Here is a 57,671-nt window from a genome sequence, read left to right on the forward strand (position 1 = left end):
GCATGCAGACCGGCGGGCAGGGCAGGCGCATATCGCTGCCGACGTATCCGTTCGCCGACAAGCGCCACTGGCTCGAACCAGCGGAGGGCAGCGTGATCGGCCCGATGAAGACCGGGCACGTCGCCGGGCTGCATCCACTGATCGACAGCAACGAATCCACGTTCGAGCGCCAGGTGTTCCGCAAGGTCTTCACCGACAGCGAGTTCTTCATCTACGACCACCTGGTCTCGAATATCCCGACGCTTCCCGGCGTGGCCTATCTCGATTTGGCGCGCAAGGCCGGCGAAATCGCCGCGGGGCGCAAGGTTCGACGGATCAGGAACATCCTCTGGGTCAGTCCGCTGACGGTGCAGGACGCGGTGCCCAACACGGTGTTGATCGAACTGAAAGCCGCTGGGGATTTCGTCGCATTCGAGGTCTTCAGCGAACGCGAGGACGGCAGAAAACAGCTGTATTGCCAGGGAAAGCTCCTTTACGCCACGTCTCAAGACAACGCGGTGGAAGACGAATACGTCGACCTGCCTGCGATCCGCGAACGTTGCGAAAAGGTCATGGATGGCGAACGCGCCTATCCGCTGTTCAGGAATCTCGGCCTGGGCCTTGGCCCCACCTTCCAGGCGTTGACCGAGGTCCGCCGCAATCCCCAGGTCGGCTTTGAAGTGCTTGGGGCGCTGGAGATGCCAGCGCTGGACGGCACGCGTTTCGATGAGTTCGTGCTGCATCCGTCGCTGGTCGATTCGTCGTTCCAGGCGGCGATGGCCGCGCGGCTCGCGGACGCCGGTGGCGAGATGTTCGTGCCGTATTCGCTGGGCGAGGTGGAGATCCTGCACCCGCTCACGCGGGTCTGCTACAGCTACGTGACGGAGGCGAAGGACGAGAGGAAGTCGTCCAACGTGTCCAAGATGAACGTGCTCATCGTCGACGAGCAGGGCAAGGTGCTGGTCAAGGTGCGCGATTCGGTCGGCGTGCCGCTGCTGGACGTGCACGAGAAGCCAGGTCAAGAGAAATCGGGCCACAGCGCCGGGTCCAGGTCGGCATCGCCGGGCGAAGCCGGCGCCGTGTTTTCGACCCTGTACTTCCGTACCGATTGGCAACCATCGCCGCTCTCCGCCCCTGCCGCCGTCCAGCCGCGGCAGGCCACCGTGCTCTTTGTACCCGATGAAGCCAGTTACGACGCTTACCGGGCCGCGGTGGCTGCGTCGGGAGGTGATCCTGACACGCTGGTCGCCGTGTTGCCCGGCGACGGCTTCGCCCGCGTCGACGCGCATCGCTATCGCATCGATGCGGGCAACCGCGAGGATTTCGACACACTGCTTTCGGCGCTGCGCGAACAGTCCGAAGCCACGCTGCACGTGTGTTTCGCATGGTCGGCGCTGCCCGGCACGGACGCCGACGGTCTAGCGGTCGAAGATGCCACGATGCGGGCGCTCGATCGCGGCGTGTACGCTTTCCTGTACCTGGTCCAGGCGGTCATCGCGCAGAAGTGCGAGGCCAGTGTCCGCCTGCAGTATCTGTACTTCAGCATGCCGCCCGTCGCACAGCCGCACAACGAGGCGATCCAGGGCTTCGCGACGATCCTGCGTGCGGAGTGCCCGAAACTCGCCTGCAAGGTCGTCGAAATCGTCGGCACGGCTCCGGACGGCGAATCAGCCGTCGTACCCGGCTTCGACCAGGCGTCGGTGGCCGCGGTCGCAGCGGAGTTCCGCGACGACACCAAGACCCTCGCGGTGCGCTACTGCGAAGGCGTGCGCTATCTGCGTCGTATTCACGAGAGCCCTGAACCCACCGCTCCGACGCGGGACGCGGCCGCGATCCGGCATCGCGGCGTCTACCTCATCACTGGCGGCGCGGGAGGCCTGGGCCTGATCTTCGCCGAGTACCTGGCGAAACAGTTCCAGGCGCGGATGGTGCTGAGCGGTCGCGGTGCGCTCAGGCCGGAAACCGAAGCGACGCTCGAATCCCTGCGCGCTGCCGGCGCCGAAGTGGTGTACGTACCGGCCGACGTGTCCCTGCGCGAGGATGTCGAAAGACTCGTCCGCGTGTGCAAGGACAGCTATGGCGGGCTGCACGGCATCATCCACAGTGCTGGCGTGCTGCGCGATGCGTATCTGCGCAACAAGACGCGCGACGAAATGGCCGCCGTGTTCGCGCCAAAGATCCGCGGCTCCGTACTGTTGGACGATGCGACGCGCAACGAGCCGCTGGACTTCTTCGTGATGTTCTCGTCGCTGGCTGCGCTGGCGGGTAATGCGGGCCAGAGCGACTACTCGTTTGCGAACCATTTCATGGATGCGTTCGCCGCGCAGCGCAATGCGCGGGCGCGCGCCGGAGAGCGGAACGGCAAAGCGCTCAGCCTCAACTGGTCGATCTGGGCCGAGGGTGGCATGCGGCTGGACGAGCAGACCGCGCTGTTCTTCGAGCGCAATCTCGGTATCCGGCCGCTGCAGCGCGAGGTCGGCATCCAGGCTTTGATGCTGGGCCTGCACAGTGATCTGCCGCATCTGGCGGTGCTGCAGGGTGTGAAGGACAAGGTCGAGCGCGCCTGGGGCATCGGTGGAAACGATGCGCCCAAGGCTGCCGAGGCGGTTTCTACGACTGCTCCGGCAGCGACGGCCGGAGAGGACGGCGACCTGTCGCTCCAGGTCCAGGGCGCGCTGTCGCAGATCGTCATGGATTTCCTCAAGATCGATGCCGACGATGTCGATCTCGACACGATCCTTCTGGACCTGGGCTTCGATTCGATCGGGCTCACCTCGTTCAGCAACATCGTGAATGACAAGTACGGCCTGGACATCACGCCGGTCCTGTTTTTCGAGTATCCGAACATCCGCGAGATCGCCAAACATCTCGCCCAGGATCACCGCGAGGCCATGCTTCGCGTGCATGCGCAGGCGGGCACGCCGTCATCAACTGTCAACGCCGGATCGGCCGGTGCGGCCCCGGTGGTTTCGGATCAGCCGGTATTTGCGTCCAAGAACCTCTTCGTGGTGCCAGATGCGGTGGCGCCTGCGGGCACGGGCCGCTTCTCGCCGGGACGACGCTTCATCGAGCGGCCGATCGCTATCGTCGGGATGAGCGGCGTGATGCCGCAGGCGGACACGCTGGACGAATACTGGGACAAGCTGAGCAAGTCCGAGAACAACATGGTCACGCTCGTTCCGTCGGACCGCTGGGACTGGAAGGCGTATTACGGCAATCCGTTGGCGGAGAAGAACAAGACGCTGTCGAAGTGGGGCGGCTTCATGCGCGAGGTCGACAAGTTCGACCCGCTGTTCTGGGGCATCTCGCCGCGGGAAGCGGAAATGATGGATCCGCAGCAGAGGATCTTCCTGGAGAGCGTCTGGGGTGCGATCGAGGATTCCGGCCATCGCGTCTCCGATCTGGCGGGCACCAAGACCGGTCTATTCGTCGGCGCGGCGACGCGCGATTACATCGACCTGATGGCGACAAACCAGGCGGAACTCGATGGCTACTCCGCCTCGGGCACTTCGCACGCCATTCTGGTCAACCGCGTGTCCTTCCTGCTCAATCTTCACGGACCCAGCGCGCCGCTGGACACCGCGTGTTCGAGTTCGCTGGTGGCCCTGCACCGCGCGATCGAATCGATCCACACCGGCAGTTGCGACATGGCGATCGTGGGCGGCGTGCAGGTCATGCTCACCCCCGCGGGCCACATCTCCTTCGGCGCGGCCGGCATGCTGGCCGACGACGGCAAGTGCAAGACCTTCGACTCGCGCGCAAACGGCTACGTCCGCGGCGAGGGTTCCGGCGCGATCCTGATCAAGCCGCTGGAGAACGCCATTGCCGATGGCGACCACATTTACGCCGTCGTCAAATCCACTGCCGAGAATCACGGCGGCAAGGTGACGATGCTCACCGCGCCAAACCCGAACGCGCAGGCCGACCTGCTGGTCGAGGCCTACGAAAAAGCCGAGATCGATCCACGCAGTGTCGGGTATCTCGAATGCCACGGCACCGGTACAAGCCTGGGTGACCCGATCGAGATCCAGGCCATGAAGAAGGCGTTCTCGGAGCTGTACCGCAAGCATCAACTCCCGCCGGCCGTGAAGCCGCACATCGGGCTCACCTCCGCCAAGACCAATATTGGCCATCTGGAAACCGCAGCCGGCATCGCCGGCATCCTGAAGGTGTTGCTGTCCATCAAGCACAAGCAGATCCCCGCGCTGCTCCATTTCGAAAAGCTCAACCCCTACATCAGTCTCGACAACACGCCCTTCTACCCGGTGGAGAAGACCAGGGACTGGGAGCCGGCAGTTGACGAACAGGGGCGAGCGTTTCCACGCCGTGCCGGCATCAGCTCGTTCGGTTTCGGGGGCGCCAATGTGCACGTCGTGCTCGAGGAATACATCGAGCCGCCGACCGTCTCTGCCGCGCGGCCGACTGGTCCCTGTCTGATCGTGCTGTCCGCCAAGACCGTCGACCGCCTGCGCGCGAACGCCGAGCGCCTGCTCGCGCATCTCGTTGCCAGGCCGGACGCGGATACGCTTGCCGATATCGCCTACACCCTGCAGGTGGGCCGCGACCCGATGCCCGAGCGCATGGGGCTGGTCGTGGATTCCGTGCAGGACCTCATCGAGCGCCTGCAGCGCTTCGTGCGGGGCGATACCGAAGGCTCGGGCGTCAGGCAGGCCAGCGTCCGCCGCAAGTCGGACATCGGCACGATCGCCGCAGACGTCATCGCGCAGCATCTGCGCGAGCGCGATCTTGCCGCACTGCTGGACATCTGGCTGAAGGGGCAGGAGCCGGCGTGGACCGCCCTGTACGCGGGATTCACGATGCGCCGCTGCGCGCTGCCGACCTACGCCTTCGCGCGGGAACGCTACTGGTTCAGTATCAATCCCGAGGCGCAGAAGGCGCAGTCGGGCACGCAGGTCGCCCTGCATCCGCTGCTCCATCGCAATGTTTCGGTATTCGGCAGGCAGTCCTTCGCTTCCGATGCGGATGGCCTGGAAAAGGCGCTACGCGGCGTGTGCGTGCGGCCGCAGGCCGGGCTGCCGGAACTGCTGCCGGTCGAGATGGTACGGCTGGCAGTGCAGGAGTCCCTTGGCGACCGTGGGCACAAGGCAGGCATCGAGTTGCGTTCTCTGGCGTGGGCGGAAGTGGAGCCCGTCACCACATCCGGCGGCACCGTCTCAGCGGATCTCTACGCGACGGGAGACAGCAGCTTCGACTTCGACGTGAGGACCGCAGGCGCTGACGGCGAGTCGGTGCTGTGCGAAGGCGCCGGCACCTACGCGGCGAGCGACGATCCGGATCGCATCGATGTGTCCCGACTGCGCACGCTGTTCCGTGGCGAAGTCCACGACGCCGCGGACTTCTATCGCGCCTTCGTCGATGCAGGCATTGCCCGCGATCGCCTGCCGGATGGTGTTGTCGCCTGTCTTCGCGGCGAGCGCCAGCTGTTGCTCGAGTTTCGCTTGCCGCCGGAGCCGGACGGCGCAATCGATGCGCTGGACACCTTTGCCTTGCTGTCGCTCGCGCACCTGGCCAGCCTCGACCATCTGGCCGGCGGCGGTGTTCCGCCGACGGAAGCCACGTTGCTCGCACTGGAGCGCATCGCGTTCGCCGCGGTCGGTGCCCGTGAAGGCGCGATCTGGGTTCGTTCGGCCCGCGGCGGTGGCCGCCCCGACGGCACTGCCGTGATCGACATCGACGTCGTCGATGCCGAAGGGCGCGTGCTCATCAAGATCAAGGGACTGACGATCGGCTACCCCGTGACGCAGGACGCCGAACGCGTGCACGAGGAGGAGTTCGCCGCGGTTCTCGATTCGCTGTACGCGCCCACTCCGGCGTCCGACCACGCGCCGCAGCGGATCGCGAGCCTCGAATTCGAGGACGCGCTGGACGCGCTCTACGAAGAGGGCGCGAACTGATGGATGCCACATGTTTGCCACCCAGGACTGGGCGCGATACGCCTGGCCACGCCCGAAACCGCGGCGCGCAGGAATCGACCCTCATGGGGCAAGGCGTTCGACACGATGATTGCGCGGGCAGTAGGCGCCTGCGAAACCCGGGTCGAAAACGCAGTTATCCAACTGCTTTTCGGCTTGAAACCACGGTGACGGCCACTCGGCCAATCCCCCGCATGGCGGGTCTTTCAACACGGAGCGGTGAATGCAGAATCTGGCCACACTCATTGAGGGCTGGGCCGATCACGCCGGGCGCGCAGCCATTGTCTGCGACGGCGTGACGCTCGACTATGCTCAGTTGCACGCGAAGATCTGTCACTGGCGGAAAGAACTCCAGGTGACGGGCATCGCCCCGGGCGCATGCATTGCGCTACGGGGGAAGGTCTCGGGAGATATGATCGGGCTGCTGTTCGCACTGGTCGAAAACGCGAACATCGTGGTGCCTTTCCTTTCCGCCAGCGATTTTGAAGTCGAAGACGCGCTGGCGACGGCCTGTGTCGATGGCGTTTTCGAGTTTTCCAATGACGGAGGCGGTCGGTACACACACTGCGGCTATGGCCGGAGTCACCCGCTGCTCGATGGCCTGCGCCGCGAACCCAAGGAAGCCGGGCTGATCCTGTTCACTTCCGGTTCGACCGGCAAGAACAAGGCCTCGGTACATCGCTTCTCACGCCTGATCGGGCATGTCTTGCAGAAGCCCGGGGCCGCCTACCGCACCCTGATTTTCCTGATGTTCGACCACATCGGTGGCGTCAACACCCTGCTGCATGTGCTGTTCAACGGCGGCACCGCCGTTTTTGTCGCGGATCGTTCAGTCGCCGCAGTGTGTCATGCAATCCAGTCGCAACGCGTTCAGTTACTGCCGACAACGCCGACCTTCCTCAACATGCTCCTCATTTCGGATCGGCGGAAGGGCTATGACCTGTCGTCGCTGGAGCTGATCACCTACGGCACCGAGCCGATGTCGCTGGCGACGCTCAAGGCATTGAACCAGGCCCTGCCTGGTGTGCGCTGCAAACAGACTTATGGCCTCACCGAGGTCGGCATATTGCCGACGCGTTCGGAAGACGCGAGCTCGACGTGGATGAAGGTCGGTGGCCAGCACCACGAGACCCGAATCGTCGACGGGATCCTCTGGATCCGGACTGACGCTGCGATGATCGGCTATCTCAATGCGCCATCTCCCTTTGATCAGGACGGATGGCTCAACACCGGCGACAAGGTCGAGGAGCGCGACGGGTACCTGCGCATCCTCGGACGCGAGTCGGAGATCATCAATGTCGGCGGTGAGAAGGTCTATCCGAGCGAGATCGAGAACCTGATCCTCCAAGTGGAGAACATCAGTGACGTCGTTGTCAGTGGCAAGACAAGCGCACTGACCGGTCACCTGGTTTTCGCGACGGTACAACTGATCGTGCCAGAGCCGACGGCACAGGTGGAGCGGCGCGTGCGCGCACATTGCCGGGAGCATCTGCCGCCGTTCAAGGTGCCAGTCGGGGTAGCGGTCAGCGAAGACCCGATGTTTGGCGCACGCTTCAAGAAGATCCGTCGCCCGGCGCGCCCAGCGCAGAACGTTGTCATCAATGCCGAAAGGGAGCTGGCCAGTGCGGACTGACAAGCGAGTGGTCATCATCAGCGGCGGAAGCCGCGGTCTGGGGCAGGCATTGGTGCAAGACCGACTCGACGCGGGCGACATCGTTGCCACGTTCAGCCGTTCCAGCAACAGCTTTATCGACCAGCTGCGTAGCGCAGATCCCGAGGGCGCGCGGTTCCATTGGGAGGCGATCGACGGTACCGACCTCGATGGCGTCAGGACCTTCGGCATGAACGTCTTGCGCCGCTACAAGCGGATTGATGCCTTGATAAACAATGCCGGCGTCGGCCTGGAAGGCCTGCTGACGATGACGTCGGAGCGTGACATTCATCTGGCGCTGACCCTGAATCTGGAGTCGGCGATCGTGCTGGCGCGTACGTGCCTCAAGGGCATGCTCGCGGAGCGCCGCGGAAGCATCATCAACATCTCTTCGGTCAACGCCCTGCGCGGCCACAAGGGCCTGGCCGTCTACAGCGCGACCAAGGCGGCACTGCTGGGACTCACGCGCAGCCTCGCAAGCGAAGTCGGGCCACAGGGGATCACCGTCAATGCGATCGCCCCCGGGTTTTTCGAAAGCGAGATGGTCGGTCACCTGACCGATGCTCAGCGTGCCCGCATCATTCGCCGAACACCGATGCGTGCGATGTGCACCACTCAGGACATCGTAGACACCGCCCGCTTCCTGCTGTCAACGCGCGCCATCACCGGCCAGACCCTGGCGGTCGATGGCGGCTTCTCGTGCTAACGACCAGTCCTGTCGCTGGTCCTCCTGTTCAACCCGAGTTGAGGAACACCATGAGCGAACACAAGAAGATCATCTACGACATCCTCCGCCGCGTTGCCGAGGACGAGGGTGTACAACTTGGCACCATCAGCGATTCCAGCGCACTGATCGACAACCTCGGATTCCGCTCGCTGCAGATCGCCCGCATCCTGGCGATGCTGGAAATCGAGTTTTCCTTTGACCCTTTCGCCAGCGGCGAGGTACCGATAACCAGCCTGCGCACGGTCGATGACCTTTGTGCCGCCTACGAGCGCTGATAAAGTCGCATTCTTGGAAGTAGACAATTTCGTGCCCGCCATATTGCATGGTTGGCTACGTGGTATCCATGGCAACAGGTTGCGGAATGGAAAAGCATCGCAGCGACATTGCAATCATTGGAATGGCCGGGAGATTTCCCGGCTCGACCTCGACGCATGACTTCTGGGCAAATCTGTGCGCCGGCCGCTCCGGTATCACGGCACTTTCTGCCGAAGACCTGTTGGCCCATGGGGTATCGGCCAAGACACTGGCCGATCCGAATTATGTGAAGGTGGCGCCGCTGCTCGCCGATCACGACTGCTTCGACGCGGAGTTTTTCATGGTTCCGCCGCGCGATGCGGAAATCATGGATCCCCAGCATCGGTTGTTGCTCGAATGCGCGTGGTCGGCGCTGGAGGATGCTGGCTATGCGCCCGACACCCACCCTGGCCGGGTCGGTGTATTTGCCGGCTCCGGTGGCGTCGTTTCCAGCCATCTGCTGTCGTGCACGGAACACTACGCCGATGTGGTCGGCAAGACCGGAGGCAGTTGGCATCTCGGCAATGACAAGGATTTCGTTCCGACGCGCTTGTCCTACAAACTGAATCTTCGCGGCCCGAGCGTCGCGGTGCAGACCGCATGCTCGACCTCGCTGGTTGCAGTGCACATGGCCTGCCAGAGCATCCGTACCGGCGAGTGTGAAATGGCCTTGGCCGGTGCGGTCAGCGTGCGCACGCCGCACGTGGCGGGTTATCTGTACGAGAGCGGCAACATCTTTTCCGCTGACGGGCAGGTCCGGGCCTTCGATGCGGGCGCGCGAGGTGTTGTATTCGGCAGCGGTGTCGGCGTGGTCCTGCTCAAGTCCCTGCAGCAGGCGCTGGCCGACGGCGATTGCATTCATGCCGTGATCAAGGGATCGGCCATCAACAACGACGGTGGCCAGAAAATGAGCTTCATGGCCACCAAGGTCGATGGTCAGCTCGATTGCATGCGTGCCGCGCTGGACAGCGCCGGCGTGTCTGCCGACAGCATCGGCTATGTCGAGGCGCATGGCACGGGTACGGCGATGGGCGACCCGATCGAGATCCTTGCGCTGAGCCGGTTGTTTCGCAGCCAGACCGAGCGCCGCCAGTTCTGCGCGATCGGATCGGTCAAGAACAACATCGGCCATCTGGATATCGCAGCCGGCATGGCGAGTCTGATGAAGGTCGCGATGGCGCTGAAATTCCAGCGCATTCCTCCGTGCGTCAACTACACCACACCCAATCCCAAGATCGATTTCGAGAACAGCCCGTTCCACGTCAACACCGCTTCGATCGAATGGCCGCAAGCCGACACGCCGCGACGTGCCGCGATTAACTGTCTCGGCATCGGCGGCACCAATGCCTTCATGGTGCTGGAAGAACCGCCGCAGCGGCCGTTGCCGCCGCGCGTGGCGGCAGTGCCGCGCATCGTGGTGTTGTCGGCAAAGACCGAGGCCGCGCTTTGGCGCAAGGTCGCCGATCTGGTCGCCTGGCTCGAAGCCGGCCGGGGCGAACACCTGGACGATATCGCCTTTACGCTTGCCACGGGTCGCAGTCTGTTTGCGAATCGCTGCGTGCTGGTGGTGAGCGATGTCGGTGACCTGATTGCCAAGCTCGGGCGCCTGAACCGGCATCGGCGCGCGCCGGATTGCTTTGTGGGCATCGACCTTGATCATTCCGGCAATGCGATGCCGGGGCTCGACGAGTTCGCGAGCTTTCTCGTGCAGCAGGTTCTCGGTGGTTTGCCGGCGGAAGAAGTGCACGGCAAGCTGCTCGCGCTGGCGGACCTGTACTGCCGCGGGGCGAAGCTGTCGCTTGACGCGCTGTATGCGGGATCAGGCGCGCGGCGTATTGCCCTGCCGACATATCCCTTCGAGAAAAGACGCTTCGCGATACCGGAGCGGCCCGCGGGCACCCGACCAGAACCCGTCGCAGCGGCGAAACCGTCGATCTTGCATCCCTTGCTGCACGCCAACGTGTCCGATGTTTCGGGTCTGATCTTCGCCTCGGAATTCAACGGTGAGGAATTCTTCCTGCACGACCATGTCGTGCTCGAACAACGCGTGCTTCCCGGCGTGGCCTATGTCGAAATGGTGCGCGCCGCCGCGGCGCTGGCTCTGCCGGGCGACCGCACGCGAACGCTTGAATTCAAGGATCACGCCTGGATTCAACCGGTGGTCGTCGACGATGCGTTCGCGCTGACGGTAGTGCTGCACGACTACGGCGAAGACGAGGAGGGCGGACACTGGCTTGAATACGACATCCTTTCCGAAAGTGGTGGCGAAACACCCCACGCCCGCGGAACGGTTCGCTGCAGTGCGAAGGCCATCGACGTCGAGCCGGTGGATATCGCGATGGTCGGCAAAGCCATCGAAGGCGTGAACTGCGATCGCAATGCACTGTACGCGCGATTCGAGGCGCTGGGCTTGCGTTATGGACGGACGATGCAGGGCATCACCGAGCTGCGCAGCGACGGCGACGAGGTGATCGCGCGCCTGCGGTTGCCGGGCGCGTCGGACCCGCGCTTCGGCCTGCATCCGGCGATAATGGATGCGGCGATGCAGTGCACGGTCTGCCTGCTCGCGGGCGTGGACGGCGAGGGCGGCACTGCGGTAATGCCGTTCGCCTTCGACGATCTGATCGTCTACGGTGGCACCACTGACGAAATGTGGGCCTGGGTTCGCCGCGCTCCGGGCGCGCCCGTCGCGGGCATGCCGTCGCTGGATATTGATCTGTTCGACAACCAGGGCCTGCCGCGGGTGCGCATCCGCGGCCTGGTCTCGCGCACGGTCGCATCTGCGCCGAACGTTGCGTTGACGCGCGCCGTCGCGGCAGCGCCGGCGTTCGCCAGGGCGGGCGCGACCCCGGCGACCAGTTCCGCCCTGCACGCGTTGGTCCCGATCTGGAATCCGGTCCGCTTCGGACGCGACACCGTGACGCCGGCGCCGGGAGAACGCCACCTGCTGCTCGGCGGAGACGAGGCGCTGTTCGCCTGGTTGCGTGCGGCTCCGATTGAACTGCAGCATCAGCCGATCTGTGCCGGCGACTCGGTCGAACAGATCGAGCGCCTGCTATCTGCTCGCCAGTTCGACCATCTGCTGTGGTTCGCCCCCGACGTAGACGTCGGCGACGATGGCGCGATCGTCCCCAGCCAGGAGGCGGGCGTACTTTCGTTGTTCCGCATCTTCAAGGCCCTGGGCCGGTTGGACTGGTTCGAGCGCGAACTCACGTTCACGGTCGTCACCCGTCGCGCGCTGCAGGTCTTCGACGACGAACGGGTGTCGCCGCATCATGCCGGCGTGCACGGAATGATCGGCAGCGTCGCCAAGGAGCTGCCGCTGTGGCGCTTCCGTCTGCTCGACATTGAATCTACCGGCAGTCTCGATCCCCGCGAAATTCTCGCCTTGCCCTGGGACGAGCGGGGCAGGGGCCTGGCGTTCCGCTGCGACGAATGGTTCCGCCAGGAATTCGCCGATGTCGGCCAGCAGTCGTTCCCGCACGCGGCCTACCGCCACAAGGGCGTCTATGTCGTGATTGGCGGCGCCGGCGGGCTAGGCGAGGTATGGACGCGGCACATGGTCGCGAACTATGACGCACAGGTGGTCTGGGTGGGCCGTAGACCACTGGATGCCGCCATCGAAGCCAAGCTCGATGCGATCGCGGCCATGGGCAGACGACCGCACTATTTCTCCGCGGACGCCACCGACGCGGCGGCGCTGACGACAGCCGTCGCGACCATCCGCGAGCGCTTCCCGCGGATCGACGGCGTGGTCCATTCGGCGTTGGTCCTGCAAGATCAGACCGTGCGTGCGATGGACGAGGCCGTGTTTCGCCAGAGTCTCGCGGCCAAGGTCGACGTCTGCGTGAACATTGAGCGCGCCTTCGCCGGTCAGGACCTCGATTTCGTGCTGTTCTTCTCGTCGGTAGCGTCATTCCACCGCGATGCCGGCCAGTCGAACTACTGCGCCGGCTGCACGTTCAAGGACAGCTTCGCGCAGGCCATGCGCGCACGTCATCCGTACCCGGTCAAGGTCGTCAACTGGGCCTATTGGGGCAGCGTCGGTGTCGTCACTGACGCGTTCTATCGCAAACGCATGGAAAGCCTGGGAATCGGATCGATCGAGCCGGACGAAGGCATGCAGGCGCTGGAAGCCTTCGTCGCCTCCGGCATGGATCAGTTGGCGCTGATCAAGGTGATCTCCCAACGCGCGCTCGACGACCTGTGGGTGTCGGAGGAGGTCCGCTATTACGCGGATCGCCACACAGCGAGCGGGCATGGCGGCGAAACGGCGGTCGCATCGTGAACCGAACGCACACAAACGCGCTGGACGTGGAATCGCCTTCCCGGTACGCCACGTCCGCGTTCGACGCCAGCCAGCTACTCGCCGTTGCCGAGGGCTCGCGTTTCAGCCTCCTGGAAGACAGGGAATCGCCGTATGCGGTCGAGGACGAATTCGAACACGTGCCAGGCTGCCCCACGCCGCTGCAAACGCGATCAATGAAGACGGTGGCGATTTCCCTGCTGGCCCTCGGGGTGGCCTTCGGTGCCTGTGCGCAGTCGCCAGAGCCCGTGGCTGATCAGGGCAGCGATTTCCTCGAGGGCGTCGTTATCGATCCACCTACGGAGACGTCGCCGGCAGCACCGGCCGCGAGCAGTGACACGGCCCCCGCGGCATCGCTGCCGGGGCAGGGCACCGACGCAACCGCCGACCTTGATGACCTCGAAATCGATATCGATTCGAACGTGGACCACGACGGGAACGCTATTCCGGACGCGCCGGCACCGCGCGCCGATGGCGAGCGCACGGCGGATGGCCCGGTGGCCCTGGGTCAGGAGCCCGATGGACCGGCACCGGCAACGGAAGACGGCGTGCTCTCCGCCTGGCTGGATCCTCTGCGCGTCAGTCTGAAGCACGAAACATCGTACAAGTTCGCCTCGCCGAAGCGGGTGGTGAACAACCGGTCGTCTGTCCGAGTGGAATATTCCAAACCGTTGACCAGCAATCTGTACCTGCGCCTGGATACGAAGCTCAATCTGCACCAGAGCAACGATCACCGCGCCAAGGCAAAGGACGAGGATCTTTTTCGCGAACTGGTCACGCGCGAAGCCTACCTGCAGAACAGCTTCGGCAATACCAGTTTCCGGATCGGCTACCAGATCCTGCCGTGGGGCGTTTCGGAGGGCGGCGCGATCACCGACGAAGTGAGTCCCCGCAACAGCGCGGAGTTCTTCTTCATCCCGCTGGAGGAGTCCCGGGTCGGCCAGCCGATGCTCGTCACGGACCACTTCGGCGACGCCGGCCAGTGGACCGCGTTTTTCGTGCCGAAGCCCGGCTACAACAAGTATCCGGATCGCGGGTCCGAGTACGACATTCCCGGTGCCTTCGACAAGAACGCGCCGGACGATGACTGGGACAACGCCGGCACTTACGAATTCGGAGCGCGGTGGAAGCGCTCGTTCGGCAAGAACGACATCAGCCTGATGGCGGCGCGGCTGATAGACAACGATTACCTGGTGCGCCAGCAGCGATTCCGCATGTACGGACTCACCGCCAATGTCGCGATCGACAACCTGCTGCTGCGCGCGGAAGTGGCGCTGAAGCAGCCACGCGCGTACTTCGCGCGTCCGGCTGGCGCCAGCGACGTGTCGATCGTCGAGAGCGACCAGTTCGACTCGAGCTTCGGCTTCGACTATTCACCGGGTGGCCGGGCACTTACCTACAGCGCCGAAGTCGTCTTGAGCCGTCTGCTCGACTGGCGCAACGACATCGTGGGACGCGAGCGGGATGAATACTCGTTGGTGGGGTCGGTGAGAAACCGCTTCTTCAACGACGACCTGACCCTGAGCTGGCTCACCATCTATTCCAAGCCGTACACGCGCTTCCAGCACAGGTTTCTCAGTTCCTACCTGATCGACGACCACTCCACGGTCTATTTCGAATTGTTCTTTCCCCAGGAACGGGATGAACGCAGCGGAACCTGGCCGTATCGCGACCAGAAGCAGTTCGTCATTCGATATCAATATCAATTCTAGTGGCCGCGAGATGGATAACGCCATGCAGATGTCCGTTGAAGACGTGTCGAGAAGAATCCTCTCGAAAGAGATGTACAAGCAGGATGCCATGCGCCTGTTCCAGTCACTGGACAAGGAGTCGCAGCGGCAGGTGCTCGCGATCGTCCGGCGTGCGGGCGGTAACCCGCCGGTGCACGACGGCAAGGGTGCGGCGCGGCCCCTGGCGGTGCTCGACCAGCGCCACCTCACCGACGAGCATCGCGCCTGGATCGCCGCTCTGGCCGAGAAGTACGAGCGCTTCGTGCCGAAGTCCAAGGCCAATGCCCTGGAAAACGCGATCCATTTCGTCGACCAGCGTCGCGCCTTCCACCCGGCCAAGGAGCTGAAGAAGCTCCACTTCCCGATCACCTGCACCAAGGCCGAAGGCGCCTACATCCACGACGTCGACGGCAACAGGTACATCGACATCTCTGGTGGCAGGGGCGCGAACCTGTTCGGGCACCGCGCCCCGTTCCTGGTCGATGCGCTCAAGCACAGCCTGGACCAGGGCGCCCCGCTGGCGGGCTGTTCCGACAAGATCTTCCGGGCCTGCTCGATGTTCTGTGAGGTGACGGGCCACGAACGCGCACTGTTCACGCACTCGGGCACGGAGGCGGTGATCTTCGCTATACGCATCGCACGCGCGGCGACCGGGCGCAGGTCGATCGTTCTTTTCGGCGACAGCCATCAAGGTCTCCCGGATACCGCAGCGGACATCCTGCAGGACTTCGCCGACCAGATCATCGTGCTGGAGTATGGCGACATGGCGTCGCTTGACACGATCGAGCAGTGCGCCGGCGAGATCGCCACCGTGTTGGTGGAGCCGGTGCAATCCCGTCATCCGTACAAGAAGCCCGTGGAATTCCTCAAGGCACTTCGCCAGTTGACGATCGAGAAGGACATCGCGCTGATCGTCGACGAGACGATCACCGGTTTTCGCGTCGGTCCACGGGGTGCACAGGGGTTGTTCGGCATCCAGGCGGATATGGCGACGTACGGCAAGATCCCCGGCGGCGGGCTGCCGTCCGGAGCCGTTGCCGGCGTCGCGAAATACATGGACCTCGTCGACGACGGCAGCTGGCGGTTCGACGACGACAGCCTGCCGAAGTCCAAGCGCGCCGACATGGCCGGCAGCCATTCGCAGAACTCGCTGGAGATCGCCGCGATTCTGGCCGTCCTGGAAGAAATCAAGAAGCGCTGCGGCGACGGGATTCCGTCGTACGACTTCCAGCGCGATCTCGAGGAGAAGACATCGCGGCTGGCCGACGTGCTGAACACGTTCTTTGGCAAAGAGCGCCTACCGGTGTTCATCGACACATTCGGTTCGTTGTTCCGTTTCCGCTTTCTCGACAGCGACTGGAGCGTGACGGAAGCGCTGTTCTTCATCCTGCTGCGCATGGAATGCGTGGAGACCACTATCCAGGGCAACTGCTTCCTGACCACGGCCCACACCGACGAGGACATCGACGCGGTGATCGCCGGCGTGAAGGCGAGCCTGTCGACCCTCAAGCACAGCGGATTCTTCCGCGAAGCCGACGAGAAGCCGAGGCTGGACGCGACAGCGCTGCCTGAATCCACTGCGCTCGCGCCGCCGCAGCCCGGCAACGCCTCGCCAAGCAACGAAATGGAGCGCCTCAGGGCGCTGCTCGCCGCCGACCTCACGTTGGCAGAAGAATCCGGGAGTGTGAGATGAGCGCTGTCGCGGAACCGACACTGCTGGACACGATCGTGAGAACGGTCGCGTCCACCCTGAAAATCCCGGTCGAACGGCTGGATGTCGACGCTGACTTCGATTCGTTCGGCATGGACTCGATCATCGCGATCGAACTGATGACGAACCTGAGCAAAACGCTCAAGGCGTCGGTCACGCCGGCGCAGCTGACGGCGGTGAACTCGATCAGAGAGCTGGCCGGCATCATCGACGGGGCGACGCGCGAGACGCTGTCCGCGCCGGCGCTGAAGACACAGCCGACCGCCGCCATGCCGACCGCCGTGACCACGCTGTCAGCTGCGCCGGTCGTGGGGGGCGCAGCAGCCCCACGCCGCCGTCCGGAAGTGCGGCGGCAACCGGCCGGAAGCCTCGGGCGCATGCTGGCTTTCGTCCGCGGCGAATACGGACTGGACCTGCGCGGCGAGCGCTTCACATCCAAGCAGTCGCTGATCGATCATCTGCTGGAGCACCACGCCGACGCACTCTCGCACTATTACGGTCTGTCCAGCGACGAGCGCAGCGCCGAGGCGCCCGAAGTGCAGGCGGTCGCGCTGCCAACCGGTAACCCGGGGATCGCGGTCGTCGGCATGGCCTGCGCGTTCGCGGACGCCAAGACCCCGGAAGCACTGTGGCATAACCTGATCGAACAGCGCTCGCTGATCGCGCCGCTGAAGCGAAACCGCTGGGGCGCTACCGACGCAAATGCTGCGCCACGCTGGGGCGCGCTGATCGATGAGGTCGATCGGTTCGACGCCCCCTTCTTCGGCCTCAGCGAAGCCGAAGCCCGGCTGTGCGACCCGCAGGAACGCCTGGTGATGCAGGCGGTCTACCACGCGCTGCAGCACGCCGGCCTGCGCGCGGACAAGCTGCGCGGTACGCGCACGGGACTCTTCCTCGGTTATGCGTACGCCGAGTACGAGCACCACCTGCGTCGCAATCTGCCCCACGTCCCCAACGCTCCGCCGCTCAGCTCGTCCAGCCCGATCTACTACCTCGCCAATCGCATCTCGTTCCTGTACGACTTCAAGGGACCGAGCGAAGTGGTCAACGCCAGTTGCGCCTCGTCCGCGCTGGCGATCCACCGCGCCTGTCAATCGTTGGCGCAGGGCGAGTGCGACGTGGCGATCTGCGGCGGCGTGTCGCTCAATCTCTTCGAAGGCGACTACGCGGCGATCGCGCGCTACGGATTGCTATCGCCCGACGGCAGCTGTGGCGTGTTCGACGACGCCGCGAACGGCTTCACCCGCAGCGAAGGCCTCGGCCTGCTGGTACTCACGCGGCTGGACGATGCCGAGCGCGACAACCGTCGCATCTTTGCCAAGGTCGTCGCCAGCCACCAGAACAACCGCGGCCGTGCCAGCTTCATCTCCGAGATCAAGCACGAAGCCATCACCCAGCTGATCGCCGAGTGCTACGAAAAGCACACCATCGCGCCGAACTCGGTCCATTACATCGAAGTCCACGGGTATGCCACGAAGTGGGGCGATTCCTTCGAGTTCGAAGGCATCAAGAACGCATTCGGTGCGCCGGCCACCGGCCAGAAACATTGTGCGCTCGGCAGCATCAAGGGCTACATCGGCCATACCGAGCCGGCCAGCGGCGTAGCCAGCGCGATGAAGGTCGCGCTGTCGCTGTACCACAAGCAGTTCCCCGCGACGATCACCAAGAAGACACTCAACACCTTCATCGACATCGAATCCAGTGCGCATCCGCTGTACATCGCCGACCGTGCGCTGCCGTTCGACACGCTGCGCCACGGCGACGAACCGATCCGTGCGGGCGTCAATTCCTTCTCCGACAGCGGTGTGAACGTGCACCTGCTGTTCGAGGAGTACCGCACCGACCATCGCGTCACGCGCACGGAGCACAGCGGTCGGCAGCTATTCGTCTTCTCGGGACGTACGCGCGAATCCCTGCAGGAATCACTGGCCCTTGCGCGCGAATCCCTGCAGGAATCCCTCGCTTTCTACTCCAGTCACATGGGCAAGCAGGAGCCCGCGCCGGCACTGGAAGACCTGGCCTACACCCTGCAGCTGGCGACCGTGCCGATGGAGCATCGTCTCGCGATCATAGCCGCCAGCCACAAGGAGCTGCTCGAGGCCTTGGCGCGTGCAGGGAAACTTCTGGATAGCAACAAGCCGGCGGACGGCAATGGTCCGATCTTCATCGGTGGCCCGCAGGAGCGCGACAACGCGCGTGTCTTCGACGTGATCAAGTCGCAGATCGGCGAGGACAAGCTGCTCGACAACCTGCGCAAAGGCATGCTCAAGGATATCGCGCTGCTGTGGGTTGGCGGCATCGACATGCCCTGGGACCGCCATTGGCGCGACGTGGTCATGACTCGCCGCCGCAGCGCGCAGGCGTTGCCCCAGGTGGTCGACATTCCCCCGTACCCGTTCGCCAAGAACCGCTACTGGCTGGATTTCGACGACACGAATACGCTGCACGTGGAAATTCCCACCGTAGCAAGACCCCGGAACACAACGAGCGACTCCGGCGCCAGTAGTGCGCCCGAGGTCGTGCGCGAGTGGCGCTTCGTCGATGCGCTCGCTGACGGTGAAAAGGCGGAAACGCTCGATGCAGAGGACAAGATCATTCGCTTCCTCGCGCAGGAAACCGCCGGATTGCTACGCATGCCGCGCGCAGAGGTGGATACCCGCCTGAGCTTTCACGAGCTCGGTTTCGATTCGGTCGGAATGGCCTCGTTGATCCAGAAAGTGATCAGCCTGCTCGGAGAGAACCTCTCCCCGAAGGTCGTGTTCGACTTCCCGGGCATCGAGCTGCTCGGCCGCCATCTGGCCGAAACCTATCGGACCAGGATCGATAGTATCCACGTCCTCGGCAAGGCCGCCGCGTCCACCCCTGTTACGCGCGCGAAGCCGCAGCAGACGCCTGCGCCGAAAACTGATCTCGAATCGTGGTTCGTGAGCCGGGACTCGGTTGCCGATGACCTTCTGGTGAAGATGCAGACCAATGCCTCGGGAACGCCGGTCTTTGCCGTGCCGGGTGCCGACGGCAGCGTCCTCTCACTGCAGACCTTGAGCCGTGCGATGGCCGGCGTCCGTCCCATGTTCGGGTTGGAAGGCGTCGGGCTGGACGGCAAGCGTGAACCGCCCGATTCCATACAGGCGATGGCCGAAGCCAACGTCGCCGCTCTTGCGGGCTTGCGGGACTGCCGCGCGTTGAGCCTGCTCGGCTATTCCAATGGCGCGGTCGTCGCTTTCGAGATGGCGCACCAGTTGCTGAAGAAGAACATCTCGGTCGAGCGTCTGGTGCTGGTAGATGGCCGTTGCCCGGCATCCACCAGCCGCGTTCTCACGGATGAAATTGCCAAGGTCTTCGGCAATCTGATCACGGCGTTCCGCGGCGAGTGTCCGCTGGATCCCGACGAATTCCGCACCGTCCCCGAAGACCAGCGCGCTGGCTATCTCTTCGCACTCATCCGGCGCAACAGTATCTGGATGTCCGAAAGTCACTTCATGCTCGCTTATCGGCTTTCGGTCGCCAGCGAGAACGCCTGCCGCAGCTATCGTCCGAAGAAGCTGCCGAAATCCGTCGAGACGGTGGTCGTCCGTGCGACACGAAACAACGGCGACCTTCCGCCCTCATTGGGGTGGAACAAGTTCCTGGCCAAGCCTGCCGTGTGCATCGATGTCGACGCGGATCATTTGTCCGTCGTCGGCGCGGAGGGCAGTGCGGTGATCGCGAGGATCTTCCAATGAACCGCCGGCCTCTCGTGACCGGCGGCACGGGCCGGGCCCGAAACGCTTTGCCGCGTCGAATCCAACACCAGCCTGCCTTTGCACGGGCGTCGAGCCTGCGCAAGGTAATCATCATGACCAATAGGAAGTGCACTCATGTCCGCTAGAGAGCGAATCGTAGGTCGGTTGTCCAAGCACTTCGAAAACCTTCCGGACGCGTTGCGCAAGAGACGCCTGCTGGTCGGCATTGTCTTCCTGGGCTTGCTTGCCGCGAGCGTTTTCGGCATCGGCAAGCTGCACATGGACATGACCATCGAGGGCTGGTTCCACAAGGAAGACCCGACGCTGGTCGCGTTCAATCGCTACCACGCGCAGTTCGGCAGCGAGGACGGGGTCTACATCGTCTACAAGCCAAAGGACGGGGACGTGTTCTCGCCGGCTTCGCTGGAGGCCGTTCGCGGTATCCAGAACGAGCTGATCAACTTCCGCGCAAAGCTCAAGGAGGGCGAGCAATCCGCGCTCGAACACATCGTCAAGGTCGACACCCTGGTGAATGCTTCGGTGCTGACGGTCGACGGTGACCTGCTGGCTTCCAGGCCACTTGTCGGTGACACGGGACCCACCTCGCCCCAGGCAATCGCCGAGATCAAGGCGATCGCAGAAGCGGAGAAGCGGCTGCCGCTGCAGTTCTTCTCGCGCGATCACAAGTACGGCGGCATTCATATTGAAACCGATTTCGGCGCTGTCCCGGTCGACGCGGAGGCGGTGACGGGGGAAACGACGCTGGCTCTGGATCAGACCGCCTCGTCGGACGAGGAAAAGCCGGTCCAGTTCAAGCCCACCGACCAGGGTGACTACCTGAAGCTGTTCGCGGAGATCAAGAAGATCCTCGAGAAGCCCGAGTACGCAAAGCAGTTCGACTACTACGCGGTGGGAAACACCGCTGCCGCCGAACACAACGTGAAGATGACCGAAGAGATGGGCATGCTTTACATGGCTGCGTTCGGAATCATCATGGCGTTGCTGTGGTTTCTGTTCCGTTCCGCCTCGGCCGTTGTGTGGTCGATGCTGATCGTCATCTTGAGCACCGTTTTCACGCTGGGCGTCACCGGCCTGCTCGGACTCACCGTCACCGGCTTTCTGATCCTCAGCATTCTGCTGATCCTCACCGTCGGTGTCGCCGATTCGGTGCACGCGCTGACCGGCTACACCCGCCTGCGCAAATCCGGCATCGACCATAAGAATGCGCTGCGCCATGCGTACAAGTTCGCTGGCGTGGCACTGCTCCTGACCGGCTTCACCAACATGACGGGCACGATGGCGCTGAATATCACGCCGGTCGTTCCGATCCAGAGCTTCGCGATCATGTCGACCCTCGGCATCCTGTTCGCCTTGCTGCTGACCTTCTATTTGCTGCCGCTGCTGATCGACATCTGGCCGACGGTGTCGAAGAAGAAGACGGTCGTCGCGACGCCAGAGAAGAAGCGGTTCCTGGACGTGCTGCCGCGCCTGACTTCGGCCCTGGACAAGGTCGTCCCATTCGTGCAGAGGCGTCCGGTCGCGTTCATCACTCCCTTCGCCCTGGTGCTGGCGGTCTCCCTCTACGGCGCGACCCAGGTGAAGATCGACTCGCAGATCCTGGACCAGTACCCAAAGGACTCGACCTTCACGCAGAGCGTCAAGGTTGCCGACGAGCACATGATGGGCGCCTACGCCATGGTGCTGTACCTCGATTTCAAGGAGGACTTCGCCCTGCAGGATCCGGACGTGCTGAAGGCGATGGACGAGCTGCAGAAGAATTTCGAGACCAAATACAAGAAGTACGTGGTGATGACCAACTCCATCGCCTATGTGGCGAAGGACGCCAACCGGAAACTCAACGGCAACGCTCCGGAGCACGAGCGGATCCCGGACACGCGCGAAACGCTGTCGCAGACCCTGTTCCTGTTCAACAATGCAAACCCGAGCGAGCGTCAGCGCCTGGTCGACGACAGCTACCGCAAGGCCAACATCAAGGTCGCGCTGCACAGCTACGGGTCGTACGAGTACCACGAGGTCTTCACACAGATGCGCGCCGACATCGACACGATGATGGCCAAACTGAAGACGAAGTACCCGCAGGCCACGGTATCCATCACCGGCATCTTCGCGCTGGCGATGCAGGCATCCCAGTACCTCACCCAGAACCAGGTCATCACGTTCGGCATTGCCCTGGTAGCGGTGAGCGTGATCCTGCTGCTGGTGTTCGGCTCGTTCAAGGTCGGAATGATCGCCTTGATCCCCAACCTGATCCCAGCGCTGCTGACCCTGGGGCTGCTAGGGATCACCGGCGTTCCGCTTGATTTCTTCACGATGATGCTCGCGCCCATCATCATCGGTATTTCGATCGACGACACCGTGCATTTCATTTCGAACTACCAGCTGCAGCTCGCCCAGGACGGCGATGTCAACGCGGCGCTGCAGCGGACCATGGCCGAAACCGGTCCGGGCGTGGTGTTCACCGCGCTGATCCTGGGCCTGGGCTTCGGCATCATGGCGATCGCTTCCGCGGCGGGCACCTCCAACATGGGCAAGTTCGGCGCGCTCGCCATTTTCGTGGGCCTGCTCAATGACTTGTTCCTGCTGCCGGCCTTGCTGCTGAAGTTCAAGCCGAAGTTCAAGGAGCAGCCGGGGTCTGCGCACGGCCCCATCCCTGCCGCAGGCTCGGCTGCTGAAGGTCAAGCCGCCGTTGAAGGGGGAGTCGCTGGATGAAAACCGTCTGCCATAGTTTCCTCGCGGCGCTGTTCCTGGCCACCCCGGCGATATCCCTCGCGCAGGATGCGCGCGAGATCATGATCAAGGTGGACGACGCAACGCATCACAGCTATTCGTCGTCGGTCCGCCGGGTCAAGTTCTCGACCTGCCGCTACGACGTCAGCGGCGGAAAGCTGTCCTGCGCCGAGAAGCCGCGCATCGTGATCTTCGAGTCGTTCGGCAAGAGCCATCGGCCCGAGGGGCAGCGCGACAACGATCGCAAGTCGCTTGACGTCATCATCCAGCCGATCAATGACAAGGACACGGCGATGCTGTCCTGGGGATACGCCGAAGACGACAAGGCGTCGGACTTCTGGGTCTATCTGCCTGTGTTGAGCAAGGTAAAGCGCATCGTGTCCGTTGCCGACAGCGGCGAGAGCGGGGCCGTGTTCGGCTCGGAAGTGACGGCCGAGGACGCGGAAGTCAAGAAGGTGAGGGACTACACGTACAAGCTGCTGGGTGAGGACACCTTTCGCGACCGCCCGGTCTGGAAGATCGAGTTGACCCCGACGGCCAGCCGCAGCAAGCGTTCCTTCTATGGCCGCATCGTCTCCTACGTCGACAAGGAACGCTTCATCGTGCTGAAAGAGGATCTCTACGATCGTAGCGGCAGGCATTACAAGCAGTTCTCGGTGCTGGAGGTGAAGCAGATCGGTAACGTCTGGCTGGCCACGAATGCCGCGATGAACAACCTCACCAAGCGCCGGATCACCACGTGGGAGCAGTCCGACATCGTGCTCAACGTCGACATCGACGAAGAGTTCCTCAGCCAGCGCTCGCTGACCGACTTCGCCTATCGCGAACGTCAGATGCAGCTCTCCCGCAAGCACTTGAACCAAGCGAAGGACGGCACGCCGCAGGCACCGCCGACGCCATGACCACGTCCATGTCTGAAGACAGTGAAATCTACGACTACATCATCGTCGGCTCCGGCACCGCTGGAGCCGTGCTCGCACGCGAACTCAGTGGTCGCGGGAAAAAGGTCCTGATCCTTGAGCGGGGGCAATATGTCCCGCTCAAGGAGTCGGTTTACACGTTCGGATCGATATTCAGCGAGATCCCCGTGGCCGACAAGCTCAAGGGCGCCGTGATACACGCCGCAGGCGGCTCGAGCGCGATGTATCTGGCGGTCATGGATGAACCGCCGATCGACGCGTATCGCAAGCTCGGTATTGATCTGCAGCCCGCCTATGATGCGATGCGTCTTCAGGTTCCGCTCGCCCCACTGCCCGACGCGCTCATGAGCCCGCAGACCCACCGGATGCGCGAAGCCGCCGTTGCAGCCGGTTACGACTGGAAGAAGAAGCTGATGCTGATCGACCAGTCCAAGTGCAGTGGCGTCTACAACTACGATGCCAAATGGAAGGCACTGACCTTCGTCGACGAAGCCGTGCGCCAGGGCGCGGTGCTCAAGTGCGGCGCGCTCGCAGAACGGGTATTGATCGAAGACGGACGTGCGGTCGGCGTGGAATGCCGGATCAAGGAAGGCGCGTTCCGCAGCCGTTCCGTCCGATTCCGGGCGGCGCGGGTCGTTGTCTGCGCCGGCTCACTGGCGACGCCGCTGCTGCTACGCGCCAGCGGGCTGCCGAATGTCGTCGCCGCCGGCTACTACATTGATCCCAGCTTTACGCTGTTCGCGCGCGTGCCGGGCCTTCGCGGTCTCGACAGTTTCTGCGGCACCATGGAAATGACGCTCGAAGAGGGCATCGTCCTGAAGGACGCGAACGTACATAAGTTTCCGTTCCTCATGTTCATGCCGCGCTACATGCAATTTTCGCGGATGTTCGCGTATCCCGAGCACCTCGGCATCACGGTCATGGCCCACGACGAAGTCGGCGGCGGGCTCTCCAGCGACGGGCGCTACCACAAGACGCTCGATGCGGCGGTTTTCGACAAGCTCGCACGCGGCGAGCGGGCCGCGCGGACGATTCTCGAACGCGCCGGCGCCCAGGACGTCTTCAAGGCACCGATGTTTATCGGCGGCGCGCTCGGCACGCTACGCGTCGGCAGCGATGTCGACGCAAGACTGGAAACCCGCGTGCGCGATCTCTACGTCTGCGACGGCTCGCTCATCCCGGAGAACGGACGGGTCGCGCCGACACTCACGCTGCTTTGCCTGGCGAAGTATCTCGCCGACACCTTGACCCAGACCAGGAACGCGCCCGCCGAAGCGGAGGCCGTGTCAGCCTGACCACCGCCCCCGCCGATAGCGCCCGTATTCCATCAACTACCCGACCCACCTCAACGACAGGAAGACACCATGAGCCACGTATCGAATACAACGACCACGGACAAGGCCGCCGTTCCCCGGAAGATCAAGGCGCCGCTCTGGAAGAGGCTCTACTTCGCATTCAGCCTGCTTGTGATGGCGGTGCTCGCCGCGCATATCGCATGGGTGGCCTCCGGTACGGGGCAATGGAAGCTCGCCAAAGACGCGGATGGGATCCAGGTTTATCTGCTGAAGGCCCCGGGCGACGCGCTGCTGAAGGCGAAGACAGTGATGGAGGGCGACTACACGCTGACCCAGCTGGCCTCGCAGCATCTTATCGTCGGCGACACGCTGGAGAATTGCATAAAGTGGATTCCCGGATGCAAGGACATGAAGCGCATCCAGGACTTCGACCCGGTGCGGGGCTACGACAAGGATATGTGGCGCGTGGATCTCCCCGGCCCGTTCGCCGATCGCGAGCTGCTCATCGCAACGATGTTCGAACAGAACAAGCAGACCAAGGAAGTCGTGCTCGATGTGGTTAGCCTGCCCAACACCTTGCCACATACGCCCGGGGTGGTGCGCATTGAGCGGATGCACAACCGCTGGACCTACACGCCGAAGCCGAACGGCAAGGTGGAAGTGTCATTGATCCAGGACGTCGATCTGCCAGGCATCGGCTTTTTCCCGTACATCCTGCTGAACATGACGCTCGTGGACCATAGTCACAAGTTCTTCGCGACCACATTGCGGGAGACGTTGAAGGAAGAGCGGTACGTCAATGCCAAGCTTGATTTCATTGACGACATCCGCCAACCGGAATCCGCTGTTACCTCGACGCACTGACTCCTGCCGCCGAAGTTGACGAGTAGGGTGGGGCGCCTGTCGGACACTCGAACATCCAGCGAAGTGGCCTCATGCCCCGTATGTTCAACCTGAAGTGAACCACATAGCCGAGAACGGAAGGAATCAGACCGTGACCGTGACGACCGAGACAACCAAGACGACACAGGAAATCGAGAAGCCCCAGGGAACCGGGATGCCCTCATTGCCCCCAATGCCCCCGGGAGTGTTCAACCCATTCCAGCCGGGGTTTGACGAGAACCCCTACGACCACTACCGGGAGATGCGCGACTTTCAGCCGGTGCAACGGCACCCGATGGGGGTCTGGTTCGTGTCCCGGCATGCCGAGGTCTCCACGATCCTGCGCGACGCCCGTCTTTCTGTGTCGGAGCTCAACCTCGGCGACGGTCCGATGCGCGATCAGTACGAGGCGCTCATCGCCGACGCGCCCGTCAAACTGGTGACCATCATGAACACGGACCCACCGGACCACACCCGGCTGAGGTCGTTGGTCGGCAAGGTGTTCACGCCGCGCTCGATCGCCGCGCTGGAGCCAATGGTGGCCCAACATGTCGATGCGGCGCTGGACCGCATCGCCGACGCCGGCTCCGTCAACCTGATCGAAGCACTCGCGTTCCCGCTGCCGTTCGCGGTGATCTCCGCGATGCTCGGCATGCCGGAAACCGATCACAAGCGGCTGCTCGAGCTGACCGAGACGCTGGTCATGGCGCTGGAACCGGTCGGCGATCCCCAGGTGATGAAGGCGATCGTCCGCGCCGAAGTCGCGCTGGACGCCATGATGCGTGAGGCTATCGCATGGAAGCGTAACAACCCGGGTGACGACCTGCTCACTGCCCTCATCCAGGCAGAGCAGCATGGCGACCTGCTGACCGACGACGAACTGGTGTCCCAGATCCTGCTGCTCTACGTCGCCGGCCACCACACGACCGTCAACCTGATCGGCAACGGTGTCACCGCATTACTGCGCCACCCCGACCAACATGCGCTGCTGCGGTCGAACCCGGATCTCATCGGCAACGCGGTCGAGGAATTCCTTCGCTACGACAGCCCCATTCACCAGACCCGCCGGATCACCCTGGCCCCGTACCAGGTCGGCGGCCACGAGATCCCGGCCGGCGAGATGATGATCGCGTGCCTCGGCGCGGCCAACCGCGACGAGCGGGTGTTCGGCCCGGATGCGGACATGCTGAAGATCGACCGCGAACACGCTCGCCAGCACGTGTCGTTCAGCCTCGGCCCGCACCACTGCCTCGGCTCCGCGCTCGGCCGAATGGAGGGGCGGGTGGCAATAGGCCGGCTGGTTAGCAGATTCCCCAAACTGGCGTTGTCCGGTCCGGTCCGCTGGAACGGCCGGATGAATCTGCGCGGCGCCACGGAGATCCCGATCAGCGTGTGAGCCGGTGCATCCCACGTCGCCGACCTTTCGGCAGAACCCGCCGATTCGGCGTCGCTGGGGCACGTCATGAATGCAAGGGATCGCCACGGGCGGTCGACCGCCACCACCTCGGAACACTACGCATGCAAACCAAGACGATTCTGCTTACCGGTGCCTCGACCGGCATCGGCCGCGCCAGCGCACTCCTTCTGGTAGACGAGGGCTACACCGTGTTCGCAGGTATCCGGCGAACGGAGGATGCCGAGGCGCTGAAGAACGCCTGCCCGGTCGACCGGGCATCACGACTTCATCCCGTGTTGCTCGATGTCACGCGCGAGGAGGACATCCGTGCCGCACTCGCCACCATCGACGAACGCAGCCGCGATGGTCTGTATGCTGTGGTCAATAACGCCGGCTTCAATCTCAACGGCGCGTTCGAGTACACGAACGAAGCGGACGCCCGATCACTGATGGAGACCAACTTCTTCGGACTGGCGGGACTGAGCCGTGCAGCCCTGCCTCTGCTCCGTCGCTACGCGGCGTCCCACCCGGGAGAGACGGCCAAGCTCGTCAATATCGGATCGATCGGCAGCTACATCGGCGTGCCATGGGAGGCCTACTATCATGCTTCGAAGTTTGCGGTGCTCGGCCTGAGCGAAGCGATGCGGCATGAGCTATGGCACGAGCGCGTTCGTGTCGTGACCGTCTGCCCGGGCGGCATCAAGACGGACTTTATTCCGAAGACGGAGCGCAGTCTCGCTGCCGCAAATGCCCAGCTGCCGGGAGACGCGCCGGACAGCTATCGATCGGGGCTCGCCAAGTTCGGCGAAGCCGTCGGCAAAGCCACGCGATTCGGCGCCGCTCCGGACGCCGTCGCACAACGCCTGCGGAAGGTTCTAGCGTCAAAGCACCCGCGATCGCAGTACGTGGTCGGCATGGATGCCGGCCTGTTCCTGGGAATGCGCCGGCTGTTGCCCGAGTCCTGGTTCCACGCGGTGATGCGACGCCAGTTCACGGCGTAGCCATCGCTGTCGCACCCGCACCTTGCGCAGGCCACGGAACCCGCGCAACCACACGCTACGAAATGCGTGGCGTAGCGTGTGGTCGCCGCAGGTGCCCGCACGGTCGGGCCTCACCGGCTCCGGAACCGCCCCATCGTGCGGTCGCTTTCGCGACCACACCCTACGAGGGGTGACCTCGGTTTTCGTGCAATTTGTAGCGACCAAAGCCTAAGTTGCTGTTCCGAAACAGGCGTTGCAGTTCGAGGCTAGGCCGCTGCCCGGTGCCTGTAGTCGCGTTCAAGCCTAAACTTGGGGGCCAGTGGCTGGATTTGTTCTCGCCATCCCATTCTGGAGGGCTCCATGGGGTGGGAACTGACGATCGATGGCGACGCGGTCGCACTGAACTGGCTCGTGCGCAAGACTTCGCAGGTGAGCCCACGCATCGTCGAGGTCGATACCGCCCGCCGGTTGGAATGGCAGGGTTTAGAGACGCTCGGGTTCGAACAGCACAATGAAATGGAAGTCTCGGCGCGCCAGCACCTTGGATCGCTCTCGGGGCTGGCGTCGGTGCTGCTATGTCGACACGCAAATCTTCGCGTGATCGACGTCTCTTTCCGGAGACCGGATGGCAGTCGTTACCTCATCCTTTCCCTAAGCGAAACAATTCGCGTCGGTGCGACCGTTGAGGCCAACCTGACTACGACCGGGCCGGACGATCAGCCCAAGCGCATGCCGCAGTTCGATCCAATACCTCAGATAATCATGTTCGCGAGGGTCGACGACACTGTCCAGAAAGTACTACGCCTTTCGAGCGGTGAACTGAACGATTGGACCGCACTGTATCGGCTCTACGAGGTGCTGCTTGACGCCGCAGGGGGAACAGCAGGACTGGTCGCGCTTGGGGTATCTCGCGAGCAACTGAAGGCCTTTGCCGGCACGGCGAACTCGCCTGCGCTGAGTGGCGATGCATCTCGCCATGGCGTTCAGAATGGCTCACCACCATCGAAGGCTGTCTCATTGCCTGACGCAGAATTGATGCTTCGCCAGCTCAGCCGCGCTTGGCTCATCGCGCGCGCATCTCCGTAAAAACCGCGCAAACTCACAAGAAGCTCCGCAGACTAGTCAACCGATTGCGCTCTGGTTCTCCAAGAAGGACTTGGCGCGTGGTAGCTGAGTGCGACGAACAGGCAGCATTCCATCGTCCGTCCATACGCGGCCTTCGCGATTGGTCTGGCGACGAATTTCTTCACTAACCGCGCACGCACCAACATCGACCGACGATCGTTTCGATTCAAGGCGAATGACCGGAGCACAGCGAGCGGCTAAAGCGAGCTGCCATCGTCGGCTGTCGATGGTTCGCTGTTTGCCTTGAGAAGTTCGAGGGCTTGGTCATTCTCTTCCAGCCAGCGCTCAAGCAGTGGTAGCAATGTTGCGGTCGAATTGTATTCTTGCTCGAAAGCGGCAAACGCATAGTGCGCGATCGGATCTTGCTTCCAGCCGTGATGGCGAAAGATGTCGACGGCGAACCGTGTCTCGAAGTTCTCGCGGTCAACCGTTGAGTATGCGCCGGTCACGCCAGCGAAATTCGGGTGAATCACTTCGCTGAGGTCTTGGTGCATCTGCTGCAGATTCGGGTATTTTTCGGCAGCCTTGGCTAGTGCGGTAAGGATGTTGACGGCGCCGATCGAAGTGGATTTATCTTTGGAGCCCATAAGAAATTTTTTAGTGGCTTCCTCAAAATCTAGGAATGCGAGCTCGCCCGTCACGACTTTCGCGATCTTGTCGTTGACATAAATCGCCAGTGCCAGCGTTTCCAGTGCGCCCCGAAGCAACATCAATGCGCCTAACGTATGTTCGGCCTCAACGCACGAGACGAACTGCCGGCCGATATCATGCATGCGCCAAAAAAGTGCCTCCCTTACCACGATGCAACGGGTGGGCGCTTTCCATTTGTGGGCAACCGGTGATCGCGCAAGCAGTCCTGCAATACTGATGCTGGGACACAGCGACCGCTTCCATCGATCCAGCCGCGCCTCGATGGATTTAATGTTCATTTCAGCGCTATGCCTGTCTTCGTATTCGGAATTCGACATTGGGCTCTCCGATGGGGTGTGACGGCTATCGGCGCCGGAGCACGGACTGGTTAACGCAGGCAGAGTCTGACTGGGTTGATGGTCACGAATCGTCGAGTGTAGTCACGACGACGCCCTTAGTGGCCGTGGAACCGATGGTTGACGTCAGGGTGACAAGCAACGGCCGCGTAAATCACTTCGACCGCTGCGGAGACTAACTGCGCGTCATGGCCGGCATAGCGCTCGGGCCTCTCCTTCCCCCATGGAAAAGGTTGTTGCGCACGCGCCGAACGGCAGACAGGAGTTGCACCCCTTCAGGGCCTTGCAACGGCATGTGCTCGAAAACTGCGACACCGCCACGGACTACTTCCTTCATGGGGGGATCGATTAGCAGAATCTTTTTGGTTTCAGGCAGCAATCCGAAGGCCGTGGCGAGTTGGATCGCGATGTCGCTGGCGAAACGGTCCCAGTTGGCGGAAGCGTTGTTGCCTTCGTTGCCTATGCACAATCGCCGAATTCCTTTGAGCGCGAATTCCGCTCGCGCGAAGGCATTAAGCAGATCGAATGCCAGCTGCGGGGCAACGTTCATCAGTAGGCCTCGTTAAGTTGACCGTAGCCGCGCGGTAGCAGCTGTGATCTGACGCGTAGTTTCCTTCAAGTCTGCGAGGAGTCCCCCGTACACAAACTCGTCACGCAACGACTCGAGTTCCCGCTTGTTAGAGAGAGAACGCAGGTCCGCTATGCGATCGCGCAGCGAGCACTCTGCGAGTGCTTTCGCGCAGCCACACGGGCATGGCATTTCGCAAGCTTCCTCATCAGGTAAAAGTGCGAGATTCAGTGCAGCTAATACGCAAGACTCGGCAATGCCGAGATCGTCGGCAAGATCCTGGAGCTTGCCTTCGGAACCGTGGCGCAACTCCCCAAAGACGAAGGGGCCGCCGCGGTCCAGTTTGACGCTGACCGCGTACAAGTACGGACGCAAGGTGTGGACCAAGAAGCCCCGCAGCTCGGGGTGGGCTCTAAGAACGCGTCGGAGCGCTAGGGGCGAACCGAGACAGAGCGATCCGTCGTGGCCGTTGACATGGAAGTCCGGCTCACACGGAATAACGCCGCCGTTCTCAAACACCACGGGGGGCACGTTCGGGAACGATGGCGGAATGTGCACCGACAACTGAAATTCACGCACGACGCGGCCTGCTGCAGGGTGCTCCGCGTCTAAAAGATAAACTCCCTCCACAAGAAGCTTCTCTTGGTCGCAGGAAGCGAACCGGAGATCCGGCTGCTCCGCTAGAAACTCAGCGAGTCCGGGCACCACGCTCAAGGTCCAGTCCAAGGCCGAGTCGTCGGCTCAATGGTTGCGGGCGTCGGCGCCGATGCCGGGGTGCCGGCGCCGATCGCTTTTTCTAGCCGATCCTGCCCCACGGACACTTTGAAATGCGCTAGCGCCCGTTCCAACAGGGGCACCGCGTTCGCGTTCCTCAAGCTTGCAAAATCCGCCTTGGCTTGCGCGAGCCAAGCGTGAAAGTTTCGCTCTAGCGCCAAATGCGCGTACGAAGGGTCCGCCCACTTGTCCGCAAAGTCCTCCACGGGATTCACCGGATTGGGTACACGAGGTGTGGCAGGACGAACAAATCCACCCATGCGGTCCAGGACGCCTGCCAACGTGGTCTCAAGGTCGTTCTCACCTTGGTAGGCCTGGCCTGCCAGCGTGGTGATGATGACCGAGATGGGCTTCGCGTCAGGGTTCTTCTGATACATCACGTCGCGATGGCGTTTGAGGATGCGAATCGCCGCCTGCAAAGGAGAATTCCAGCGCCGTGAGGGCAAGCGGTCCACCGTTGTCCCTGCCATGGCGGCGGTTCGCTCGAGCAGGGCTTGTGCCTGCCGCATGCGCGATTCGAACCACAACGCAAACCCTTCGGAGTTGCTGAGCTTCCACGTGGCGTTCAACTCCCGGTAGTCGAGAGAGCGGTTGTCGGTGATGGAGCCAGCGTGCTGAGCGACGTTGGCGGCAACTGTCGGGTCAATGCCGTTGTTGCGCATCCGCTCCTGCAACACTTGCCGATGGAGTGCGTTGCCTGGGATCGACGGGACGACATCCATGTGAAACGCCAGTTCATCCTGATAAGCCAAGCGCCAGCACCGATGCTTTTCCTCAAGCGGTGCCTCAATTTGTCGATCGTTTCGGTAGGTTTGGAGATCTCGTCCGACCACCCGTTTGAGGTCTTGCTGCGAGTGTGTGGCCTCAGTAACACCCTCCCGCAAGCGGCAGCCCACATCCAGGTCGTACTCATCGTTGCCGAGCGGCCGAATGACAGTGCCCAGCCGGAAGGAACCTTGAGGAAAGATGTGAGGCGAATGCTTCGAGCACGCGGCACGGGCGCTTGCGAAAAAGTCTCCAAGATTCTGATAGCGCTGATCGGCACGCTCGTACGCCGAATCGGGGATGTCGAGCTCTTGAAGGAGCAGCGCCAGGTTGCGTTGAGAGATGGACGATGTCATGGAGAGGCCCTCACGATTGACGTTGACGAGCGTGGTCGATCAAAGATTCAAAAAACTTGTCGATGACGTCTTTCCGCCGCGAGCGAAAGGCATCCAGCAACCCTGGAATCGACAGGTTCTGATCGCTCGGAAATCGCTGCAGGCGATTGCGATCGTCGATTAGTGCGATCTCTGGATTGTCCGATCCGCGCATCCGACCCAGGTCCAGGTAGACGCGGCGCGCATCAGTCATGATCGGCGGGCCTGTCAGCTCGATCACCGGTGGGCGGCACAGCCGCGTCATGGCGTCGGAAAGATCGATGGCGTGCGCAATCTCGATACGTCGCCAATACCAATTCAGGTAACGTCGAAGCCGACGTTCTTGCCACACCGTGATGGGCTCTGCGGGTTCGAAGCTCCAGAATGCGTCGATCGCTTCGGTGATGCTCGTACGAAGGTAGCCGATCAGGTCCGCATCGTTGAGGACATGGTCCTGCCTCTGACGCACCACATAGTCCACCTGATGCAGGGTTCCGTAGGCATCCGCGATGTAGTCGAGTCGCTCGAGACAATTGGCGAATGCGCCAATGTTCCTCACCGTGTGCTGCGTCAGGTACTGGTACTCGTGCAGATACTCGTGCCAAAAAATGCACGCGCCAGCTTCCTAACTCGATCGGCATCACCGCCTGCGTCCGCCATGTCGAGCAACATTCTGTTGGGGAAAAACCAGACCCGCGCTGTCCGATCAAACGAGAACTCATCGACATCGTCTTGGCTGATCGTGTCGACGTCCTTGACTAGCTCCCAGATCGAAGCCAAGTCCGAAGGACATGGGTTGTCGCCGACCAGCGGTGCGGCCAGATAGCCAGGCCAAGAGCCGTGCGTCTTCAGCACCTGCGCGTGTTCGTATACCTGTTTAAGCGCCTCCCGCCACCGTTCTCGGATCGTGTCAGCGCGGGCAACTTCGTCAGCCGTCAATGGACGCTGCACTTCTTCACCCGCACGAGGTGTGAGAAGGATTGCCGGTGTTTGCGCGGGGGTCGCGTCAGACCGGTAACGATAGGTCTGTACCCGACGGCCATTGCGCAATCGCAGTTCCTGCCCGACTGCGAGGCATACGGAAACTGGACCCGCGAGAAAGAGGTGAATCGTTTGGATGCCCGGTCGTGTTCGGTCGAGCTCGGCCAACACCTCGCGCACAGCGACTCGCACGCGTTCCACGTCGGCTTGGCTTTGCAGGAGCCCCGGAATCGGTGTAACGCCGCGCGGCCGCACCGTGACATCGGCGATACGTTGGCTCGGTGCAATGACTTGGTCGACATGCTCGGCGTGGACGGTAAACGACACTTCGATGCGCAAGGTCACATCGCGGGCCGCTTCGATGACGTCTCGTGGCTCGCCGACCTTGTCGAAGGCGACCGTCGCGTCCTGTTCGAGCCATTCGAACCGCTTGGTGTCGACCGCCAAGTCGCGACACTCGATGCGATGCTCATCACCTAGAAAGGCCGAGAGCGCGACCAACGTGGGCACTTCGTCGAGCCCGATGTAGCGCACCATCGCCGGCCCGTTCTGGTCGAGGTCCGCGAGGACTTGCTTCGCGAATGTTCGTACACGCGCTTCGACGGGTGACCAGAAGCCTGTCGTGACGCTCGGATCCAACTCTCTGGTATCGAGGCGAAGAATAGTGCGAGGAAGCCGAGCCTCTTCGTCGGTCAAGGAAGCTACCGCTTCTTCTTCGCTGGTCGTGCGAAAGATGCTGATACCCAGCAAGAGGAGAAGTCGCTTATGGTGGCTCATCTCGCGATGCCTGCCTTATCTCAGAGGGCGGACGTGGTGCGACAGCGGACGTGAATTCGTTCTAGGTTCCGCGCTTCAACAGCTGATCCAGCGAGTCCACGCCCTCGCGTTTCAACACCGTTCCCAACTCCGCGTCGGAGCGGTAGCCTTTGGCGAAGTCTTCGCCGTAGGTTTCACGCAATGTTCCGACGAGCGTGTCGCTGCGCTTCTTGCGAATCTGGCCATCTTCGTCGCGCATGCGGTTATCGAGGCCCTTCGGATAGTGCTTCGTCATCGTCGTGCCCTCATGGCAAAGTTTCGTTACCACAAATCCGCAGATTAGCGGATTGCCGGTGAACGCTACTCTTCTATCGGTCCCAATGCAACCCTACCGGGAGCCGGTCTCAGAACGTGAGATTCAGATTGATATGCGACAAAAGGCCCAGGCGGTGCGCACGCACCTGGGCGGCATCACGGGACACATGGAATCGCTCACATAACGTGATGATGAGCGCACGACCGTAGTCGGAATCAGGCACAAGGGGTTCGAGCGACGGCGGCGGAGCGCGTGCGGCCACCTCCTGCGCCACCTTCTTCACGCGCGATCCTGGCATCAAGAAAGCGCCGCAGGCGTGGCCTGCCTGCCATTCCATCCAATCCACTTGCGGGGCGTTGAGCAAGGTGTCGCGCTTGCACACCTGCACATCGTCGGGGCGAGGCTTCGTCGGAAACAGCGAAGGCGCCGATCGCTGATCGAAGAGCCACGCATGGAAGAGCACGTGCCCCAGCTCATGCGTCAGCGTCGTGCGCAGCCGGTTCTCACGGAATTCGTCGGTGGCCAGGATCTCGTGGATCCGGACGATGGGCTTCTTGCCCGGGCGAAACTCCGTTACACCCTCGACACCTTCCCCGTACCGGGTCGCAAGGTCGGCGTAGGAATCGAAATCGTCGACGTGACGCTCAATCAGCTTGGTCAAGTCGTCGGTGAGGACGGGATATTCGACCTTGCCATACAGGGAACGCAGGAAGGTCGACATCACCTTCTCACACTCCATGTCGAGTTCGCCCGGCTCGTAGAACGGGCGCTGGGCGAATCGGCCGGTAGGATCGGGGATGAGTTTCACGCCTAGCGCGCTTTGGCCGCCTGCTTCCGGAATGCGGTCACCAGCGTGGTGAAATCCTCTTCCGATTTGATTTGACGTCGCAGGCTATCCGGCCAGCGGTCGGCGAGGAACGCGAGGTAATCCGCGTTGAGATCGAGGACACGCGAAAACTGGGTCACGAGCTGGGCCGAGGACGGGCTGCGGCGGTCGTGCTCGATGTCGTTGAGATATTGGGGGGAAATCGACTTCACATTGCCGGTGTCATCGGCGAGCTTCACCCGCTCGGCAAGTTCCTTCTGGCTGAGTCCCTTGGCGCGCCGGGCGGCAGCGATCGCGGTTCCGAAGGTATCGGTGGCCATGGTGTCCTCGGTCTTGGTGAGAAAGCATATCCGCTGATACGCGGATTCTGGAAGTGCAATTAGTCGTACAGTAGATCGCGATGTTTTCGACGGTCCGCGAGGTGGCGCACAATCCCGGCCGCAGCTACATCAGGGATCAATCCCTGTTGTCACTGGTGCCGACGTCGCGACAAGCTGACTCAGCGGGCCGAGTTGGGCGAGCACTTTTTCCAGCGCATCGAGACGGCTGGTGGCCTGGGTGGCGGTTGTTTCGGCAGCCCGGCGTGCCGCCTGTTCGGTTTCCAGCGCCTTTCGCATGGCCGCCGCGTCGATGCGCAAGCCGTCGCCAGCAACCTGCTCCTGCGCGCAGCGCAGCTGCAGGGCGTCCCGCTCCCGAGCAACGGGCCTGAGCGCCTGGACTTCCTCGTCGAGCCGGCGCACCTGCGCTCGGAGGTCGCGTGCTTCGCGGTCGTGCTGCCCGCCGTGTTCGGTCAGGCGGACATTGTCGCGGTTAAGCTGCAGCAGTTCCTGGTTCTTGCCGGTGAGGCTGTCGCGCGCTTCGCGCAGCTCCACCTGCAGCTGCTGCACCTGGTGCTCATGGCGTCGCTGCTCCTGGTCGCGTTGTTCTTTTACGGCGGTCCGGTAGTGCTCCAGCGCCTCGCGGGCGTGCGTGTGCTTCTGCTCCAGGGACTGCACGTGCGTGTCGCGCTCGGCCAGGCGTGCGGTTACGCCGGCAACACGCTCTTCGAGCTGCCGCACCGTGGCGATCGCGTCGGCTAGGCCGGTCTGGGTAGCCTCGTGCTCGGCCTGGACGGTCTGCAGCGTCTCCTCGGCACGGCGCAGTTGGGCGGTCAGCGTGGTGGTTTCCTGGCGGGCTTGTTCCAGCGCGGCCGCGCTATCGCGCAGCTGGGCTTCGCAGCGCGCCTGGACTTCGGCGATTCGAGCATCAGCCTCGGCATTGAGCTGGCCGGCCAGGCGGCTCACGAGATCCGCCAAAGTATCGCTAATCGGATATTTCCCGCCGACGCCCTTCGCGTCCTCCGCCTCGAGCTCTTTGAGGTACCGGTGGATCGTGGTTTTGGAACCGGTGTTGCCGAGTGCCACGCGTAGCGCATCCACGGAGGGGTGCTTGCCCTGGGCCAGCAGCGCATTGCGCGCCTTCTCGACTTCGGTCTTGTAGACGCCGCCGCGTGCCATCGCATCATCCTCAGTGTATTTCGTACTGCATTACATACCACGTAATTACGTAATACTCAAGGCGACAAGTTCAGCAGAATTGGGCAGACACTTAACACAGGATAATGAGAGGTTATCCCGCGTTAGGCGGCCCGCACCGCCACGAGCACCGGGAAACCGTATGAAATACCGGGTTCCCTCCGACGTTCCGACCAGCAGTATCATTTGGAACAAGGGGGACACCATGGCTGACGAAACGACCTACGAGCGCGGCTCGGAATGGCGGCAGTGGGATCTGCACGTTCACACTCCCGCCTCCTTTCACTGGCGCGGGAAGAAGTTTCAGGGCGATCCGCTATCGGACGCCAACAAGCCGCTCGTCGACGAAATGATCGCAGCCTTGAACGCAGCCACGCCGGCGGTGTTCGCGCTGATGGACTACTGGACCTTCGACGGCTGGTTCGCGTTGCGGAACCGCCTCAAAGACGCCGACGCTCCTCCGCTCACCAAGACGGTGTTTCCCGGCATTGAGCTGCGCCTGGCGGCTCCGACGAAAGTGCGCCTCAACGCGCACGTCCTGTTCTCCGATCACGTCGATGATCAGACCCTACGTGACTTTCAATCCCGCCTTAAACTCAGCCTGGTCAATCGCCCCCTATCCGACGCGGCCCTTGTTGACCTTGCACGCAACCACATCGGCGAGCCGAAGCTTCTTCTTCACGGACACAAGAAGGCCGAGGTCGATGCCGACGATGCCAAGGCCTATCTTGCGGGCGCCGAAATCGCCGAACTGACCTGCGAAAGCTACCAGGACGCTATCGCTCGAGTGCCGAACGACCAGGCCATTGGGTACATGCCGTATGACACCAGCGACGGATTGAAAGAGGTGAAGTGGCAAGAACACTACGCCTACTTTCTCGGGCTGGTCCGGAGTTCACCCATTTTCGAATCGCGGAACCTCGACATTCGTGGCGCGTTCGTCAACGAACCGACACCGGGCAACGCGAAATATATCGACGATTTTCAGCAGGGATTGCAGCGGGTTCCGCGTCTTGTGGTCGCCGGCAGCGACGCCCATTGCTTCGTTGGGACGCCAGGGGACAACGACCGCCGAGGGTATGGCGATTTTCCATCCGGAAAGGCCACATGGATCAAGGCGGACCCTACGTTTCGTGGTCTGCAGCAGGCAATCATGGAGCCTGCCAAACGCTCCCATATTGGCCAGGAACTACCGCCAAAACTGGCCGAAGTAGCCGCGAACAAACACTACTTCATCGAGTCCATCGAGGTTGAAAAAGAACCCACGTCGAATCCGAGCGGCGATTGGTTGACGGGAACGAAGCTGCCACTGAATACGGACTTGGTCGCCATTATCGGAAACAAGGGCAGCGGCAAGAGCGCGTTGACGGATGTGCTCGCTCTGCTGGGCAATTCTCGCCAATCGAGCCATTTCACCTTTCTTACCCGCAACCGGTTCCGTGGAAAATCCGGCGATCCGGCAAAGCACTTCGTCGCGAAGATTAACTGGCTGGATGGAAGCAACGAGTCTCGTAACCTGAATAGCGATCCGTCGTCAGAAAAGGTCGAGCTGGTTAGGTACATCCCGCAAGGGCATTTTGAAGAGCTCTGCAACGCCCATGTCAGTGGGCGCTCTGACGCCTTTGAGAACGAGCTGCGATCTGTCATTTTTTCCCACGCGGATGAGGCCATCCGACTCGGCGCACTCGACTTCGACCAGCTCATCGAACAGCAGGAAAAGACCGTCCGCCAGCAGCTCAACGAGTTTCGCAAGGACCTGCGCCGAATCAATCAGGAAATCGCAACCTATGAGGAGCAGCTTCAGCCCGACGTAAAGCGGTCGCTGGAGGAGCAGCTAGCCCTAAAGCAACGACAGATCGATGAGCACCAAAAGCTTCGCCCGCCTGATCTGCCCAAACCGGACGATCAGCTGACACCCGAGCAACAGCAGGTGTCCAGCGCACTGGATGCCATCGCGCAGGAACTGCAGCAGCTAGATCAGCAACGACTCAGCGACTCTACGGCGTCATCGGCCATTGCTTCGAAACTGAAAGCGATTCAGAACGTGCGCGAACAGCTGCGCCTGATCGAGCGCACCTATGGGCAATTTGTTGAGGACACGGCCAGAGATCTCGCAACCTTGGGCTTGAAGGTTGCCCAGATCGCCTCTTTCACTACCACCAACCAACCCCTCAACGAGTGCGCGGCTGCGGTCGCCAGTGAGCAGGAAGGACTCAAGGCGTCGACGGCGACGGTGACGCAACGTAGGAGTGAGCTGGTCGCGAAACAGGGTGAATTGAAAGCCAAACTCAACGAGCCCCAGCTTCTCTATCAGAACCATCTCAAATCGATCGAAAACTGGACGGCGAAGCAGACGGAATTGACGGGTACGGCCGACGCACCGGACACGTTCAAGGGTCTTGAGGCACGTATCGCCCAGATTGACGAATTGCCAGGCCTGCTTGAGCAACATCGAGCACGCCGCGCCGAGATCGCCGGCGAGATCTTCGATACGTTAGATGCCCAGCGCCGTGCTCGTGAAGAGCTTTTCAAACCCGTGCAGGATCTCATCCAGAACAACAGTCTGATCAGGGACGACTACAAATTGCAGTTTCGAGCGACCTTGGCTGGATCGATCGATGCATTCGCAACGAGCTTGTTCACGCTCATCAAGCAGACTGTTGGCGAGTTCCGTGGCGAGGACGACAGCTTCAACGCCGTACGAAGGCTTGCCGAGCCGCTGGACTTCAATAAGCGCGAGGAGGCATTGGCGTTTGCAGATCAGCTGAGCGGAAAAATAGCCTCGGCCGCGACCAGCAGTGGGGGCAAGGCGGTCATTGGCATTGCCCCGTTGCTCAGAAAAGACAAGACGGCGAGCGAGGTCTACGACCTGGTGTACGGAATGTCCTTCCTTGAGCCGCGTTACTCGCTGCTATTTCAAGACACGCAGATCGAACAACTATCGCCTGGGCAGCGTGGGGCATTGCTCCTCATTTTCTACCTTCTCGTCGACAAGGGTAGGAATCCCATCATTCTCGATCAGCCAGAGGAGAACCTCGACAACGAAACCGTCGTCAGCCTCCTGGTTCCTGTGCTTACGCAGGCCAAGAAGCGCCGGCAAATCATCATGGCGACGCACAATCCGAACCTTGCGGTGGTGTGCGACGCCGAGCAGATCATCTGGTCCAACTTCGATCGCAAAACGCGATCTCGTATTTCTTACGCCGCGGGATCGATCGAGAACCCGGCGACCAATCGTCACGTCGTCGACGTACTCGAGGGAACCAAGCCTGCTTTCGACAATCGGCGCATCAAGTATTTGTGATGCGCGGACGTTCAAAAGCCCAAGAATGATCGCTGAGTAGCCGGGAGCAACTGGTCCTTGTCACCGATCGTCGAGGCTTTCAGGCGACGAGCACCGTCCGGCGAAACCACGGAAATCTCTTTGTGTTGCACGAGGCGCTCCAATGCTTCTTTGTAACGCACGCTATCGGCCGGTGAGAGATTGCACGTGGTCGCGAACAGCTCGCCGCGGACTACCGCGACCAGCTGCTGCCATGGAGCGAGTGCGAGCCGTTGCTGCCGGACTATTGCCGCCAGCTGGGTTTGCCGGCGACCGCGACCGAGTTCGTCAACGCCCTGCATCTGCGGTTGTCGAAGACGGCCGAGCTGACCGACGCGGGCTACCTCGAAAACGGCCAGGTCGTCATCGACGAAGACGGCATTCCGGTACTCAAGCGCACCAAAGCCAAGGACGCCACCAGCAGCGCCCGCGCCTTGGAAACGGTGATCCTCGATCGCATGCGCGAGCGCAGCGTCATCGAGGTGCTGTGCGACACCGCGCATTGGACGGGATGGAGTCGGCATTTCGGGCCGCTGTCGGGTTCCGATGCAAAGATCGACCAGCCGACCGCACGGTACGTGGCCACCACGTTCACCTACGGCTGCAACCTCGGGCCAGCCCAGGCTGCACGCCATTTCCGCGGCGCGATTTCTTCGCACATGCTCTCGTTCGTCAACCGCCGGCACGTCGACGCGAACAAACTCGCCGCGGCGTGCCGCGACATCATCAACAGCTATGCCGGCCTGCAGCTGCCGAAGTTCTGGGGCGATGGCAAGTCGGCGGCCGCCGACGGCACCAAGTACGACCTGTACGACCAGAACCTGCTCGCGTCATACCACATCCGCTATGGCGGCTACGGCGGCATCGCGTACCACCACGTCTCCGATACCTACATCGCGCTGTTCAGCCACAAACAAGCCGATGCTCGGCAGGCCCGCGTTCTTGGTGACGGAATTGACCAGCAAGTTGGTGGAAGTGCCGATCAAGGTGCACACGCCACCGAATTGGCTCGCATAAGACAATGGGATCAGCAGCTTCGAGGTGGGAATGTGGCGTTGGTGCGCTACCGTGAGTACAACCGGAAGAAAGACCGCCACCGCCGCCGTATTGTTGATGAAGGCGGATACCGTGGCGACCAGCGCAATCATGGTCAGCAGGAGGGCAGGGCCATTGACGCCCACCAGGGCCAGCAGCCGCGCCAAACCATCCAATGCGCCCGTCTCGCGCAGTGCGGCGCTTACCACGAACATTGCCGCGACCGTGATCGTGGCTGGATTCGCAAATCCGCTCAGGCTTTCCTTGGGCGTGACCAAGCCCACTGTGACGAGTGCCCCGAGGACCAGCAGCGCCACGATTTCCGCCGGCCATCGTTCGCTGATGAACAGCGCGATAGCAACGACGGTGATTCCACAGACCCACCAAACTTCCATCGTTTCTATCCCGATTCCTGCGCGCCCAATGTAACCGTTAACTACCGGACGTACTTGCCACCTTCCCGCTGCAGCGTGTAGAGGATGGATCGAAGCGGGGCGTCAGCGAAGTGCTGTTTCCAAAGTCTGGGCGTGAGCTCATGAACGCGTGAAGCGGGATGTTGGCCGACGCGCTGTAGGACGTCGACGAGGTAGGTGTAAGGATCGATGCCGTGTAGCTGGCAGGTAACGATCAGGCTCTGCACGATGCCGACGTGCTTGGCGCCCAGCTCTGTCCAACAGAAGAGCCAATTGCGGCGTCCCATGGGGATGGGCCGCAAGCTGCGTTCGAGATGATTGGTGTCGATCGGTACATCGGGATCGGTCAGGTAGACCGACAGCGCGACACGCCGTTCCCAGGCATAACTGAGTGCCTTGGTGAAGGGATTGCTGGGTAATAGGTCTGGTCGTCGTCGTTGTTGTTCGACCCAGTCAAAGAACCACTCGATCCGGGGTTTGCTGTGCGTGGCGCGGAAGTTCTGTTTGTCTTCGGCGGCAAGATTTCGATCGCGTATGTCTTGCTCGATTTCGTAGAGCGCGCCGATCAGCTCCAGCGCTTGTGCGGTGCCCTCGGGGTCGCTGCTCTGCGCGTCAAAGAACTCACGACGGCAGTGCGCCCAGCATTGGGCATGCGTGACGCCGGTTTGCTGCGCGTAGCGCGCATAGGCGGCGTAGCCGTCGGACACCAGCACGGCGTTGTCGCGCTGATGCAGACCCAGCGTTTGGGCGACCACGGTGTGCGCTCGTGTAGTGGCGAATGGGAAGCACACCTCGTCCTTGTCGCCGTATACCGGCCAGAAGTAGCCGGTTTTCATCTTGCCCTTGCCGGCCTGTCCGGCCTTGATCGGCGTCTCGTCCATCGCGATCACGCGACTGTCGCGGATCGAGGTCAGCTGCGCCTCATAGATCGGATACAGCAACGCACAGATCTGCTGACTGAGCTGGTTGAGCCAAGGGCGGCTCACGGTAATGCCGGCATCGCCCAGTTGCTGGTGTTGGCGATAGAACGGCAGGTGGTAGCGGAATTTGTTGACCAAGAGGCCCGCGCAAAAGCTCACATCGGCGCGGCTGCCCTCGAGCACGCCGGAAGGCGCGGGCGCGCACAACAGTTCACCCGTATCGCGTTGCTTGTACACCGGCCGCACGTATTTGATCACCACAAAGCTGGCCGGCTGCTGCGCCACCCGGAAGCTCTCTTTGTCGCCGATGTGCTCATACGCATCCGGCGCGAGCGCATCCATCCGCGGTGTGGTGACGACCACCGTATACATCGGTACACGTGATTCGTCGAAGAACGGTACGCTCTCGCTCTGCGCCGCATCGGTACGCGGTTTGCTCCGAACATGGGCAGGCACAACCTGTGACGACGCCGGCAATGACGCAATCTTTGCCGGATCGATCAGCATCGCATCAAGCGCCATCTGCGCCGGGTTGTCGATCAAACGGCGCTCACTTTTCTGGCCAAATATCTGGCGCTTGAGCCAGTCCAATTCGTTCGCCAGCGTGTCGATCCGATTCGTCAGTGTGCCAGCCAGATCGACCACCTGCTGCGGGCTCATTTGAGCCGCTTCAGACAGTGTCAATGTCGCTGCTGGCGAAGGACGTTTCATGGTCATAGCGTACGCGATTGTGTACACGATGTATCGGCATTCCCGCGCTGCAAAACGTAGCGTTTGCGCCTAGACGTATTCGCTACATCGATCCCTTCAAGCAACAGCTTCAACGCCGTCCAGTCCATCTCGCGCGATCGCACCTTGCGCCAATCACGGATGAAACAACCGCGCTCCAACCGCTTGCTCCACACGCACCAACCGCTGCGGTCGAAGTACAGCACTTTCGTCTGCGTACCACGCCGGTTCACGAAGACGAACAGCTGTCCGCTCAGCGGATCACAGCGCAGATCGGAACGCACCAAAGCGCTCAATCCGTCGAACGACTTGCGCATGTCCGCCGGATGGCCATACAGCTGCACGCGGATCTGGCCTTCCGGAAAGAACATCAGCCGCGCACCACGTGAATCACCAGGCCACCGCCCAGATCCAGCCGGATCTCCGTGCGAAGACTCGCTCCCGAAATCGGCGACGATGCGGCACTGGCACCTACCACACCCAAATCCACGAAAGGCGACTTACGCGATGAAGCCGCCGGCGCCAAACGCGAATCGACCAGCAAGCCACGCCACCGATACACACTGGCCGCACTGATCCCTTCGCGCTCGCAGAACGCCGCGACCGAAAGATCGCTGCGCTCCAATCGCGACAACACCTCTCGCCACTGCGATTCGCTGCGTCGAATCCGAATACCTGCCGCCTTGCTCGCCATACCTCATCTCCACTCGTCTCGACACCCGTCGTGTCGGCGCCCATTTTCGGGGCTTCGCGCGAGAGGGGAAGGACGCCGGGGAGTTAACGCTTACCGCCCAATGATCCAGGCGTGGCACGAACCTCACTGATCGGGCGCCGACCCCGTTCGCGTAAAGCGGCGATCATATCGGCTCTGTGCTGGCATCGTGAGACGAGTCCGTCTGCAGCCGGACATTACTCGCGTACTTGTTTCAAAACTATTCTTAACTAATTGATCTGTAATAACTTTGACCCTGGCGTGCCAGGCCCGAGGTTGCTCTACTGGCGAGTGCTGGTGGGCACAGCCCCTGGTGGCGCTGTTGCGGCATTCTCGCTGCCGTCCGAGCCGCACCATCGCGACAGGCACCAGTTCCCTTGCTTCCGCAGACCTACTGTGAGGGTGCCTTGAGGCGTACACCACGCCCCGAGCCCTGGCTGGGCATGTTTTCGCCGATCAATTCGATGCCTGCGGTATCCAAAGCGGCGATGATCTTGGCAAGCGTGTCTACCACGCCGCGGACGTTGCCGGGGCTGGCCTCCATCCGCTGAATGGTCGGCAATGACACGCCCGCTTTTTCGGCCAACGTCTTTTGGTCCATACCTGCCAAGGCGCGCGCAGCGCGAAGTTGCGCGGCGGTAATCATGGCGACGTCCCTGCTGCGCCCGTTGGACGGCCGGATACCTGCAGTGATTTAGGAAGGGCGCTGTACATCGAGGTGGGCGAGGTAGTGCCTGGGCGGAAGCGAGCGCGGGATGATCCTGAAGTTGGGCAGAAATTGCCACCCTGACGGCGCCGGCTTCCGAAAATGATTACGCTGGAATGATGTATTAAACATCGACTAGAATGTATGGCGCATCATTTCTTATGGTCATGACATCGTGGTGCTGGCGCAGGTGAGCGCTGGTAGCGAAGCGCGACCCCGAAGGCGACCACGAGGCACCGGAATGACTTTACCGATCAAGCGCGACGCTCTTTCCCGACGGCCGCGAGGGCCAGTTGCCCAGCCACCGGTGCGATCAGAATCCGTTGAACCGTTGGCGCTGGATCGCATGGCGTTCGCGGGCACAGCGCATGCCCGTGCCGCGAACGGGGAAAAGATCCATGTCCAGGCGTTGTGCTGGCCCGTGATCGCAACCGCCTGGCATACCCTCAGCCAGGCGTGGAGCGCCGTTCGCGCAGAGCGGGGGACTCCGCCGCATTCCAGTTCCGGCACCTCATGGCTGAAAGAGCGTGCGCCGCAGTTGGCGGAGCCTTTCTGGAGCACGACGGCCGAGGAGAGCTCGGTTGCCGCCTTGGTGGCGCGCACCCCCGTTGAGATCGCGATTGTCGTGCTGCGCGAACGAGTGTCGGAAGGTGGCGAGCCGGGAGTCGGTCCTACGATCGCCTGGCAGGCGCTGGCCAACAGCCTGCTGGCCTACGATCAGGTTGCCCGCACGCCCGGTCGCCAGCCTTGCACGGTTCTGGTGACTGCAAATCCCGGAACCAGAAGTGAGCAGCAGGCAATGGGGGAATACGTTCGCGCGCGAACGCGTCTGCCTGACGCCACCTGGATTCGCGATCTTCAACTACGTTTCTGGGAAGAGCCCGCGGATCCCTTGCCTTTGCAACTGGCAAATGTCGCCGCCGAAGCCGTTGCCCGCTACCTGCTCGATGAAAAGGCCGTGAATCCGGTGTTTGCCGCCGTGGAGTCGAAATTGGCACACGCGCCATTTCCCCTGCGGCACCACGTCAAGGCCGGTCGCCGTTGATGGTCAGCGCGGTGTTGGCGGGAGCCCCCGGATGGTGAGCAAGCTCCCGGATCCCTTCGCCGGCGAGGCCCGGTGGGTAATCAAGGTGGCGACGCATCGCCTGCCCAATCGACCAGACATCATGGACTGGTACGAGCGTGAGCCCATTCCGGAACTGCATGGACGTACGCCCGCTGAGCTTGTTCGCCTCGGAAACGCGTGGGCACTGGTGACCTACTTGGATTCGTTGGATTCGCTCGCCAGAGGTGCAGGTCGGTAGTGGGGGCCTTCCGGAATCGCGGAAGCCGCATGCCCGCCAGGAACACCGGACGCAGGACCATTCGTCGCAAGCGGACTCTATTCTGTCATCGTATTTGACATAATATATATATGCAGGCAAATAGCCATCCGTTCACCATGGCATTCCTGTCGTTGCTCGTTCACTAGCGGCTTACATGCCTGCGTGACCAGCGCCCGGTAGCAGTCGACCTGGTTCGCTCATCCACCATCACAAGTCGAACAGCTCCCAACGCTGACGGAACACAAGCCCCCCTGTCGCGGAGCCGGGGATCGACTCGTTGCAGGAGTCGAAGTACGTAGGGGGCCGGCCGTCACCCGCCTCTTCCTCAATCCGTTGTCTCTGCGTGGTGGGAGGCCTTGTCCGGACGTGACAGTGCATTCAACTCGTCTTCCAGTTTCTCCTGGCCAGCATTCTATGCGCCGACGGTTCGTTATACGCTTCGCTCCCTCCTTGGTCGCCCTTTTTGTGCGTTTCCGACGTTTGGTACTTTGCGCTCGTCCAGTGGCCGGATCGCGTGCTACGGCGAGACTGTGAGCCAGGTATGCACATGCTCGTTTTGCCGGATCGCCCAACCGCCGAAATTCGCCTACGGTATTTAGTTCGACTCGAACTTCTCACCCTGGCGGTTCCCGATCATCGATCTTCGCGGTACTGTGTCGCCAGCTAGCAAGCTAATTGTGTTGTGCGCCAACTTAGGTATTTTCAATCGTGTGATTGAAGTTGCGGCGAAATCATTTCGGAAACACGCACAGCAAACGTGTTCCGCTGGACAGAAGAAATCCGAACTGCGCACACCTTCCTGATTTTTCTCTAGCAGGCCGTTGAGAAAACCCAATTTCCGCCCAGATCAAGCTGGCCAAGTGTTCGTTCGTGGTGCAGTAGCTGATCGATAGTGTGGGACTTGCGAGCTACGTCGGCGAAGGATTCCACCATCCTTGGATGCCACCGATGCGGATCAAGTTGTAGGCGGCGAATGTCCAAGTAACCCATGCGCGCACAGCCGGAAGTCCCACGCGAGTCAGCTTTCGAAGTTCACCGATGGTCTTGACCCAACCAAATCCTTGCTCGATCTTCTTTCGAACCCGCTGGCTGATCGCGTATCCCTTGCTTGATGCGGTGCGTCCGTCAACTGCACTTCGACGGTGGCTATTGTTCTGGGCAACGTGAGGCTTGATACCACGCTCCTTCAACGCGGCTACGAAAGCATGAGTGTCATAGGCTTTGTCTGCACCCAATGTGCATCCGGCGCCCAGGAGCATTTCGTCGACCAGCAACAGGCCGCTTTCTCGCTCGGATGTCCCAGTCGCATGGCGTACATCAACTCCCACCAGCAGACCGTTCCGGTTCTCCATCAATGTGCTGGCTTGGTAGCACAGCTTGGCTTCCTTGCCAGCACCTTTGCGCATCAAGCGTGCGTCGGGATCCGTCGTAGATTCGTGTGTTTCGTTACTGCGCTTTTGACCGTGAAAGTTTCCGCTGTCATCGCTACCGTCGCCGTCCTTCGGGCGAAAGCTCTTGTGAGAGGCCCAAGCCTCCAACAGTGTTCCGTCCACCGAAAAGTGCTCGTTACTCACCAGCTGTTTGAGCTGCGCCACCAACACGGTGTGATCGAAAAATCGTTGGGCGATCTCTTCATCGAACAACCGATCTCGATTGAACGAGAAGGTGGAATGGTCCCATACTCGATCGTCGATATTCAGGCCAACAAACCAGCGAAACAGAAGGTTGTAGTCCAGCTGTTCCATCAGCAGTCGCTCGCTGCGTACGCTGTACACGACCTGCAACAGCGATGCACGAAGCAACCGTTCCGGCGGAATGGACGGCCGCCCGATCCTGGCATAACGCGACTCGAATAGTTCGTCCATATTTGCCAAGATTCCGTCAACCAATTCCCGCAACTGACGAATGGGATGATCCGGCGGAACGCGTGCCTCGACCGATACGTAGGAGAACAATCCGAGTTGCTGAACGTCCGGTGTTCGCATGCTGAGTGGCTTCAGTCAATGGCGGAATGCTGCATTTTGCACTGAATGGGGCTTTCTCAACAGCCTGCTAGTGTCCTGTCAACCAGCGTTGTTGCCATGACGGCGTAGTAGAAAACGCAATGATATGCCACGTAGTGCCGTTGGCCACCTTGAACGCTGAATCGCCCCGTCTACTTTGAACACGTGTTCACCGCGCCAAGGCGGCGTGGCATGCTCGATGCCAGCCCTCTCGCCCGGCGTGCAGACCGAAATGCCGTTCCAGTTGGCGCCTGAGGCGGCAACCCACGCCACCCCGCGCGACGATGCTTAGGCTCGCCCGCGTTGTGAACCGTCTGGCGAGATCGGCATCCAGGGACTCTCATCGCCAGGGTTTGTCCGAAGAGGACGGAGTGACTCACACCAACGAACCTCCGAGATTCCCGGGGCTGTTCAGAGCGCGACTTCAGCGATGCGGTGTTCCCCGATTGCCCTGGCGCAAGGCGTGTGACAAAAACAGCTTCGCGTGCGCCAGCGCCTGGCTGTTGTCCTCTTGAGTGTCGGGATAGTTGGCTTGCCAGGCTCGTCGTCTACTCGTTGACGCCGCCTTAATTCGCCCGTCGCAATTCGGTGGCAAAAGGATGTTCCATCACGCCGTCTCAAGCACCCATTTCGCCACCCATCTATCCAAAATGACAGGTGAGTTGTTGATGAATAGTTTGAGCCAGTGCTCGCGCTCGTCGCTCGGCAAGACTCTAGATGCATTCAATATCGCACGGCGGGCCCAGCCCCCAAGGTTGTAAACACCTGCTTTGTGATTCCTCACCCAAGCAATGTTTTTTGTTGTTATGGCCGCAAGTGCTTGGTTCTCGATATTAGATCCGCCAAAGACAAGGCCATGAAGCTTGGGCGCCCCCATATATGTAGCTTGCTGAGCGACATGCCATTCCATCCAGAAGCGAACCAGCTGACTGTCAAGTGTTCCAAAGTCAACAATAGACTCAAGATGCGGAAGAAGACTTTTCGCAAGTTCTACGTCGGTCACCTCCTGAAGATAAAGTGCGACGTCGTTAACCACTGGAATGAAGAATTCGAAATTTTGTAGCAGGTGTTCAGCGATAGCAGATATCTTGTGCCGTCTGGCCGTGCGAATTACGCTGCGCGCCAGTCCCAAGTCTAGGTGTTCGTAAGCGAGAACCTTTTCGATCGCAGCTTGCAGTTGTGCCTTCTGAATTTCCGCGTCGTCGTCAATTTCGATCTGAATTTGTTCGATCTCGTCGGTGTACGGGTTAAAAACCTCTAAGGTCTCGAGAAGCTTGATCTTCTCTTCGGTGTACGTGCTATGCAAGTACTCCTTGACATAGGTTTTCGCCTTCATAACTAGCGTCTTATCAGAAGAGAGAGTCAGTCTATGGTTCTGATACAGATATAGGGTGAGCCGTTCCAGAACCTGCTGCAACTCACGCGGTGAGTTGGAGAAGACGCGAAAATCATCTACATACCGGGTATGAGGGACGCCCTGGTCACGCAAGAAGGTGTCCACGTCGATCAGCACCGCTTCTGCCATAACAATGCTAGCGGCCGGACCTACAGGAACCCCTTGAGAAGCCTTTTCGTTCAGCATTGACAGGAACGTCTCGATGTCGTCTGCGGTCGGCTTGAGAGCTGGGTCTGCTGCCTCAATTCCGTTATTCAGTCGATGGAGATAAATCTGATTGTAGAAGTCGGTGATGTCTGTGACTAAGATGTGCGAGAACTTCGTGGCGAGCTCCTCGGTCTTGCTAGTAAAGTTAGTCCAGCCCGAGCCACCTGCGAAGTAGCTGCCGTCCGCGATCTGAAAGCGGTACGAGCACGCAACGTGTAGTTCCGGCGGCATCCGTGCTGCTTCGACACCTTCAGCCACATGACACGCTAGGGCTGAATAGACCAGCGAGTCCAGCGGTTCCAGCTGGTGCACGACCCGAAAGCCTGCTTTCGGCTTAGCAATTGTCATAGCGCGAGGAGAGGTGACCCAGAGCTTCGGTACGTTCTTTGACATCAACTCTTTCTTCACATCGCTCCATTGGTGCCACAGGGCCAAAAATTCGGGCGGCTTCGGAAAAAAATCGGAGTCGTAGAACTTCTCGATGTGCTCTCGAGCGAACTCCAGCGATTGTTCAGTGAGAATAGTCATAGATTGGCCTCCGACGCTTGAACCAAGCAGCCGCTATCGCGATCGCTTCTTAATTGTACGCACCCACCTGCCCCACCATCAGGCGCAGACACGGACCCGACCCGCAGCATCGATCTGCATGGAACAAGTTTGTCATTGGAATTAATGGCCCAACGGCGAGTCATCATGGGAAGCCCAGGGGCATTCGTACGCAGGCCGGAGAGTTACACGGCGCCTCCCCCTCGCAGCACGCACAAAGCCATGCAGCATCCTCAATCGTCATGATAAGTGCTCTCCCCGGATTGCCGCTATGTACTACGCACATTCGGAATGACGTATGCCTTCGGCGCGGACTCTTTTCTGGCGTCGCCGGTACTCCGCCGCAGGTTCGTGACTGAAGATGATCCGATGCAACTGCAACAAGTGACTGCCCCCGCAGTTGCCGACATGCGCTCATGAGGTGCTTCCGCTCGTGCCATGAGCGGACGTTCGGACCGACTCTAACTTCGCTTTCAATAGCCGAAATGTGTCGACGCCGGTCTCAAACGCCCGCGAGTTGGGGGTGAGTAAGTTAGCAATCGTTGGTGTGACTATCGCGAACAGTGCGATCACAAGGTCGTCGCCGAGTCGTCGAGTTTGGCTTAGATCCTCAAGCAGCCCCGGCTCCTCACCATGTGCCAGCTTGTTTCGTCCCTCTCGGTATCGGTACACGTCAAGCTACTTGTCGCCTGCTTTGATCAATTGACCACCTTATCCGGATTGAGCGTCACGGCCCCCGTGGGCGACCAGTCGCGAACACCGCGAGACCATCGACGCGGATTCTGTGCTCGCGCCGATTCGTACAGGTGGTGACGGGCACGCAAGATGGCATGGTCCTCGCCACGATGACGTTGGGCTGGCGTAACGAACTGAATGCCGCTATGCCGATGCTCGCCGTTGTACCAATGGACGAAGTCAGCTGCCCACCGACGAGCGGCCTGGATGTCGCCAAATCCTTCCGGCGGATATCCGGAGCGGTACTTGGCGGTTCGGAACAGTGACTCGGCGTACGCGTTGTCGTTGCTCACGCGCGGACGTGAGTACGAAGGCGCGATGCCAAGCCATTGCAGCATGGCCAGCACTGTCGTTGCCTTCAGGCTGGCACCATTGTCGCCATGCAGGACGGGTTTGTTCAGTGCCGTGTGCACGCCTTCGGCCAGCGCGACGCGTTTAGCCAGGTGGGCGGCGTGCTCACCGGATTCGACCTGCTGAACCTCATGACCGACGATATGCCGGCTGTAGATGTCCAGGATGAGGTAGAGATAGAACCATTGGCCTTTCACGCGTGACGGCAACCAGGTCACGTCCCAGCACCAGACTTGGCCGGGCGCGGTGGCAATATGGGTTGTCGGTTCTCTGCGCCGTTCTGGCGCTTTCGCGCGACCGCGGTGTGTGGTCTGCTGGTTATGGCGCAAAACGCGATGGAAACTCGATTCGCTGGCGACATAGCGGCCCTCATCAGCCAGTCGCGGGACGATCTGCGCCGGCGGCAAGGCGGCAAATCGTGGTTCGTTGGCGATCTCCAGAATCGCTGCACGCTCTTGCGACGTCAGTGCGTGTGCCGGCACAGGCCGCACGGCCATCGGGCGACGGTCACCGGTCTCCAACCCACCGTCGCGGCGCCATCGCTGCAGCGTGCGAATGTCGATCCCGGCCAGCGAACACGCCACGCTCAGGCGGGCACCGCTACAGTGCGCCTCATCAATGGCTTCTACCATCCAACGGCGATCTTCCATCGCGATCATTCGTCCGCGTCCTTGGGGAAGATCGCCTCGAGTTTTTTGACAGAACCAGCAGTGCTGCCGTCTCCGCCAACGCTTTCTCCTTGCGACGAAGCTCGCGCTCCAGCTCCTTCACCTGACGCCGCTCCGACGGCACCTGCTGTGCAGCGTCCGGCCGCTCCAGGGCTCCTGTCGCGGCAGCACGCCACTGCGCCAACTCGCTCGGAAACAGCCCTTGCGACCGGCACCACGCGTTCTTCTCTTCCTCGCTCATTGCCGCCGTCGTCAGCAATGCCTCAAAGCGCGCTCCGGCTGTCCAACCGCCGTTCTTCTGGCCACTGGCCAGCGCCTCTGCGCGCCACCGCTCCAATGTATCCGCCGAGATGCCGATCTCGCGCGACACCACATTCACGTCCGCACTTTCCGGCGGCAGCAATCGCGCTACCGCCCGGTCCCTAAACGCCTTTCCGTATCGAGCCACGTTCTTGTCCTTCGCCCCAGGGGTACGATTCTATCGGGGCGACAAGTAGTCTGACGTAAGGGGGCACGCGGCCGGGCTTGAAGCGCATGGGTTGCTGCGGCGGCTGCCACTCAGTTTCGATCTGGCGATCTTTCCGCTGTTCTACCTGTACGCGCTGAGTCTCACGGCAGCCTCGGCCGCATCGATCCGTCGTGCGTTCGCCTGGTTGCTGCCGTGGGCGATCTTCATCGGCTATTCCGTGCTCGTCTACGCGGCGGCTATCGGGGAATCGGGCGTCCCGCAGATGGATGCAGTCGCCGGGCGGTGGCACTACTGGCAGTTCAAGCGGATCGAGGATTACCTGACGATCGGCATCAACACCGTGCTGGCGGGGCTCATCTGGTCGCGGGTCAGTCGTTACTACGCCCGCATCGAGCACTGGTTGCCTGAGCGGTTCGCGGATCTGCTGCGCCTGCTGAAGACCGTCATGGCCCTGGCACTGGTCACGGCCGTCGTCAACCTGGTCAGCTTTTCAGCAGAGCACCTTCTTGGGCTCGGCGACCGTGGGGTGTTCAGCCATGCGGCCCAAGCGTTCTACGTCGTGCTGGTCTACACGGTCGGAATCGTCGGCTTCCGGCTGAAGGATCTGCCGCAGTTTCCGGAGGCGACGACCGAGCCCGCCCCGCCTGCCCTGCCTGCCCGGCCGGACCCGGGCACCGATGATGCCTTCCAGAAGCTGCAGGCCCTGATGCAGACCACGCAGTTGTTCGCCGATCCCGATCTGAATCTGAACACCGTCGCGCAACGCCTGGGTTTGACCGCGACCGAAACCTCCCGTGTGATCAAGGAAGGCTCGGGCAAGCACTTCCGTGCCTACGTCAATGAGTTCCGCGTCGAGGCCGTCAAGCGGAAGCTGCTCGATCCCGACTACCGCAGCGTGTCGGTACTGGCGATCTCGCTCGAATGCGGTTTCAACGCCGAATCGAGCTTCTATCGTGTGTTCAAGGCCGCGACGGGCCTTTCGCCGACATCATCGAGCCGTAGCCAGGCGCCAGTGCGCTGGCCACGTTGCCTAAGGCGAACAGCGCCATGAGCGCCATCAGCAGCGCGCGGCGCTTCCACGGTGCCGACAGCACCGCCAGAACCGGCGCGCCGATGACCACGCCGATCGCGTAGGCGCTGATCACATGGCCCGCCTCGGGAATCGCCGTGCCCAGGTCGCGGGCGACCTCGGGCAGCAGGCCCATGATGACGAACTCGCCGGTGCCAATGGCGAATCCGCCCACGCCCAGCGCCCAGATGGCCGGCCAGAAGCGGCGCTCGCGCTCAAGTTCCGTGTCCGCCGCCAACGCGGGCCCGGCGGCAGCCGCCGGGGTAAGGCGGCCGCTCATGGCCGCGCGACGGTGAAGCGAGCGCGGACGTGCTTGGGCTGCTCGATCTCGTCGACGATTGCCACCGCGAGGTCGGCCACTGTGATGCCGGCGGGTTGCTCGCCGGCCATCAGTAGCTGGTCGCCGCCGACGCGGTAGCTGCCGGTCCGCTCGCCGGGCACCAGGAAAGCCGGCGGGCTGATGAAGGTCCAGTTCAGCTTGGTGTTGCGCTGCATCGCGGCCAGCGTGTCGCGTGCGGCGCGAGCGCCGGGCACGATGTTGGCCGGCACGTGCTGGGCGAATTCAGGTGTGTCGACCAATTGGACGCCCGGTGCGACGTACAGGCTGCCGGCACCGCCAACTACCAGCAAGCGTTCCACGCCGGCGGCTTCGACGCCGCGCTCGATCGCGGCGGCGCCTTTGATGAACAGCGCATACAGCTCCGGCTCGTTCCAGCCGGGGTTGAAGGCCGAAACCACCGCATGGTGGCCGCGCACGGCGGTGGTCACCGCCTCGGGGTCGTAGACATCGACGGACCGAGCCACCAAGCCCGGACGGGGCGCCAGCTTGGCGGCGTCGCGCGACAGGGTGGTGACCTGGTGGTCGCGGTTGAGCAGCTCAGCGAGTACGGCGGTGCCGACAAATCCGGTGGCACCGATCAGGGCGATTTTCATAAGGCAGGTATCACGAGTAAGTAGACGTGGCACCATGGTGTCGGCTTCACAATGGCGTGATAAGCCGGTCAAAATCACTATCACCTTGAAGCAAGGCTTATAGATGGACGACTTGAAGCCGCTGGCAGTTTTCGCCGAAACCGTGGACGCCGGCTCGATGAGCGCGGCCGCGCGGCGGCTGGGCATGAGCCCTTCGGCGGTGAGCCAGGTCATCCGCGCGCTGGAGCAGCAAAGCAGCGTCACGCTGCTGCACCGCTCGACGCGCAAGCTCGCGCTCACCGAAGCGGGCGAACGCTACTACCCGCATTGCAAGCGCCTGCTGGAAGCGGCGCGCGCCGCGGCGCAGGCGCTGCAGCAAGCGCGCGACGCGCCGACGGGCGAGCTGCGGGTGTCGGCGCCCGTGGGTTTTGTCAACCACGTGGCGCCGGCGCTGGCGCCGCTGCTGTCAGAGGCGCCGCAACTGCGGCTGCGCCTCCTGGTCGACGACGCGATGATCGACCTGATCGAAGCGCGCGTAGACGTGGCCATTCGCGTCGGCCGCATGCCTGATTCGAGCTGGGTCGCGCGGCGCCTGTGCGACCTGAAGATGATCCTGTGCGCCTCGCCTGGCTACCTCAGCCGCTACGGCACGCCCGCCGCGCCGCCAGAGTTGATGGCGCATCAATGGATGTCTCTCGGCCGCGAGGCGTCGGCCGGTTCGACGCAAGACACCTTCCCCGCACCCAGCGGCACCGCCAGTGCCAAGGGCGCGATCGGCGTGTTGTCGCAAGCCGTGCAGATGCCGCTGGATCTGCTGCAGGCCGCCGAGGGGCGGCGCGAGCGCATCGTGGTGGAGTCGCGCATCGTGAGCAACAACCAGGTGGCGCTGCAGCAGATGTGCGAACACAGCTTAGGCATTGCGCGTCTGGCGCACGCCGATGTGCTGCCCTCGCTGCAACGCGGGGCGCTGGTGCAGGTGTTGCCCGCCTGGAGCTTTCCTACGCTGCCGGTGTGGGCTGTCACCCCGAGGCGCGATGGCGAAGAGGCCAAGGTGCGCGACGCGCTGGCCCATTTGAAGCGCTACTTCGCGGCGCTGCCCGGCGCAAGTGCCGGCGACTTGCCGCAGCCAATGTAGACGCACACCGTGCTGGCGGTGCAGCCTCGCCACCGGTTGCTGCTGAGCCGGGAGCCATGCAGTGCGTGAAGGTCAGGCTAGGTGTGCCAAATTCAAAATTACTACACATCGAATCGTAACGGCCAGCTAACGTCCACTGGCGCATAGTTGATCTGCTCCCTCCGAACGACGACGGTTCCTGTCGAGTTCACCGACGACGATGTCGTCCCGCCTCGATTCTCACGTCTACAGCGCCGTCTTCTGGCGTGCCACGACGTCCAACGACCTGAACACAGATGTGCCGGGCTCCGGTACGCCTCGTCGCAACTGGCCACGCCGGTTGCTGTGTTTCACCCACGGAAGAAACAGGCCAAGGATGGCACTCAGGAGCAACCCCATGAAAAAGCCCAATACGCCCGGCAAGTGGACTTCCACCGACAAATCGCGCACGGCGTTGACCAGCGTCCCAGCATCGGACGTGGTTGACAAGACCGGCGCCAAGGTCAGGAATCTGCCGCCCAGCAACATTGAACCTGGTTCTTCGCACTCCGCGCCGGTGGACAACGACAATCGCCACAGCAAGCGTTGAAATCGCCGCCGCTCAGGCTCAGACCTGAGCGGTCGCGATGCCAAAGCGGCCCATCGCCTGACGCCAGTACGTTGATCCCTGGAGGATCGTCATGAAGAACACTTTCATCATCGAAAAATGGACACGCTTGCTGCACTGGTTCCGTTCGCAGCAGAACAAGCCGACGAGCGATAGTGCAATCTGGCGCGAGAACAACGCCCCTGCACCGCCGAAAGCCGCAAGCGCGACAGGAATTCGCCCGCGACGCGGTGTGCGCGTCAGCTAGGCGACGAGCCGCTGGCCAGGCGGAGAGCCGCTCTCTGGCATTTCGGCAGGATGCGCGTATGGCGACCACGGTATCCATCCGCCGTGTTTCGATCATCCCGAGCGCGGCACTTTGCATGTCGGCATGCCGATCGCCGCGCTCAGGGCGTGATCGCTTGCCCCCTGCCCTGCAGCGAATCCTCAGTGTGCGTTCGTGATCACCGCGACGAGCAAGGCAGCGGCGTCTACGCTACGCACGCCATAGGTGCCTGCGACGAGATCGATTGCCATGCGGCGTGCCTCTGGCGAAGCCATGATGCCTTGCAGCACAACGATGCCGTCACGCGTGCGGACGACGATCTCGCAGTTGTCGGCGCCATGCGATAGCGCCAACGTGTTCTCAACCGTCGTTGTTATCCAGAAGTCGCTACGCAGTTGGCGCGATCGGTGGGCACCTTCGCGTCGCGAGGCCTCGCCGCGAGCCAGATCGGTGACAGGCGGCCAGTCGACGACATCGAGTTGGTTGCGCAGATGGTCTACGCCTTTGATGTCGCGCGCCATCTGTTCGGCGAGCCGCTTTTGCGTCTCGCTGCGCACCACCCCGCGCAATTCCGCCATGCCGGCCCTAACGACGACGACAATGTCATCTGCCTGGATGCGTGAGCTTGCCCTCAGGCGCGATTCAATCGCTGCGGCGACGTGTTGATCGCCAATCAGTGCTTCGCAATGCGTGGTCGCCTGCGCGTGGAGCGCCTCCGTTGCTAAACCACCACAAAATGCGAGCGCGATGGCGATGAGCTGAGAGGTCGTCGGAATTGAGCGGGACAGGTTCATGTCATTCCATGGCTGTTCTGGCGTTGCGCTGTGTCACCTGTTGGTCGCCAAAAACATCAAGTGCCGGCCGCCGAGCTTCGTTCACGGCGTTGTCGCATGTTGCGTGGTATCGCC

Annotated in this window: 43 protein-coding genes and 1 pseudogene (2 of these 44 cut by a window edge); 22 read left to right on the plus strand and 22 right to left on the minus strand. The window is 61.9% G+C overall.

Going from position 1 to position 57,671, the window contains the following annotated elements; all coding sequences use genetic code 11:
- The 15 genes from N4264_RS14675 to N4264_RS14745 all read left to right on the plus strand — a co-directional run.
- Positions 1 to 5,894, plus strand: partial view of an SDR family NAD(P)-dependent oxidoreductase gene (locus tag N4264_RS14675; RefSeq protein WP_261692990.1) — the 3' portion only. The gene continues 4,663 nt to the left of window position 1, outside the view; 5,894 of the gene's 10,557 nt are visible here — the last part of the coding sequence; the start codon falls outside the window, past its left edge; its stop codon occupies positions 5,892 to 5,894.
- A gap of 241 nt (positions 5,895 to 6,135) precedes the next feature.
- Positions 6,136 to 7,545 (plus strand): class I adenylate-forming enzyme family protein, encoded by a 1,410-nt coding sequence (locus N4264_RS14680; protein ID WP_261692991.1) that lies wholly within the window; start codon positions 6,136 to 6,138, stop codon positions 7,543 to 7,545.
- Complete coding sequence (locus N4264_RS14685) at positions 7,535 to 8,269, plus strand: SDR family NAD(P)-dependent oxidoreductase (protein WP_261692992.1); 735 nt, start codon at positions 7,535 to 7,537, stop codon at positions 8,267 to 8,269. The genes N4264_RS14680 and N4264_RS14685 overlap by 11 nt, the downstream gene beginning before the upstream one ends.
- Before the next feature lie 50 nt (positions 8,270 to 8,319).
- Positions 8,320 to 8,565, plus strand: a complete 246-nt coding sequence (locus tag N4264_RS14690) for a hypothetical protein (RefSeq protein ID WP_261692993.1) — start codon at positions 8,320 to 8,322, stop codon at positions 8,563 to 8,565.
- A gap of 86 nt (positions 8,566 to 8,651) precedes the next feature.
- Positions 8,652 to 12,872: a type I polyketide synthase gene (locus tag N4264_RS14695; protein WP_261692994.1), complete on the plus strand. Its 4,221-nt coding sequence runs from the start codon at positions 8,652 to 8,654 to the stop codon at positions 12,870 to 12,872.
- Positions 12,869 to 14,602, plus strand: a complete 1,734-nt coding sequence (locus N4264_RS14700) for a hypothetical protein (protein ID WP_261692995.1) — start codon at positions 12,869 to 12,871, stop codon at positions 14,600 to 14,602. Before N4264_RS14695 ends, N4264_RS14700 begins: the two co-directional genes overlap by 4 nt.
- 22 nt (positions 14,603 to 14,624) lie before the next feature.
- Positions 14,625 to 16,313 carry an aminotransferase class III-fold pyridoxal phosphate-dependent enzyme gene (locus N4264_RS14705; RefSeq protein WP_261692996.1) on the plus strand — a complete coding sequence of 563 codons (1,689 nt, stop codon included), beginning with the start codon at positions 14,625 to 14,627 and terminating at the stop codon, positions 16,311 to 16,313.
- On the plus strand, positions 16,310 to 20,053 hold the full coding sequence (locus N4264_RS14710; RefSeq protein ID WP_261692997.1) for a beta-ketoacyl synthase N-terminal-like domain-containing protein: 3,744 nt from the start codon (positions 16,310 to 16,312) through the stop codon (positions 20,051 to 20,053). The genes N4264_RS14705 and N4264_RS14710 overlap by 4 nt, the downstream gene beginning before the upstream one ends.
- 135 nt (positions 20,054 to 20,188) lie before the next feature.
- Positions 20,189 to 22,783 (plus strand): efflux RND transporter permease subunit, encoded by a 2,595-nt coding sequence (locus N4264_RS14715; RefSeq protein WP_261692998.1) that lies wholly within the window; start codon positions 20,189 to 20,191, stop codon positions 22,781 to 22,783.
- Positions 22,780 to 23,703: an outer membrane lipoprotein-sorting protein gene (locus tag N4264_RS14720; RefSeq protein ID WP_261692999.1), complete on the plus strand. Its 924-nt coding sequence runs from the start codon at positions 22,780 to 22,782 to the stop codon at positions 23,701 to 23,703. Before N4264_RS14715 ends, N4264_RS14720 begins: the two co-directional genes overlap by 4 nt.
- 8 nt (positions 23,704 to 23,711) lie before the next feature.
- Entirely contained in the window at positions 23,712 to 25,016 is a 1,305-nt protein-coding gene (locus N4264_RS14725) for an FAD-dependent oxidoreductase (protein ID WP_261697635.1), read from the plus strand.
- 69 nt (positions 25,017 to 25,085) lie between these two features.
- Complete coding sequence (locus N4264_RS14730) at positions 25,086 to 25,880, plus strand: SRPBCC family protein (RefSeq protein ID WP_261693000.1); 795 nt, start codon at positions 25,086 to 25,088, stop codon at positions 25,878 to 25,880.
- A 130-nt stretch (positions 25,881 to 26,010) separates the two neighbouring features.
- Entirely contained in the window at positions 26,011 to 27,294 is a 1,284-nt protein-coding gene (locus N4264_RS14735) for a cytochrome P450 (protein WP_261693001.1), read from the plus strand.
- A 122-nt stretch (positions 27,295 to 27,416) separates the two neighbouring features.
- Positions 27,417 to 28,295 (plus strand): SDR family NAD(P)-dependent oxidoreductase, encoded by an 879-nt coding sequence (locus N4264_RS14740; protein WP_261693002.1) that lies wholly within the window; start codon positions 27,417 to 27,419, stop codon positions 28,293 to 28,295.
- Positions 28,296 to 28,634: 339 nt separating this feature from the next.
- Positions 28,635 to 29,360, plus strand: coding sequence for a hypothetical protein (locus N4264_RS14745; protein WP_261693003.1), 726 nt, complete (start codon positions 28,635 to 28,637; stop codon positions 29,358 to 29,360).
- Positions 29,361 to 29,596: 236 nt separating this feature from the next.
- Here N4264_RS14745 and N4264_RS14750 read toward each other — a convergent pair whose 3' ends face one another.
- From N4264_RS14750 to N4264_RS14795, 10 genes are all read right to left on the minus strand, one after another.
- Positions 29,597 to 30,367, minus strand: a complete 771-nt coding sequence (locus N4264_RS14750; protein WP_261693004.1) for a hypothetical protein — start codon at positions 30,365 to 30,367, stop codon at positions 29,597 to 29,599.
- A gap of 193 nt (positions 30,368 to 30,560) precedes the next feature.
- Entirely contained in the window at positions 30,561 to 30,935 is a 375-nt protein-coding gene (locus N4264_RS14755) for a hypothetical protein (RefSeq protein ID WP_261693005.1), read from the minus strand.
- A gap of 12 nt (positions 30,936 to 30,947) precedes the next feature.
- On the minus strand, positions 30,948 to 31,532 hold the full coding sequence (locus tag N4264_RS14760) for a ubiquitin-conjugating enzyme E2 variant (RefSeq protein WP_261693006.1): 585 nt from the start codon (positions 31,530 to 31,532) through the stop codon (positions 30,948 to 30,950).
- Positions 31,533 to 31,663: 131 nt separating this feature from the next.
- Positions 31,664 to 32,848 (minus strand): nucleotidyltransferase domain-containing protein, encoded by a 1,185-nt coding sequence (locus tag N4264_RS14765; protein ID WP_261693007.1) that lies wholly within the window; start codon positions 32,846 to 32,848, stop codon positions 31,664 to 31,666.
- A 10-nt stretch (positions 32,849 to 32,858) separates the two neighbouring features.
- Positions 32,859 to 33,425 carry a hypothetical protein gene (locus tag N4264_RS14770; RefSeq protein ID WP_261693008.1) on the minus strand — a complete coding sequence of 189 codons (567 nt, stop codon included), beginning with the start codon at positions 33,423 to 33,425 and terminating at the stop codon, positions 32,859 to 32,861.
- 11 nt (positions 33,426 to 33,436) lie between these two features.
- Positions 33,437 to 34,624: an SAVED domain-containing protein gene (locus N4264_RS14775; protein WP_261693009.1), complete on the minus strand. Its 1,188-nt coding sequence runs from the start codon at positions 34,622 to 34,624 to the stop codon at positions 33,437 to 33,439.
- A 61-nt stretch (positions 34,625 to 34,685) separates the two neighbouring features.
- Positions 34,686 to 34,898, minus strand: coding sequence for a hypothetical protein (locus N4264_RS14780; RefSeq protein WP_261693010.1), 213 nt, complete (start codon positions 34,896 to 34,898; stop codon positions 34,686 to 34,688).
- A gap of 109 nt (positions 34,899 to 35,007) precedes the next feature.
- Positions 35,008 to 35,727 carry an ImmA/IrrE family metallo-endopeptidase gene (locus N4264_RS14785; RefSeq protein WP_261693011.1) on the minus strand — a complete coding sequence of 240 codons (720 nt, stop codon included), beginning with the start codon at positions 35,725 to 35,727 and terminating at the stop codon, positions 35,008 to 35,010.
- A gap of 2 nt (positions 35,728 to 35,729) precedes the next feature.
- Positions 35,730 to 36,065, minus strand: coding sequence for a helix-turn-helix domain-containing protein (locus N4264_RS14790; RefSeq protein ID WP_261693012.1), 336 nt, complete (start codon positions 36,063 to 36,065; stop codon positions 35,730 to 35,732).
- A gap of 129 nt (positions 36,066 to 36,194) precedes the next feature.
- Positions 36,195 to 37,241 (minus strand): DNA-binding protein, encoded by a 1,047-nt coding sequence (locus tag N4264_RS14795; RefSeq protein ID WP_261693013.1) that lies wholly within the window; start codon positions 37,239 to 37,241, stop codon positions 36,195 to 36,197.
- Positions 37,242 to 37,464: 223 nt separating this feature from the next.
- On the opposite strand from N4264_RS14795, the gene N4264_RS14800 reads away from it, so the two are divergent.
- Together N4264_RS14800 and N4264_RS25830 are read left to right on the plus strand one after the other, a co-directional pair.
- The gene (locus N4264_RS14800; protein WP_261693014.1) at positions 37,465 to 40,563 is read left to right on the plus strand and encodes a TrlF family AAA-like ATPase; all 3,099 of its coding nucleotides are present in this window, start codon (positions 37,465 to 37,467) and stop codon (positions 40,561 to 40,563) included.
- 185 nt (positions 40,564 to 40,748) lie between these two features.
- Positions 40,749 to 41,522, plus strand: a pseudogene (locus tag N4264_RS25830) (Tn3 family transposase); the annotation flags it as partial.
- Here the strand turns inward: N4264_RS25830 and N4264_RS25835 are convergent.
- The 5 genes from N4264_RS25835 to N4264_RS14825 form a co-directional block, all read right to left on the minus strand.
- Positions 41,412 to 42,011, minus strand: coding sequence for an SLC13 family permease (locus N4264_RS25835; protein WP_425508275.1), 600 nt, complete (start codon positions 42,009 to 42,011; stop codon positions 41,412 to 41,414). The pseudogene N4264_RS25830 and the gene N4264_RS25835 sit on opposite strands and share 111 nt — an antisense overlap.
- Before the next feature lie 41 nt (positions 42,012 to 42,052).
- The gene (tnpC, locus tag N4264_RS14810; protein ID WP_261692848.1) at positions 42,053 to 43,660 is read right to left on the minus strand and encodes an IS66 family transposase; all 1,608 of its coding nucleotides are present in this window, start codon (positions 43,658 to 43,660) and stop codon (positions 42,053 to 42,055) included.
- A gap of 2 nt (positions 43,661 to 43,662) precedes the next feature.
- Complete coding sequence (tnpB, locus tag N4264_RS14815; RefSeq protein WP_261692849.1) at positions 43,663 to 44,049, minus strand: IS66 family insertion sequence element accessory protein TnpB; 387 nt, start codon at positions 44,047 to 44,049, stop codon at positions 43,663 to 43,665.
- Positions 44,049 to 44,372 (minus strand): IS66 family insertion sequence element accessory protein TnpA, encoded by a 324-nt coding sequence (gene tnpA / locus N4264_RS14820; RefSeq protein ID WP_261692850.1) that lies wholly within the window; start codon positions 44,370 to 44,372, stop codon positions 44,049 to 44,051. The genes tnpB and tnpA overlap by 1 nt, the downstream gene beginning before the upstream one ends.
- 409 nt (positions 44,373 to 44,781) lie before the next feature.
- Complete coding sequence (locus tag N4264_RS14825) at positions 44,782 to 45,036, minus strand: type II toxin-antitoxin system RelB family anti-toxin (protein ID WP_261693015.1); 255 nt, start codon at positions 45,034 to 45,036, stop codon at positions 44,782 to 44,784.
- 391 nt (positions 45,037 to 45,427) lie between these two features.
- On the opposite strand from N4264_RS14825, the gene N4264_RS14830 reads away from it, so the two are divergent.
- Entirely contained in the window at positions 45,428 to 46,141 is a 714-nt protein-coding gene (locus N4264_RS14830; protein WP_261693016.1) for a hypothetical protein, read from the plus strand.
- 1,188 nt (positions 46,142 to 47,329) lie between these two features.
- Here the strand turns inward: N4264_RS14830 and N4264_RS14835 are convergent.
- From N4264_RS14835 to N4264_RS14845, 3 genes are all read right to left on the minus strand, one after another.
- On the minus strand, positions 47,330 to 48,406 hold the full coding sequence (locus N4264_RS14835) for an IS5 family transposase (RefSeq protein WP_261692907.1): 1,077 nt from the start codon (positions 48,404 to 48,406) through the stop codon (positions 47,330 to 47,332).
- Positions 48,407 to 49,031: 625 nt separating this feature from the next.
- A complete protein-coding gene (locus N4264_RS14840; RefSeq protein ID WP_261693017.1) occupies positions 49,032 to 50,555 on the minus strand; it encodes an RNA-directed DNA polymerase in 1,524 nt (507 codons plus the stop codon).
- 716 nt (positions 50,556 to 51,271) lie between these two features.
- Positions 51,272 to 52,775 (minus strand): IS3 family transposase gene (locus N4264_RS14845; protein WP_261693018.1). Its coding sequence is split into 2 segments (ribosomal slippage): positions 51,272 to 52,355 and positions 52,354 to 52,775, totalling 1,506 coding nucleotides; the frame shifts between segments, so codons are not numbered across the junction.
- A gap of 205 nt (positions 52,776 to 52,980) precedes the next feature.
- Between N4264_RS14845 and N4264_RS14850 the strand changes: the two genes are divergently transcribed.
- Positions 52,981 to 53,847, plus strand: coding sequence for a helix-turn-helix domain-containing protein (locus N4264_RS14850; protein WP_261693019.1), 867 nt, complete (start codon positions 52,981 to 52,983; stop codon positions 53,845 to 53,847).
- Here N4264_RS14850 and N4264_RS14855 read toward each other — a convergent pair.
- Together N4264_RS14855 and N4264_RS14860 are read right to left on the minus strand one after the other, a co-directional pair.
- The gene (locus tag N4264_RS14855; RefSeq protein ID WP_261693020.1) at positions 53,756 to 54,145 is read right to left on the minus strand and encodes an MFS transporter; all 390 of its coding nucleotides are present in this window, start codon (positions 54,143 to 54,145) and stop codon (positions 53,756 to 53,758) included. The two genes, N4264_RS14850 and N4264_RS14855, sit on opposite strands and share 92 nt — an antisense overlap.
- Entirely contained in the window at positions 54,142 to 54,798 is a 657-nt protein-coding gene (locus N4264_RS14860; RefSeq protein WP_261693021.1) for an NAD(P)-dependent oxidoreductase, read from the minus strand. The genes N4264_RS14855 and N4264_RS14860 overlap by 4 nt, the downstream gene beginning before the upstream one ends.
- Before the next feature lie 103 nt (positions 54,799 to 54,901).
- Here N4264_RS14860 and N4264_RS14865 point away from each other — a divergent pair, with 103 nt between their 5' ends.
- The 3 genes from N4264_RS14865 to N4264_RS14875 all read left to right on the plus strand — a co-directional run bounded on the left by N4264_RS14865 (position 54,902) and on the right by N4264_RS14875 (position 56,745).
- On the plus strand, positions 54,902 to 55,912 hold the full coding sequence (locus N4264_RS14865) for a LysR family transcriptional regulator (RefSeq protein ID WP_261693022.1): 1,011 nt from the start codon (positions 54,902 to 54,904) through the stop codon (positions 55,910 to 55,912).
- A 376-nt stretch (positions 55,913 to 56,288) separates the two neighbouring features.
- Entirely contained in the window at positions 56,289 to 56,480 is a 192-nt protein-coding gene (locus tag N4264_RS14870; RefSeq protein ID WP_261693023.1) for a hypothetical protein, read from the plus strand.
- Between the two features lie 91 nt (positions 56,481 to 56,571).
- Positions 56,572 to 56,745, plus strand: coding sequence for a hypothetical protein (locus N4264_RS14875; RefSeq protein ID WP_261693024.1), 174 nt, complete (start codon positions 56,572 to 56,574; stop codon positions 56,743 to 56,745).
- Between the two features lie 179 nt (positions 56,746 to 56,924).
- Here the strand turns inward: N4264_RS14875 and N4264_RS14880 are convergent, their stop codons facing one another.
- Together N4264_RS14880 and N4264_RS14885 are read right to left on the minus strand one after the other, a co-directional pair.
- Positions 56,925 to 57,557, minus strand: a complete 633-nt coding sequence (locus N4264_RS14880) for a BON domain-containing protein (RefSeq protein ID WP_261693025.1) — start codon at positions 57,555 to 57,557, stop codon at positions 56,925 to 56,927.
- A gap of 81 nt (positions 57,558 to 57,638) precedes the next feature.
- A protein-coding gene (locus N4264_RS14885; protein ID WP_261693026.1) for a hypothetical protein crosses the window boundary here: on the minus strand, positions 57,639 to 57,671 show its final stretch. It continues 354 nt past the right edge of the window; the window shows 33 of its 387 coding nt (coding positions 355–387); its start codon lies beyond the right edge, outside the window; its stop codon occupies positions 57,639 to 57,641.

The organism is Tahibacter amnicola, from assembly GCF_025398735.1.
In the GTDB taxonomy this organism is placed as follows: Bacteria; Pseudomonadota; Gammaproteobacteria; order Xanthomonadales; family Rhodanobacteraceae; genus Tahibacter; species Tahibacter amnicola.

What these genes read in the sequence shown, in the direction of transcription:
- N4264_RS14680 (WP_261692991.1), top strand. Translation starts at nt 6,136, where the DNA reads ATGCAGAATCTGGCCACACTCATTGAGGGCTGGGCCGATCACGCCGGG.
- N4264_RS14690 (WP_261692993.1), top strand. Translation starts at nt 8,320, where the DNA reads ATGAGCGAACACAAGAAGATCATCTACGACATCCTCCGCCGCGTTGCC.
- N4264_RS14695 (WP_261692994.1), top strand. Translation starts at nt 8,652, where the DNA reads ATGGAAAAGCATCGCAGCGACATTGCAATCATTGGAATGGCCGGGAGA.
- N4264_RS14705 (WP_261692996.1), top strand. Translation starts at nt 14,625, where the DNA reads ATGCAGATGTCCGTTGAAGACGTGTCGAGAAGAATCCTCTCGAAAGAG.
- N4264_RS14710 (WP_261692997.1), top strand. Translation starts at nt 16,310, where the DNA reads ATGAGCGCTGTCGCGGAACCGACACTGCTGGACACGATCGTGAGAACG.
- N4264_RS14715 (WP_261692998.1), top strand. Translation starts at nt 20,189, where the DNA reads ATGTCCGCTAGAGAGCGAATCGTAGGTCGGTTGTCCAAGCACTTCGAA.
- N4264_RS14720 (WP_261692999.1), top strand. Translation starts at nt 22,780, where the DNA reads ATGAAAACCGTCTGCCATAGTTTCCTCGCGGCGCTGTTCCTGGCCACC.
- N4264_RS14725 (WP_261697635.1), top strand. Translation starts at nt 23,712, where the DNA reads ATGTCTGAAGACAGTGAAATCTACGACTACATCATCGTCGGCTCCGGC.
- N4264_RS14730 (WP_261693000.1), top strand. Translation starts at nt 25,086, where the DNA reads ATGAGCCACGTATCGAATACAACGACCACGGACAAGGCCGCCGTTCCC.
- N4264_RS14740 (WP_261693002.1), top strand. Translation starts at nt 27,417, where the DNA reads ATGCAAACCAAGACGATTCTGCTTACCGGTGCCTCGACCGGCATCGGC.
- N4264_RS14745 (WP_261693003.1), top strand. Translation starts at nt 28,635, where the DNA reads ATGGGGTGGGAACTGACGATCGATGGCGACGCGGTCGCACTGAACTGG.
- N4264_RS14750 (WP_261693004.1), bottom strand. Translation starts at nt 30,367, where the DNA reads ATGTCGAATTCCGAATACGAAGACAGGCATAGCGCTGAAATGAACATT.
- N4264_RS14755 (WP_261693005.1), bottom strand. Translation starts at nt 30,935, where the DNA reads ATGAACGTTGCCCCGCAGCTGGCATTCGATCTGCTTAATGCCTTCGCG.
- N4264_RS14765 (WP_261693007.1), bottom strand. Translation starts at nt 32,848, where the DNA reads ATGACATCGTCCATCTCTCAACGCAACCTGGCGCTGCTCCTTCAAGAG.
- N4264_RS14775 (WP_261693009.1), bottom strand. Translation starts at nt 34,624, where the DNA reads ATGAGCCACCATAAGCGACTTCTCCTCTTGCTGGGTATCAGCATCTTT.
- N4264_RS14780 (WP_261693010.1), bottom strand. Translation starts at nt 34,898, where the DNA reads ATGACGAAGCACTATCCGAAGGGCCTCGATAACCGCATGCGCGACGAA.
- N4264_RS14790 (WP_261693012.1), bottom strand. Translation starts at nt 36,065, where the DNA reads ATGGCCACCGATACCTTCGGAACCGCGATCGCTGCCGCCCGGCGCGCC.
- N4264_RS14795 (WP_261693013.1), bottom strand. Translation starts at nt 37,241, where the DNA reads ATGGCACGCGGCGGCGTCTACAAGACCGAAGTCGAGAAGGCGCGCAAT.
- N4264_RS14800 (WP_261693014.1), top strand. Translation starts at nt 37,465, where the DNA reads ATGGCTGACGAAACGACCTACGAGCGCGGCTCGGAATGGCGGCAGTGG.
- N4264_RS25835 (WP_425508275.1), bottom strand. Translation starts at nt 42,011, where the DNA reads ATGGAAGTTTGGTGGGTCTGTGGAATCACCGTCGTTGCTATCGCGCTG.
- tnpC (WP_261692848.1), bottom strand. Translation starts at nt 43,660, where the DNA reads ATGAAACGTCCTTCGCCAGCAGCGACATTGACACTGTCTGAAGCGGCT.
- tnpB (WP_261692849.1), bottom strand. Translation starts at nt 44,049, where the DNA reads ATGTTCTTTCCGGAAGGCCAGATCCGCGTGCAGCTGTATGGCCATCCG.
- tnpA (WP_261692850.1), bottom strand. Translation starts at nt 44,372, where the DNA reads ATGGCGAGCAAGGCGGCAGGTATTCGGATTCGACGCAGCGAATCGCAG.
- N4264_RS14825 (WP_261693015.1), bottom strand. Translation starts at nt 45,036, where the DNA reads ATGATTACCGCCGCGCAACTTCGCGCTGCGCGCGCCTTGGCAGGTATG.
- N4264_RS14835 (WP_261692907.1), bottom strand. Translation starts at nt 48,406, where the DNA reads ATGCGAACACCGGACGTTCAGCAACTCGGATTGTTCTCCTACGTATCG.
- N4264_RS14840 (WP_261693017.1), bottom strand. Translation starts at nt 50,555, where the DNA reads ATGACTATTCTCACTGAACAATCGCTGGAGTTCGCTCGAGAGCACATC.
- N4264_RS14855 (WP_261693020.1), bottom strand. Translation starts at nt 54,145, where the DNA reads ATGAGCGGCCGCCTTACCCCGGCGGCTGCCGCCGGGCCCGCGTTGGCG.
- N4264_RS14860 (WP_261693021.1), bottom strand. Translation starts at nt 54,798, where the DNA reads ATGAAAATCGCCCTGATCGGTGCCACCGGATTTGTCGGCACCGCCGTA.
- N4264_RS14865 (WP_261693022.1), top strand. Translation starts at nt 54,902, where the DNA reads ATGGACGACTTGAAGCCGCTGGCAGTTTTCGCCGAAACCGTGGACGCC.
- N4264_RS14870 (WP_261693023.1), top strand. Translation starts at nt 56,289, where the DNA reads ATGAAAAAGCCCAATACGCCCGGCAAGTGGACTTCCACCGACAAATCG.
- N4264_RS14875 (WP_261693024.1), top strand. Translation starts at nt 56,572, where the DNA reads ATGAAGAACACTTTCATCATCGAAAAATGGACACGCTTGCTGCACTGG.
- N4264_RS14880 (WP_261693025.1), bottom strand. Translation starts at nt 57,557, where the DNA reads ATGAACCTGTCCCGCTCAATTCCGACGACCTCTCAGCTCATCGCCATC.